This window comes from Oceanisphaera submarina, assembly GCF_046521305.1.
GTDB classification, from domain to species: domain Bacteria; phylum Pseudomonadota; class Gammaproteobacteria; order Enterobacterales; family Aeromonadaceae; genus Oceanimonas; species Oceanimonas submarina.
Genome location: NZ_JBKGFN010000014.1, coordinates 57,292 through 113,676 on the forward strand (window position 1 = coordinate 57,292; position 56,385 = coordinate 113,676).

At 57.6% G+C, this 56,385-nt stretch carries 56 protein-coding genes, 1 other RNA gene and 1 pseudogene (2 of these 58 cut by a window edge); 29 read left to right on the plus strand and 29 right to left on the minus strand.

What is annotated here, in order from left to right; translation table 11 throughout:
* The 10 genes from ACLEIV_RS13695 to ACLEIV_RS13740 all read right to left on the minus strand — a co-directional run.
* Positions 1–328: the 5' portion of a phage holin family protein gene (locus tag ACLEIV_RS13695; RefSeq protein WP_410457197.1), read on the minus strand. 68 nt of this gene lie to the left of the window's left edge; the window shows 328 of its 396 coding nt (coding positions 1–328); it begins with the start codon at positions 326–328; its stop codon lies beyond the left edge, outside the window.
* Between the two features lie 135 nt (positions 329–463).
* Positions 464–775 carry an ElaB/YgaM/YqjD family protein gene (locus ACLEIV_RS13700; protein WP_410457198.1) on the minus strand — a complete coding sequence of 104 codons (312 nt, stop codon included), beginning with the start codon at positions 773–775 and terminating at the stop codon, positions 464–466.
* A gap of 193 nt (positions 776–968) precedes the next feature.
* Positions 969–1,442, minus strand: a complete 474-nt coding sequence (locus ACLEIV_RS13705) for a hypothetical protein (RefSeq protein WP_410457199.1) — start codon at positions 1,440–1,442, stop codon at positions 969–971.
* Positions 1,443–1,706: 264 nt separating this feature from the next.
* Positions 1,707–2,096 carry a host attachment protein gene (locus ACLEIV_RS13710; RefSeq protein ID WP_410457200.1) on the minus strand — a complete coding sequence of 130 codons (390 nt, stop codon included), beginning with the start codon at positions 2,094–2,096 and terminating at the stop codon, positions 1,707–1,709.
* A gap of 192 nt (positions 2,097–2,288) precedes the next feature.
* The gene (gene gcvP / locus ACLEIV_RS13715; protein WP_410457201.1) at positions 2,289–5,171 is read right to left on the minus strand and encodes an aminomethyl-transferring glycine dehydrogenase; all 2,883 of its coding nucleotides are present in this window, start codon (positions 5,169–5,171) and stop codon (positions 2,289–2,291) included.
* A gap of 269 nt (positions 5,172–5,440) precedes the next feature.
* Positions 5,441–5,830: a glycine cleavage system protein GcvH gene (gene gcvH / locus ACLEIV_RS13720; protein WP_410457202.1), complete on the minus strand. Its 390-nt coding sequence runs from the start codon at positions 5,828–5,830 to the stop codon at positions 5,441–5,443.
* Positions 5,831–5,862: 32 nt separating this feature from the next.
* On the minus strand, positions 5,863–6,966 hold the full coding sequence (gcvT, locus tag ACLEIV_RS13725; RefSeq protein WP_410457203.1) for a glycine cleavage system aminomethyltransferase GcvT: 1,104 nt from the start codon (positions 6,964–6,966) through the stop codon (positions 5,863–5,865).
* Between the two features lie 319 nt (positions 6,967–7,285).
* Complete coding sequence (locus ACLEIV_RS13730; RefSeq protein WP_410457204.1) at positions 7,286–8,497, minus strand: FAD-dependent oxidoreductase; 1,212 nt, start codon at positions 8,495–8,497, stop codon at positions 7,286–7,288.
* 3 nt (positions 8,498–8,500) lie between these two features.
* Positions 8,501–9,691 (minus strand): 2-octaprenyl-6-methoxyphenyl hydroxylase, encoded by a 1,191-nt coding sequence (gene ubiH / locus ACLEIV_RS13735; RefSeq protein ID WP_410457205.1) that lies wholly within the window; start codon positions 9,689–9,691, stop codon positions 8,501–8,503.
* 18 nt (positions 9,692–9,709) lie between these two features.
* Complete coding sequence (locus ACLEIV_RS13740; RefSeq protein WP_410457253.1) at positions 9,710–10,276, minus strand: UPF0149 family protein; 567 nt, start codon at positions 10,274–10,276, stop codon at positions 9,710–9,712.
* Positions 10,277–10,427: 151 nt separating this feature from the next.
* On the opposite strand from ACLEIV_RS13740, the gene zapA reads away from it, so the two are divergent.
* The 5 genes from zapA (at position 10,428) to rpiA (ending at position 12,972) form a co-directional block, all read left to right on the plus strand.
* Complete coding sequence (gene zapA, locus ACLEIV_RS13745; RefSeq protein ID WP_410457206.1) at positions 10,428–10,727, plus strand: cell division protein ZapA; 300 nt, start codon at positions 10,428–10,430, stop codon at positions 10,725–10,727.
* A 29-nt stretch (positions 10,728–10,756) separates the two neighbouring features.
* Positions 10,757–10,939: non-coding RNA, 6S RNA (gene ssrS, locus ACLEIV_RS13750), on the plus strand.
* Between the two features lie 108 nt (positions 10,940–11,047).
* A complete protein-coding gene (locus tag ACLEIV_RS13755; protein ID WP_410457207.1) occupies positions 11,048–11,278 on the plus strand; it encodes a VF530 family protein in 231 nt (76 codons plus the stop codon).
* A 261-nt stretch (positions 11,279–11,539) separates the two neighbouring features.
* Entirely contained in the window at positions 11,540–12,118 is a 579-nt protein-coding gene (locus ACLEIV_RS13760) for a 5-formyltetrahydrofolate cyclo-ligase (RefSeq protein ID WP_410457208.1), read from the plus strand.
* Between the two features lie 197 nt (positions 12,119–12,315).
* Positions 12,316–12,972, plus strand: coding sequence for a ribose-5-phosphate isomerase RpiA (gene rpiA, locus ACLEIV_RS13765; RefSeq protein ID WP_410457209.1), 657 nt, complete (start codon positions 12,316–12,318; stop codon positions 12,970–12,972).
* A 241-nt stretch (positions 12,973–13,213) separates the two neighbouring features.
* Here the strand turns inward: rpiA and ACLEIV_RS13770 are convergent.
* Positions 13,214–13,366, minus strand: a pseudogene (locus ACLEIV_RS13770) (DDE-type integrase/transposase/recombinase); the annotation flags it as partial.
* Between the two features lie 382 nt (positions 13,367–13,748).
* Between ACLEIV_RS13770 and aat the strand changes: the two are divergent.
* The 3 genes from aat (at position 13,749) to infA (ending at position 15,443) form a co-directional block, all read left to right on the plus strand.
* Positions 13,749–14,447, plus strand: a complete 699-nt coding sequence (gene aat, locus ACLEIV_RS13775) for a leucyl/phenylalanyl-tRNA--protein transferase (protein ID WP_410457210.1) — start codon at positions 13,749–13,751, stop codon at positions 14,445–14,447.
* Positions 14,444–15,148: an arginyltransferase gene (locus tag ACLEIV_RS13780; RefSeq protein WP_410457211.1), complete on the plus strand. Its 705-nt coding sequence runs from the start codon at positions 14,444–14,446 to the stop codon at positions 15,146–15,148. Before aat ends, ACLEIV_RS13780 begins: the two co-directional genes overlap by 4 nt.
* A gap of 76 nt (positions 15,149–15,224) precedes the next feature.
* Complete coding sequence (gene infA, locus ACLEIV_RS13785; protein WP_007419779.1) at positions 15,225–15,443, plus strand: translation initiation factor IF-1; 219 nt, start codon at positions 15,225–15,227, stop codon at positions 15,441–15,443.
* A 179-nt stretch (positions 15,444–15,622) separates the two neighbouring features.
* Here the strand turns inward: infA and clpA are convergent, their stop codons facing one another.
* Positions 15,623–17,878: an ATP-dependent Clp protease ATP-binding subunit ClpA gene (clpA, locus tag ACLEIV_RS13790; RefSeq protein WP_410457212.1), complete on the minus strand. Its 2,256-nt coding sequence runs from the start codon at positions 17,876–17,878 to the stop codon at positions 15,623–15,625.
* Between the two features lie 49 nt (positions 17,879–17,927).
* A complete protein-coding gene (gene clpS, locus ACLEIV_RS13795; protein ID WP_410457213.1) occupies positions 17,928–18,245 on the minus strand; it encodes an ATP-dependent Clp protease adapter ClpS in 318 nt (105 codons plus the stop codon).
* Between the two features lie 379 nt (positions 18,246–18,624).
* On the opposite strand from clpS, the gene cspD reads away from it, so the two are divergent.
* From cspD to dbpA, 4 genes are all read left to right on the plus strand, one after another.
* Positions 18,625–18,840 (plus strand): cold shock domain-containing protein CspD, encoded by a 216-nt coding sequence (gene cspD, locus ACLEIV_RS13800; protein ID WP_104484827.1) that lies wholly within the window; start codon positions 18,625–18,627, stop codon positions 18,838–18,840.
* Positions 18,841–19,002: 162 nt separating this feature from the next.
* The gene (gene glnD, locus ACLEIV_RS13805; RefSeq protein WP_410457214.1) at positions 19,003–21,633 is read left to right on the plus strand and encodes a bifunctional uridylyltransferase/uridylyl-removing protein GlnD; all 2,631 of its coding nucleotides are present in this window, start codon (positions 19,003–19,005) and stop codon (positions 21,631–21,633) included.
* Positions 21,634–21,850: 217 nt separating this feature from the next.
* Entirely contained in the window at positions 21,851–22,882 is a 1,032-nt protein-coding gene (gene dapD / locus ACLEIV_RS13810; RefSeq protein ID WP_410457215.1) for a 2,3,4,5-tetrahydropyridine-2,6-dicarboxylate N-succinyltransferase, read from the plus strand.
* 144 nt (positions 22,883–23,026) lie between these two features.
* A complete protein-coding gene (gene dbpA, locus ACLEIV_RS13815) occupies positions 23,027–24,406 on the plus strand; it encodes an ATP-dependent RNA helicase DbpA (RefSeq protein ID WP_410457216.1) in 1,380 nt (459 codons plus the stop codon).
* 267 nt (positions 24,407–24,673) lie between these two features.
* Here the strand turns inward: dbpA and ACLEIV_RS13820 are convergent, their stop codons facing one another.
* Positions 24,674–24,952 (minus strand): DUF3081 domain-containing protein, encoded by a 279-nt coding sequence (locus ACLEIV_RS13820; RefSeq protein WP_410457217.1) that lies wholly within the window; start codon positions 24,950–24,952, stop codon positions 24,674–24,676.
* A gap of 32 nt (positions 24,953–24,984) precedes the next feature.
* Positions 24,985–26,859 (minus strand): SLC13 family permease, encoded by a 1,875-nt coding sequence (locus ACLEIV_RS13825; protein ID WP_410457218.1) that lies wholly within the window; start codon positions 26,857–26,859, stop codon positions 24,985–24,987.
* A gap of 266 nt (positions 26,860–27,125) precedes the next feature.
* Here ACLEIV_RS13825 and ACLEIV_RS13830 point away from each other — a divergent pair, with 266 nt between their 5' ends.
* Positions 27,126–27,953, plus strand: a complete 828-nt coding sequence (locus ACLEIV_RS13830) for a CvfB family protein (RefSeq protein WP_410457219.1) — start codon at positions 27,126–27,128, stop codon at positions 27,951–27,953.
* A gap of 89 nt (positions 27,954–28,042) precedes the next feature.
* Here ACLEIV_RS13830 and ACLEIV_RS13835 read toward each other — a convergent pair whose 3' ends face one another.
* From ACLEIV_RS13835 to ACLEIV_RS13845, 3 genes are all read right to left on the minus strand, one after another.
* Positions 28,043–28,483, minus strand: coding sequence for a flavodoxin (locus ACLEIV_RS13835; RefSeq protein WP_410457220.1), 441 nt, complete (start codon positions 28,481–28,483; stop codon positions 28,043–28,045).
* 82 nt (positions 28,484–28,565) lie between these two features.
* The gene (gene truC, locus ACLEIV_RS13840; protein ID WP_410457221.1) at positions 28,566–29,297 is read right to left on the minus strand and encodes a tRNA pseudouridine(65) synthase TruC; all 732 of its coding nucleotides are present in this window, start codon (positions 29,295–29,297) and stop codon (positions 28,566–28,568) included.
* Positions 29,294–29,629 (minus strand): YqcC family protein, encoded by a 336-nt coding sequence (locus tag ACLEIV_RS13845; protein WP_410457222.1) that lies wholly within the window; start codon positions 29,627–29,629, stop codon positions 29,294–29,296. Before ACLEIV_RS13845 ends, truC begins: the two co-directional genes overlap by 4 nt.
* A gap of 86 nt (positions 29,630–29,715) precedes the next feature.
* On the opposite strand from ACLEIV_RS13845, the gene ACLEIV_RS13850 reads away from it, so the two are divergent.
* From ACLEIV_RS13850 to ACLEIV_RS13870, 5 genes are read left to right on the plus strand one after another with little or no spacing between them, the layout of a single operon-like run.
* Positions 29,716–30,768, plus strand: a complete 1,053-nt coding sequence (locus ACLEIV_RS13850; protein WP_410457223.1) for a DUF3549 family protein — start codon at positions 29,716–29,718, stop codon at positions 30,766–30,768.
* On the plus strand, positions 30,761–31,063 hold the full coding sequence (locus tag ACLEIV_RS13855; protein ID WP_410457224.1) for a DUF3301 domain-containing protein: 303 nt from the start codon (positions 30,761–30,763) through the stop codon (positions 31,061–31,063). The genes ACLEIV_RS13850 and ACLEIV_RS13855 overlap by 8 nt, the downstream gene beginning before the upstream one ends.
* Positions 31,064–31,119: 56 nt before the next feature.
* On the plus strand, positions 31,120–31,347 hold the full coding sequence (locus tag ACLEIV_RS13860) for a DUF2789 domain-containing protein (protein ID WP_410457225.1): 228 nt from the start codon (positions 31,120–31,122) through the stop codon (positions 31,345–31,347).
* A 16-nt stretch (positions 31,348–31,363) separates the two neighbouring features.
* The gene (locus ACLEIV_RS13865) at positions 31,364–31,666 is read left to right on the plus strand and encodes a hypothetical protein (protein WP_410457226.1); all 303 of its coding nucleotides are present in this window, start codon (positions 31,364–31,366) and stop codon (positions 31,664–31,666) included.
* Complete coding sequence (locus ACLEIV_RS13870; protein ID WP_410457227.1) at positions 31,666–32,439, plus strand: Zn-ribbon-containing protein; 774 nt, start codon at positions 31,666–31,668, stop codon at positions 32,437–32,439. The genes ACLEIV_RS13865 and ACLEIV_RS13870 overlap by 1 nt, the downstream gene beginning before the upstream one ends.
* Positions 32,440–32,827: 388 nt before the next feature.
* On the opposite strand, the gene ACLEIV_RS13875 is transcribed toward ACLEIV_RS13870, so the two are convergent.
* Positions 32,828–33,361 (minus strand): SecY-interacting protein Syd, encoded by a 534-nt coding sequence (locus ACLEIV_RS13875; RefSeq protein WP_410457228.1) that lies wholly within the window; start codon positions 33,359–33,361, stop codon positions 32,828–32,830.
* A gap of 54 nt (positions 33,362–33,415) precedes the next feature.
* On the opposite strand from ACLEIV_RS13875, the gene queF reads away from it, so the two are divergent.
* The 7 genes from queF to ACLEIV_RS13910 all read left to right on the plus strand — a co-directional run bounded on the left by queF (position 33,416) and on the right by ACLEIV_RS13910 (position 42,072).
* On the plus strand, positions 33,416–34,267 hold the full coding sequence (queF, locus tag ACLEIV_RS13880) for an NADPH-dependent 7-cyano-7-deazaguanine reductase QueF (protein WP_410457229.1): 852 nt from the start codon (positions 33,416–33,418) through the stop codon (positions 34,265–34,267).
* Positions 34,268–34,386: 119 nt separating this feature from the next.
* Positions 34,387–36,639, plus strand: a complete 2,253-nt coding sequence (locus ACLEIV_RS13885; protein WP_410457230.1) for a tetratricopeptide repeat protein — start codon at positions 34,387–34,389, stop codon at positions 36,637–36,639.
* Between the two features lie 38 nt (positions 36,640–36,677).
* On the plus strand, positions 36,678–38,201 hold the full coding sequence (locus ACLEIV_RS13890; RefSeq protein WP_410457231.1) for a GGDEF domain-containing protein: 1,524 nt from the start codon (positions 36,678–36,680) through the stop codon (positions 38,199–38,201).
* A 29-nt stretch (positions 38,202–38,230) separates the two neighbouring features.
* Positions 38,231–39,586, plus strand: coding sequence for a nucleotide 5'-monophosphate nucleosidase PpnN (gene ppnN / locus ACLEIV_RS13895; RefSeq protein ID WP_410457232.1), 1,356 nt, complete (start codon positions 38,231–38,233; stop codon positions 39,584–39,586).
* Between the two features lie 21 nt (positions 39,587–39,607).
* On the plus strand, positions 39,608–40,390 hold the full coding sequence (gene xni, locus ACLEIV_RS13900; RefSeq protein WP_410457233.1) for a flap endonuclease Xni: 783 nt from the start codon (positions 39,608–39,610) through the stop codon (positions 40,388–40,390).
* A 79-nt stretch (positions 40,391–40,469) separates the two neighbouring features.
* Positions 40,470–41,477 carry an isocitrate dehydrogenase gene (locus tag ACLEIV_RS13905; protein ID WP_410457234.1) on the plus strand — a complete coding sequence of 336 codons (1,008 nt, stop codon included), beginning with the start codon at positions 40,470–40,472 and terminating at the stop codon, positions 41,475–41,477.
* Between the two features lie 145 nt (positions 41,478–41,622).
* A complete protein-coding gene (locus ACLEIV_RS13910) occupies positions 41,623–42,072 on the plus strand; it encodes a hypothetical protein (protein ID WP_410457235.1) in 450 nt (149 codons plus the stop codon).
* A gap of 254 nt (positions 42,073–42,326) precedes the next feature.
* On the opposite strand, the gene rlmM is transcribed toward ACLEIV_RS13910, so the two are convergent.
* From rlmM to ACLEIV_RS13930, 4 genes are read right to left on the minus strand one after another with little or no spacing between them, the layout of a single operon-like run.
* Positions 42,327–43,418, minus strand: coding sequence for a 23S rRNA (cytidine(2498)-2'-O)-methyltransferase RlmM (rlmM, locus tag ACLEIV_RS13915; RefSeq protein WP_410457236.1), 1,092 nt, complete (start codon positions 43,416–43,418; stop codon positions 42,327–42,329).
* Positions 43,418–43,801 (minus strand): DUF423 domain-containing protein, encoded by a 384-nt coding sequence (locus ACLEIV_RS13920; protein ID WP_410457237.1) that lies wholly within the window; start codon positions 43,799–43,801, stop codon positions 43,418–43,420. The genes rlmM and ACLEIV_RS13920 overlap by 1 nt, the downstream gene beginning before the upstream one ends.
* Positions 43,791–44,405: an alpha/beta fold hydrolase gene (locus ACLEIV_RS13925; protein WP_410457238.1), complete on the minus strand. Its 615-nt coding sequence runs from the start codon at positions 44,403–44,405 to the stop codon at positions 43,791–43,793. The genes ACLEIV_RS13920 and ACLEIV_RS13925 overlap by 11 nt, the downstream gene beginning before the upstream one ends.
* A complete protein-coding gene (locus ACLEIV_RS13930) occupies positions 44,402–45,313 on the minus strand; it encodes a transcriptional regulator GcvA (RefSeq protein ID WP_410457239.1) in 912 nt (303 codons plus the stop codon). The genes ACLEIV_RS13925 and ACLEIV_RS13930 overlap by 4 nt, the downstream gene beginning before the upstream one ends.
* Positions 45,314–45,520: 207 nt before the next feature.
* Here ACLEIV_RS13930 and ACLEIV_RS13935 point away from each other — a divergent pair, with 207 nt between their 5' ends.
* Positions 45,521–46,141 carry a DUF2726 domain-containing protein gene (locus ACLEIV_RS13935; protein WP_410457240.1) on the plus strand — a complete coding sequence of 207 codons (621 nt, stop codon included), beginning with the start codon at positions 45,521–45,523 and terminating at the stop codon, positions 46,139–46,141.
* A 278-nt stretch (positions 46,142–46,419) separates the two neighbouring features.
* Here the strand turns inward: ACLEIV_RS13935 and ACLEIV_RS13940 are convergent, their stop codons facing one another.
* The 4 genes from ACLEIV_RS13940 to ACLEIV_RS13955 all read right to left on the minus strand — a co-directional run bounded on the left by ACLEIV_RS13940 (position 46,420) and on the right by ACLEIV_RS13955 (position 52,013).
* Complete coding sequence (locus ACLEIV_RS13940; protein ID WP_410457241.1) at positions 46,420–47,154, minus strand: 3'-5' exonuclease; 735 nt, start codon at positions 47,152–47,154, stop codon at positions 46,420–46,422.
* A gap of 123 nt (positions 47,155–47,277) precedes the next feature.
* On the minus strand, positions 47,278–49,149 hold the full coding sequence (locus ACLEIV_RS13945; protein WP_410457242.1) for a DUF294 nucleotidyltransferase-like domain-containing protein: 1,872 nt from the start codon (positions 49,147–49,149) through the stop codon (positions 47,278–47,280).
* Positions 49,150–49,240: 91 nt separating this feature from the next.
* On the minus strand, positions 49,241–50,878 hold the full coding sequence (locus ACLEIV_RS13950; RefSeq protein WP_410457243.1) for a BCCT family transporter: 1,638 nt from the start codon (positions 50,876–50,878) through the stop codon (positions 49,241–49,243).
* Between the two features lie 244 nt (positions 50,879–51,122).
* Entirely contained in the window at positions 51,123–52,013 is an 891-nt protein-coding gene (locus tag ACLEIV_RS13955) for a LysR family transcriptional regulator (RefSeq protein WP_410457244.1), read from the minus strand.
* 170 nt (positions 52,014–52,183) lie between these two features.
* Here ACLEIV_RS13955 and ACLEIV_RS13960 point away from each other — a divergent pair, with 170 nt between their 5' ends.
* The 3 genes from ACLEIV_RS13960 to ACLEIV_RS13970 all read left to right on the plus strand — a co-directional run bounded on the left by ACLEIV_RS13960 (position 52,184) and on the right by ACLEIV_RS13970 (position 55,059).
* The gene (locus ACLEIV_RS13960; RefSeq protein WP_410457245.1) at positions 52,184–52,882 is read left to right on the plus strand and encodes a CoA transferase subunit A; all 699 of its coding nucleotides are present in this window, start codon (positions 52,184–52,186) and stop codon (positions 52,880–52,882) included.
* Between the two features lie 43 nt (positions 52,883–52,925).
* Entirely contained in the window at positions 52,926–53,588 is a 663-nt protein-coding gene (locus ACLEIV_RS13965) for a CoA transferase subunit B (RefSeq protein ID WP_410457246.1), read from the plus strand.
* A gap of 124 nt (positions 53,589–53,712) precedes the next feature.
* Positions 53,713–55,059, plus strand: coding sequence for a short-chain fatty acid transporter (locus ACLEIV_RS13970; protein ID WP_410457247.1), 1,347 nt, complete (start codon positions 53,713–53,715; stop codon positions 55,057–55,059).
* 192 nt (positions 55,060–55,251) lie between these two features.
* Here ACLEIV_RS13970 and yghU read toward each other — a convergent pair whose 3' ends face one another.
* A complete protein-coding gene (yghU, locus tag ACLEIV_RS13975; RefSeq protein WP_410457248.1) occupies positions 55,252–56,109 on the minus strand; it encodes a glutathione-dependent disulfide-bond oxidoreductase in 858 nt (285 codons plus the stop codon).
* A 184-nt stretch (positions 56,110–56,293) separates the two neighbouring features.
* On the minus strand, positions 56,294–56,385 hold the end of the coding sequence (locus tag ACLEIV_RS13980) for an alpha/beta fold hydrolase (RefSeq protein WP_410457249.1). It continues 697 nt past the right edge of the window; 92 of the gene's 789 nt are visible here — the last part of the coding sequence; its start codon lies off the right edge, out of view — the gene reads right to left on this strand; its stop codon occupies positions 56,294–56,296.

The following is a 56,385-nucleotide window of genomic DNA, read 5'->3' on the forward strand; positions in this document are numbered from 1 at the left end:
CGTGCAACGTCTCGGCCAAGAATTTACGCTGGCTGGCAAGGTTACGGCCGATGGCCCAGAATGCCCCGCACATCAGCAGCAGCAACACCGCCGACAGTCCGAAAAACACCCACAGCCTGGCCGAATGGGACAGCACCAGATTCAGGCCGAACAGCAGGCTGATGTAAGACATGAAAAACAGAAAAACGGCCACCAGCGCCAGTATGCCGAGCCGCACCATTCGCTCCTTCTGGGCGACAAACTCGATGCGGGCCATCTTGAAACGGACAAACAGCAGCTCGGTAATGGTATGCAACAACTCCTTCAACGAATTGATCTGGCCACTCATTGAACCTTCCTTATGGCGTAAATCCCCGATTGGGCGGCGCCGAATATCGCCGCCCGAAACCATGTATCCTGCCAGCTTTACAACATGAGGTCGCCCTCTGTAGGACCGACCGTCATACAAGCAGACAGGGGTGACCTACCGACGGCTCAGCAAAGCCCCCAGTACCAGCCCGACAAGGGCCGCAATGCCCATGGCATGATAGGGTTTGCTGTGCACCAGATCATCGGTCTGCGCCGCTGCCTGACGGGTACGCTCCACCACTGAATCCTCCAGCTCAGAAAACTGCTTCTGCGCCCTGCCCAACTGGGCTTTCAGCTTTTCTTTCAGTGCCTGGCCTTCCTTGGTGCCATCATCGACCGCCGCCTGATAGAGTGCTTCGGCGTCTTTGAGTACCTGCTTGACGTCATCCATCAGTACCGCTCTTTCTGCTTCGTAGTTCCGGCTCATATCGTCTCCTTATCCAATCAGAAATAAACATCTTGCTTTAAACAACCCAACGCCTGTTCACCATATCCACTAACCAGCAAAGTAGCCAGTCCATGGCAATACTTTGGTCATTACCGAGGCGTTGAACGACTGGATCTGACAGATGACTTCCGTTCGGAAGAGAGCAAAATACCGGTCTCGATGCGGCCCTCGATTAGTCCACTACCGTCAAGCGGTAGTCGGGGGTAGTGTTCAGCGGGCAGGAGTAAAGATATTCGCCGGATTCAAGCTCTATTTCATAATCCCGGCTCGTTCCCATGCTCAGGCCGCCGCCGGACACACTGGGCAACAGAGCCCGCTCAAGCAGATTGGCACCCCGCAGCCAGAATCCCAGTTCGTAGGGCACATCCCGATTGCTCACCCTGAAGATATAGCGACCGGGCTCCAGCTCCAGCATACGGGCCCCGGCCAGCCGCTCAAAGGCGGTCTCGGCATTGATACGATCACAATCGGCCTTGGCGCGGGTGACATAACCGTGATCCACTCCGTTCTCGCTTTCAATAAACTGACAACCGGTCTGGGTCAGCTCGATGACCACCGGCTCTACGGCCTGCAGGGTAAAAGACAAGGCCAGTGCCGTGGTGCAGACACTGGAGCGAAAAAACGGGGCAAGAAAAAAACTGTTCATGGTCTTTACCTCCATGATATCCGGTTCATACAGGACAAATGTCCCTGGGGCTTGGTCCCGGTAATCGAGAGCCTTGTTGAAGATGACCGGCGCAAGCGGCTAAAAATACCGCCTTGAGGCCGATAAGCAGGAACACGGTGAGTCGATTTCACCACCGGGGGCTTAGCGCCAGAAGGTTTGGCGTGATCTGAAATGATGAACCTGGCCAAAACCCACCAGGGGTGGATTTTGGCGGTTGGAGCAGAATTGGGATTTGATGACAGATCAGGCGAAGGCGGCGAGCACTTCGCTGTGAGAGGCACCACTCAGATTTTTATCGAGATCCTTGTACAGCGCCTTGCGTAAATGGTCATCCATGGCATCGCGCAGTAAACCGAGAAACTGGGGAGGTGCCGACAGATAGAAGCCCCGAATTTCGTTGGTGTCCAGGGCATGACGAACTCTGGCGATAATGTCGCGCGCGAAGCGTTGGTTTTCGGTATGACGGGGGTCGCTTTTCTCCGGTATTGTCTGCGCGTCGCTGACAAGATCACTCGCTTTGAGGCGCGCTTCCGGGTGTTCGAGACCCATCACCTCTTCAAACACGCCTTCAAGCCGGTCTTGCAGGTAAACAACGGCTTTGGAAGCATCAGCCACTACGATCCAGTCTGCCATATAGCACCTCATGTTGGTTATCGAAGTATCTCGGGTGGTGACGACTCCTAAGTATCGTCCATTTTTCACAAATCGCATCGCAGCCTTGAGCGCGATGTTAATCTGGCCGAATTGATATCAATAAATAAAAAAGCCCTGCTGAACAGCAGGGCTTTCGGTTTCCAACTTGAATGGTTGCGATCGGCTTATCGCTTACTCGCCGTAGGCTTCGGTCGGCAGGCAGCTGCAGAACAGGTTGCGGTCGCCGTACACATCGTCGATGCGGTTGACGGTCGGCCAGAACTTGGAGCGACGCACCTCGTCGGACGGGAATACCGCCAGCTCGCGGCTGTAGGCGCGGTTCCACTCGTTGTCCATGACATCATCCTGGGTATGCGGCGCATTGACCAGGGGGTTGTCTTCCAGGGTCCAGGTGCCGTTTTCTACCTGACGGATTTCTTCGCGGATCTGTTTCATGGCGAAGATAAAGCGGTCGATCTCTTCCTTGGACTCGGATTCGGTCGGCTCGATCATCAGGGTGCCGGCCACCGGGAAGCTCATGGTCGGCGCATGGAAACCATAGTCGTTGAGGCGCTTGGCCACGTCCATTTCGCTGATGCCGCTGGACTCCTTCAGGGGACGCAGATCCACGATGCACTCGTGGGCGACGCGGTCGTTACGACCGGTATAGAGGATCGGGTAATCCTCGGCCAGGCTCTTCATCAGGTAGTTGGCGTTGAGAATGGCCAGCTGAGTGGAGCGTTTCAGACCTTCGTCACCCAGCAGTGCGGTATACATCCAGCTGATGGGCAAGATGCTGGCAGAGCCGAACGGAGCGGCAGACACGGCGCCGTTGTCACGGCTTTCCTTGTCGGTTTTTACCACCGCATGGCCGGCCACGAAAGGTGCCAGGTGCGCTTTCACACCGATGGGGCCCATACCCGGGCCGCCGCCGCCATGAGGAATGGCGAAGGTCTTGTGCAGGTTGAGGTGCGATACATCGCCGCCGATGAAGCCGGGCGAGGTAATACCCACCTGGGCATTCATGTTGGCGCCGTCCATGTACACCTGGCCGCCATGGCTGTGAATGACTTCACACATCTCGCGGATACTCTCTTCGTACACGCCGTGGGTAGACGGATAGGTCGCCATGATGCAGGACAGGTTCTCGCCGGCTTCCGCCGCCTTGGACTTGAGGTCCGCCATGTCGACGTTGCCTTTCTTATCGCAGGCCACCACGATCACCTTCATGTTGGCCATCTGGGCCGAGGCCGGGTTGGTGCCGTGGGCAGAGCTCGGGATCAGGCAGATATCACGGTGGCCCTCGTTGCGGGACTCGTGGTATTTCTTGATGGCCAGCAGACCGGCATACTCACCCTGAGCGCCCGAGTTGGGCTGAATGCAGATGGCGTCGTAACCGGTAACCTTCACCAGCCAGTCTTCCAACTCGGCAATCATCTGCTGATAACCCCGGGTCTGATCCAGCGGCGCGAAGGGGTGGATCTGGGCCAGCTCGGGCCAGCTGATCGGCACCATTTCGGCGGTGGCGTTGAGCTTCATGGTACAGGAGCCCAATGAAATCATGCCGTAGTTCAGTGCCAGATCCTTCATTTCCAGCTTGTGGATGTAGCGCAGCATCTCGGTTTCGGAGTGATACTTGTTGAACACTTCGTGAGTGAGGATGGCGTTGTCGCGCTTGAGCTCGGCCGGGATCGAATCGGTACCGGCAGCGGCCTTGGTATCCAGTGCTTCTACATCCAGGCCATGGCCTTCGCCCAGGAAGATATCGAACAGCTCGGCCACGTCGTTACGGTTGGTGGTTTCCGACAGAGACACACCCAGGGCGCCGTTCAGATCGGTACGCAGGTTGACGCCTTTGGCCAGGGCACGCTTGATGATGGCATCCTTGTCGGCACTGATCACGGTCAGGGTGTCGAACCAGGTATCGTGCTTGAGGGCTACGCCCTTGGACTTGAGACCCAGGGCCAGAATGTCGGTCAGGCGATGTACCCGATTTGCGATGCGCTTGAGACCTTCCGGACCGTGGTAAACGGCGAAGAAACTGGACATGTTGGCCAACAGCACCTGAGCGGTACAGATGTTGGAGTTGGCCTTTTCGCGGCGGATATGCTGCTCGCGGGTCTGCATCGCCATACGCAGGGCCGGCTTGCCACGGGTGTCCTTGGACACGCCGATAATACGGCCCGGCAGCGAACGTTTGTGGGCATCGCGGGTGGCGAAGAAGGCGGCGTGCGGACCACCGTAGCCCATGGGCACGCCAAAGCGCTGGGCGTTGCCCAGTACCACATCGGCACCCAGGGTCCCCGGGGCCTTCAACAGCACCAGAGACAGAATGTCGGCGGCAACACAGGCGATACCTTTCTGGCTCTGTACCTTCTCGATCAGACCCTTGATGTCGCGGATCTGGCCGGTGGTGGACGGATACTGGAACAGGGCGCCAAACACCTCATGTTCGACCACTGCATCGGCCGGGGCCACCACTATTTCAAAACCGTAGTGTTTGGCGCGCTCCTGGACCACGTCGATGGTCTGGGGGTGTACGTCATCACCGATGAAGAAGATGTTGGCTTTCTTGTTCTTGCTGACGCGCTTGGCCAGGGCCATGGCCTCGGCGGCGGCGGTGGCCTCGTCCAGCAGGGAGGCGCTGGCCAGATCCAGACCGGTCAAGTCTTGAGTCAGTTGCTGGAAATTGAGCAGTGCTTGCAGACGGCCCTGGGCAATCTCGGGCTGATAAGGGGTATAGGCGGTATACCAGCCCGGGTTTTCCAGCACGTTACGCTGGATCACCAGGGGCACATGGGTGTCGTGGTAACCCATGCCGATATAACTCTTGTTGACCTTGTTCTGACTGGCCAGAGATTTCAGGTAAGACAGGGCCTCAACCTCGGTGCGGCTGGCACCGATGCCCAGCGGCTGATCATTGAGGATATTGGCGGGTACCGTCTGGTGGATCAGCTCGTCCAACGACTCGGCGCCCACCACGGCCAGCATATCGGCCACATCCTGCTCGGTCGGGCCGATATGGCGACCGATAAAGGCATTATTCTGCTCAAGTTCAAACAAAGACTGGGTCATTTCTTCACTTCCTTAATAGGCCGGCAGCCGAAAAAATACAGACGACCGGCCCCTGGGGGGGGACTTGCCGGCAAGGTCTGGAAATTTGATTGCAGGGTCTGCTTGATTCGACCAAGCACTGCGTCAGGGCAGGGCTTGACGATGAAGATGGCTCCCGAGCGAAGCCAGGGCACAGGCGTTATCAAATTCACCTGCCTCGACCGTCGGCTGGTCCATTCAAGTGGACCCTGCGGGGCATTACAAAGCCCCCCAAAAAAGGGGACTTGTTATTACTCTTCGTCGATGCTGTTTTCGTAGCCTGCCGCATCCAGCAGCTCGTCCAGATCGGACTCGTCGGCCAGCTTGATGCGGAACAGCCAACCATCACCGAAGGAGTCGGAGTTGACCAGCTCGGGGCTGTCTTCCAGTTCTTCGTTGACGGCAATGATTTCACCACTGACCGGCGCATAGATATCGGAGGCGGCTTTTACCGACTCGGCCACGGCGCAGTCTTCACCGGCATCGACGGTACGACCCACTTCGGGCAGCTCTACAAACACCATATCACCCAACAGCTCCTGCGCATGCTCGGTAATACCGACCACCGCTTCACCGTTAGCTTCCAGACGAACCCATTCGTGGGAGCGGGCATACTTCAATTCACTGGGGATATTGCTCATCAGTTGTTCCTCTTGTTTCTTGGACTTGATTCTTAAAATTCGGCGACCGCTTTGCCGAAGCGTACGAAGGTCGGTTTGACGACCGACACCGGCATCCATTTTTTACGCATTTCAACTTCTGCATTGGCTCCCACAGAGCGCGGCATCCGCGCCAGGGCAATGCTGTGTCCCAGTGTAGGCGAGAAGGTACCGGAAGTGATAATACCCTGCTGTTCCTGCCCCTGGTCGTCGGTAAAACGCACCGGGGTACCGGCGCGCAGCACGCCTTTTTCTTTCATCACCAGCCCCACCAGCTTGTGCTGATCACCGGCGGCTTTCTGGGCTTCGAGCTCGGCACGTCCGATAAAGTCACGCTCGGCCGGCTCCCAGGCGATGGTCCAGGCCATGTTGGCGGCCAGCGGAGACACGGTTTCGTCCATGTCCTGACCATAGAGGTTCATGCCCGCTTCCAGACGCAGGGTATCGCGAGAGCCGAGGCCGCAGGGCTTGACGCCGGCCTCCAGCAGGGCATTCCAGAGGGCAGCAGCCTGATCAACCGGCACCACGATTTCGTAGCCGTCTTCGCCGGTATAACCGGTGGTGGCGATAAAGAGGTCGCCGGCCTGCACGCCGAAGAAGGGCTTCAAGCCTTCCACGGCGGCATTTTGCCCGGCATTGAATACCTGGGCGGCCCTGGCCTTGGCGTTGGGGCCCTGTACCGCAATCATCGCCAGCTCGGGCCGTTCGGTCAGGGTGACATCAAAGCCCTGGGCCTGCTGATTCATCCAGGCCAGATCCTTGTCGCGAGTGGCGGAGTTGACGATCATGCGATAGTCGTCGTCGGCGAAGAAATAGGTGATCAGATCATCAATCACACCGCCCTGTTCGTTGAGCATACCGCTGTAGATGGCCTTGCCGGGCTGAGTGAGACGAGCCACATCATTGGCCAGCAGCTTTTGCAGGAAGGGTTTGGCCTGGCTGCCCTTGACGTCGACGATGGTCATGTGGGAAACATCGAACATGCCGGCGTCTTTACGCACAACATGGTGCTCTTCAAGCTGGGAACCATAGTTGATGGGCATATCCCAACCGTGAAAATCCACCATCTTGGCACCGGCTTCCAGGTGCTGAGGGTGCAGAACTGTTTGCTGAGTCATGGTGCTTCCTTTTAGTCCAGGCCTGGCCTGTGGCGATAATCCGATATTGCACCCCGATTATACCCAAGCCGGCCCGGGATAAAACCGCACCCAACCCAAAAAAAACTTATCGTTTCAATATCGACATCAACGAGTGACCCAACAAGTAATAGTCGTTTCAACGAAAGAAAGTGCCAATAACAGCATCACCACCGAACATTTAACATTTGTTTAATATTAAAAACACAAAAATGATACTTTACCAGCATAAACACGAGTAACGGGGATACATACTGAGAAAAAACACACTCAAAAAAACTAATCCCAACCAACGACCGGATTAGTTTTTCTCAGGTGTCGACAGCCTGGGTTGCCGCCCGCCGGTACCCAGTGCATGGGTGGCCAGCTTACGTTTAAGCGGCGTCAACCGGTCGGTCAGGCTCAATCCCAGGCCGCGCAGGCCGCGCACCAGCGGATGCGGATGGGTAAATAGGCGTTTCAGCCCCTCCATGGCCGCCAGCAGGGTCGCGGCTTCGGCCTTGCGCCAGCGCTCGAAAGATTTGAGCCCGGCCAGAGCGCCGATATCCCGTCCCTCCTGGTGCAGCTTTATCAGCGTCTCGGCCAGCGCAGCCGCATCCTGCAGTCCCAGGTTGACTCCCTGCCCCGCCAGCGGGTGTATGGTATGAGCCGCATCACCGATCAGCGCCCAGCACGGGCCGCAGAATTGCTGACTGAAACGTGCCTTGAGCGGAATCGCCATGCGGGGCCCCACCACCTGGCACAGGCCCAGATGCAGATCGAAGGCATGAGACAGCGCCTTGTTGAACTCGGCGTCTGATAATGCCAGTCGCTCTGCCGCCTGCTCCGGCGCGCAGGACCAGACGATGGAGCACTGATGCGGATCGGCCAGCGGCAGAAATGCCAGAATATCGTTACCGCGGAAAATCTGCCGGGCAGTCCGGCCATGGGGCTCGGTGGTCGCCACCGTTGCCACCAGGGCGCTATGGTCGTAGTCCCACTCGATCATGCCCGGTTGCAGCTGTTCGCGCAGCCAGGAACGGGCACCATCGGCACCGACCAATAAACGACCGGTAATGGGGGTGCCGTTGTCGAGCAGCACAAAGGCGCCCTGCTCGCTCACCGATACCGAGGCCGCTCGCGCCGGCATGTGCAGGCTGAGATGAGCACAATGACGAGCACGGGCCAGCAGGCTTTGCTGAAGCAGGCGGTTTTCGACAATATGCCCCAGATGTGGCTGGTGCGTCAGGCCGGCAGAAAACTCGATACGGGCCCCGCTGTCGGCCTCCCACACTTCCATGTCGGCATAGGGGCCGAGTCTTTCTTTCTGTGCCGGCCAGGCCTGCAGCCGTTCGAGCAGGGTCTGGGACGCCAGGTTGATGGCGCTGACCCTGTTGTCGGGAATGGCCGGCAACTCGGGATCCGGTATCTGGCCTTCAATGACCGCCACCTTGAGCCCGCTGTGCTCCAGCGCCAGCGCCAGGGTCAGCCCCACCATACCACCGCCAATCACGATCACATCTGTCGCTTGCATGCCTTACCTCTTGCCCATGGCTCGCCAGGCCAGTTTGTCTTTGAAGGTGCCACTGGCCGCCATGGCCATCAGTCCCAGGTTACGTCCGGCGGCCAGCGCCGGGTGGTCGTTCGAAAACATCAGCGCCAGCGCCGTGGTCAAGCCGACTATGGTCGACTGATCCGGCTGGCGTGCCTGGCCGTAGGCAGACAGCACCGGGTAACTGCCGATGTCCTGATCTACGGTCAATGCCTGGCCCAGCGCCTCGACCAAGGCCGCCACGTCGCGCAGGCCCAGATTGAACCCCTGACCGGCGATGGGATGCAACAGGTGAGCCGCATTGCCGACCAGCGCCACTCTGTGATGCCAGGGTCGTTCCACCTCATCCAGCGCCAGCGGATAACAGTGCCGTTGGCCGGTGCGCTGCAGTCGGCCCAGACGGTAGCCGAACTCCTGTTGCAACTGGCGCAGAAAGGCTTCGTCATCCAGCGTCATCAGTTGCTCGGCACGCTCGGTCGAGGCGCACCACACCAGCGAACAGCGCCCCTCCCCCATCGGCAACAGCGCGATGGGCCCTTCCCGGGTGAAACGTTCGAAGGCTCGCCCCTGATGCGGGACCGCAGTCTGCACATTGGCGATGATGGCACTCTGCCGATAATCCAGCCGGCGACTGGGCAGGCCCAATTGCCGGCGCACCACGGAGCGGTTGCCATCGGCGGCCAGCAGCAGCGAGGCCGTCAGTTGCCGACCGCCGGCAAGCGTCAACAAGACACGTTCGGACTCTTGCTCCAGGATCTCGATACGGGCAGGGCACAGCAGCTCTATGGTGCTGCACCGGGTCATGTGGCGGTACAATATCTGCCCCACCGGGTGAAGCTCGACCACATAACCCAGTGCCGGTACCGGATAGTCGTCGGCACGAATATTAACCTGCCCCAAATGCCCCTGATCGGACACCTGAATATGGCTAATGGGGGTGGTCAGGCTGGACAGATGCGGCCACAACCCCAGCTGCTCCAGCAATTCCCGGCTGTAACCGGCCAGGGCAATGCTTCGTGCATCGAAACCCGGATGACTATCCTGCTCGGGCACGGTCGCCTCAATAACGGCGATACGCAGCGCCGAGCCGTCGGGCCGGCGCAAGCCGCTCAGGCCCAACGCCAGCACGGCACCGACCATGCCGCCACCGTTGATTACCACATCATAATGGGTCATAACGCTGAACTGTCGTGATTAATGTAAGGTGGGACGCTTGGGGGAAGGCTGACCCTTGCCGAATTCTTCAAATGCCAGGGTGGCACCCAGCTTAAGATGTTCATACAACACCACGAAGGCGGTTTCGCTTTCTTCGTCTTCCTGATCGAAGTCGCTGGCAACCTGGGTGATGCTGCTGATGTCCTGGATCATTTCCTGCAGTTCGGGCGATGCCTTGTTCAGCTCCACCTGCACCACACCGAACCCGGCCAGAAAGGCGCCGGCCCATTCCATCATTGCATCCAGCCGTTCATCCAGCGGTTCATCGTCTTCCGGCATCAGCAGCTCGAATCGGCTCTGGCTGACCAGCTCGTCATAGACCCGGCTAAACAGCAGGTTGACCGCTTTTTTCAGCTCGGCAGGCAAACCGAAGTCGTCGTTGAGCAAGGCATTGAAATGCTCCTGCCAACGAACATCGTCCTTGGCCATGCCGCCGCAGATAAGACCGCAGATAACGCCATGTACTTCGGCGGCGGTCACCACCATATTGTGGTGTTCCAGCAAGGCGGTGAAGGCGTCGTAGTTGAGACGGGCGTTGTCGTTCATCATTTACTCGATTGGCAAAAAGGTGGCAGATATGGGGCAGATCCTAGCATTGTGACCACGCTCAGACCAGCAACCCCTTGAAACTTCTGGTGCACCGCTATATAGTCGCCAGAATTTCATAGCCTATTGCAATCAGCTATCTGAGGATCACATGACCACAGCGGCAATCGACATCGTTATTCTCGGGCGCCCTTACAAGGTGGCCTGTCCTGCTGGGCAGGATGCGGCATTGCAACGGGCAGCCGATATGCTCAACGAGCGTATTCACAAGTTCAAGCAGGGTGGCAAGGCCGGCTCCAATGAGCAAATCGCCATTATGCTGGCCCTGAACGTATGCCATGAGCTTGAGCTTGAAAAAGACAAGAACTACCAATATGCTGACGCCATGGACAAGCGCATCAAGATGCTTCAGCATACCATTGAAGATGCCCTGGCCAGTAAAGTAGGCTAGGCATTGTCTGCTTTCAGATAAGAGTTTAGCTTTCCCTGGGGTGTTCGTCTGTCGGGTGGCGTCCCTGAGCCGATAATCACAGCACAGGAAAGCCGTGTTATTTACTATTGTGCATGCTCGGCCCGACCGAGAAGCCTGCGGTAGATACCGGATTTCCGCCTTGAACCAACGGGTTCAAGGACTAACACCTGCAACGGCATCCCGGGGATCCCCTCTTTATATATGAGCTTCATGTCGCCGCGGTACGGCGTCCTCCCTATCCGATATGCAAAATCCTGTTACAATCTTCGCGAATTATTTTCGTGACAGGTAGCCATTGAATGACTGAACAACCCAATAACCCGCTGCACGGCATCACCCTCAAGGATCTGCTGACCGAACTGGTCGAGCGTTATGGCTGGGAAGAACTCGCCCGTCGGGTCAATATCAACTGTTTCAAGAAAGATCCCAGCATCAAGTCCAGCCTGACCTTTCTGCGTCGTACCCCCTGGGCACGCGCCGAAGTGGAAGACTTGTATGTTCGGCTGAAAAACAGTCCCTGGAGTCACTAAACAACCGTGAGGAAGGTCCCCGCACATTTCTCGCCTTACCATGGATTTTAAGGTCTGTTGACCTTTCGCGGTGAAAGTGTGTTCGAGTTAAACGCGTTTAGCCTCCCCCAGGGCAGCGCTTGTGGGGGCTTGCTACTGCGTTATCGCTTATTTATGTAGCGTGACTACAGGGCATAAGCGCTGCCTTGTATCAAGCCCCCACAAACTGCAGCAAAAATTATCTCGAAAGATCAGCAGACCCTAATAAGCAGGAAGCAATATATGAGCGAAAGACATCATATAAGACAGCAGATACGCCAGGCTCGCCGCCAGCTGACGGCGGCAGAGCAGCAGGCGGCGTCCGAGGTGATCATCCAACATGTGGCCAATGCCGAGCACTTGGCCCGGGCCGATAAGGTGGCGCTCTATCTCGCCAACGATGGCGAGCTGGATCCCCAACCGTTGATCGACTGGTATTGGTCCCGGGGCACCCGGGTGTACCTGCCGGTACTACATCATTTCAGCCCCGGCCATCTGCTGTTTCTGCGCTACGATCCCGATACCCGGCTTGTCGCCAACCGCTTCGGTATTCCCGAACCCAGGCTCGATATTCGTCTGTTGCTACCAAAGCAGGAACTGGACATCATCTACACCCCCCTTGTCGCCTTCGACGCCACCGGCAATCGCATCGGCATGGGCGGTGGCTTTTACGATCGCACCCTGGCCGCCTGGCGTCATCGCCTGGGACCGCGCCCGGTGGGCCTGGCCCACAATTGCCAGCAGTTGCCCGCCATTCCCACCGACAGCTGGGACATACCGCTGCCGGAGCTGATCACCCCCGATCAACATTGGCGCTGGTAGCCGTTACCCTCGATACTCCCACCGACAGCTGGGACATACCGCTGCCGGAGCTGATCACCCCTGATCAACATTGGCGCTGGTAAAAGCCGCATGCAAGGCAAGTATGCTTTGCTATAATGCGCGCCACCTTTGTAGCAGGCGGCCGCGGGCAGCAGACCGTCGCAAGCAAGACAGCCCTGAGCGAGAGAAAGAAAGTAATGACACAAGATGAGATGAAAAAAGCCGCCGGTTGGGCAGCACTGGATTACGTGACCCCAGATACCATCGTCGGCGTGGGTACCGGTTCGACCGTAAACCACTTTATCGACGCCTTGGGCTCAGTCAAGGACCAGATAAAGGGTGCCGTCTCCAGCTCCGAAGCCTCCACCGCCCGGCTGGAACAGCTCGGCATTCGCATTTTCGATCTCAACGAGGTCAGCGAGCTGGCAGTCTATGTGGATGGCGCCGATGAAATCGACGGCAGCATGGCCATGATCAAGGGCGGTGGTGCGGCCCTGACCCGGGAAAAAATCGTTGCCGCCGTGGCCGACCGTTTCATCTGTATCGTCGATGGTACCAAGACCGTTGAAGTCATGGGCCACTTTCCGCTGCCGGTGGAAGTTATCCCCATGGCGCGGGAATACGTGGCCCGTGAGTTGGCCAAGCTGGGTGGCCAACCGGTATATCGGGAAGGCGTTGTCACCGACAACGGCAACCATATTCTGGATGTGAACGGCCTGAAAATCACCGAACCCAAGGTACTGGAAGCTCACATCAACGCCATCGTCGGCGTGGTCACCAATGGCCTGTTTGCCGAGCGCGGCGCCGATGTGTTACTGATTGGCACCCCGAACGGGGTGGTAAGAAAACCGTAAGCTGTAAATCTGTCTCCAGATCACCACTCGAGTCCCTTGAGTAACTCATAGGACTCGACGTAATACATAAACGTTAGCCGGCATCCTACAGTGCCCGAGTACCTACTCGGCCATTGCGAGCGGTGTTGTGCCAACGCCCCTGCCGGGCCAAGGAATAATAGGCCCAGTATAGTGACGGTGCCTGCTCCGGGAATGTTTTCTTTTTCTCCGTTTTGCTCCACAGCAACTTCCATGATAACGACCCTGTTCCTGGCCGACCTTTCCAGATCGCCATATTAAGGGCGTCATTTACCAGTAGGGCCGACATTCGGCTATCCATCGACCAGTCCTCCGCTGCACGAGAGTAGAGAGCGATAAAGACAGCCAGGTAGAGCCATCCCTTTCGTGTCGGGATATCAGCACATCCTAGGGCAACGTACCGCTCATGCGCACAGCTTTCGTTCAGGGCATGGCCGATACGCAACGAAAACAGGTGGGCCCGATGTGGCATGCTTATCTCTCGATAACAAAGAATGTTGGTATTATTCAATCGATTACATGCTCATCAATGAATCATTCAATGGTAATATAATTAACATGTTTTAGTGACTATCGAAGCCGTTTTGGAACAAAGAACCGCTCGACTGCCCCTGTTGCTCGCTCCCGGAAAAAGTGCTGTTCGAGCAACGTTGCGCCGGGGAAGACATGATCCCGTACCAGAAGGTGCGTCTATTTATTCGCGATTATATCGAGCAAGAAACCGGCTCTATGTACACCAGAACTGAAGAAAGGCCCTCATGCTGACCCTACTCGACAACCGGCTCTGGTTTCCGGAACCCTCACAGGCATTAATCGAACCCAATGGTCTGCTGGCCGTGGGCGGTGACTTGAGCCCGGAACGGCTGTTGCTGGCCTATCGCACGGGGATCTTCCCCTGGTACGATCAAAGCCAGCCCCTGCTGTGGTGGTCACCGGACCCCAGGGCGGTGCTTGAACCGGATGCATTGCACGTCAGTCGCAGCCTGGCCAGACTTGCCCGTCGCGGGCAATACCGGCTGACCGTCAACACCGCCTTCGAACAGGTTATTCGCGCCTGCCGTCAGCTGCGTGAAACCCAGAAAGAAGGCACCTGGATCACCCCCGGCATAGAGCAGGCCTATTACCGACTGCACCAGATGGGTCACGCCCACTCGGTCGAGCTCTGGCAGGGGGAACAGCTGGTGGCCGGGCTTTACGGCATCGGCCTTGGCAAGCTGTTCTGTGGAGAGTCGATGTTTCATCGGGTCGACAACGGCTCCAAACTCGCCATGCTTGGCCTGTGCCGACACCTGCACCGCCATGGCGGCGAGCTGATAGACTGCCAGTTACCCAACCCGCATCTGATGAGCCTGGGGGTCACCAGTTGGCCACGTTCGCGTTTTTTACATAAACTTAAAGAGCTGCAACAGCAGTCGCTTACACAAGCGTGCTGGCAACCAGGTGAGCTGATGTTATGAGGGAAGTGAATCTCAAGGTGGGTCTGACGCCCAAGCACCAATGCAGTTATCTGTCCGAGCGGCAGGAACAACTGCTGGTCCTGCTCGACAGGGAATTGTTGTGCCTGGAAGGCTACGAACAATTACTCAGTGCGGGCTTTCGCCGTAGCGGTTCGGATATTTATCGCCCGCATTGCCAGTTATGCCGTGCCTGCGAGTCACTGCGTATCGACGTCGCCCACTTCACGCCCAGCCGCAGCCAGAAACGCATCAAGCGGCAAAATCGGGATCTGAGTATCAGCCTGAGTGAGCAGGAAAAGCCGGAGTATTTTCGGCTATATCAGCGTTACATCAACGAGCGGCACCAGGATGGTGCCATGTATCCCGCCAGTCGCCAGCAGTATGACGGCTTTCTGCTCTGTGACTGGCTGCCGCCGGTATTTATGGAATTCCGGCAGGAACAACAGCTGGTGGCAGTGGCTGTCACCGACCTGCTCGGTCATGCACTCAGCGCCATGTACACCTTTTACGATCCCGAGCTGGAACACAGATCTCTGGGATCTTTCGCCATTCTGAGCCAACTGGAACTGGCGGCCAGACTGAACAAGCGCTGGGTTTATCTCGGTTACCAGGTGGATGGCTGTAAAAAAATGAATTATAAACAACGCTTCCGCCCTCATCAGCGACTCGTGGCCGGGCATTGGCAGGCGATGAAAGACTGAGCGGAAACTTTACACTCGAGGCGAAATCCGGCATGATCGATGCCGTTTTTATTGCCTGCGTTAACAAGAGGACTCAATGGCTAAAGAAGACAGTATTGAAATGCAAGGGACCATTCTGGACACCCTGCCGAACACCATGTTTCGCGTTGAGCTGGAAAATGGCCATGTAGTCACCGCTCATATCTCCGGCAAGATGCGCAAGAACTACATCCGTATCCTTACCGGTGACAAGGTCACCGTCCAACTGACTCCTTACGATCTGTCAAAAGGACGCATCGTCTTCCGCGCTCGCTAATCCGGTCGCCAGTCACTCCGAATGTTACAGGGTAGCGTCTGTTTCCCATAGCTGTGCCTTTGGGTGATTTGATCGTTCCAGTTCCGTCAGGCATTCATCTCTTGGATAAAAAATGCCCGGCACCATCATGGTGCCGGGCATTGTGGTACTGATTATGGTGCTATATCCAAGACCTGAACTCAATGAGCCAGAGAGGCTTCCGACTGATAGTCAAAATGCAGTTTGTCGTCCTCTAGAGTGACTTTTACCGAGCCGCCACCAACCAGTTCACCGAACAGTAACTCGTTGGCCAGCGGCTTTTTCAGTTTTTCCTGAATCACCCGCCCCATAGGACGTGCGCCCATCGACTTATCGTAGCCTTTCTCTGCCAGCCAGTGACGAGCCTGCTCGCTCACTTCCATCGACACTCCCTTGGCATCCAGCTGCGCCTGCAGTTCGACAATAAACTTGTCCACCACCCGGTGAATCACTTCCATGTTCAGATGGTTGAACCAGATGATATGGTCGAGCCGGTTACGGAACTCGGGTGCAAAGGTCCGGTTGATTTCGGTCATGGCGTCATGGCTGTGATCCTGCTGCTGGAAACCGATGGACTTGCGTATTGTCTCCTGTACCCCGGCGTTGGTGGTCATCACCAGTATCACGTTGCGGAAGTCCGCCTTGCGGCCGTTGTTATCGGTCAGAGTACCATTGTCCATCACCTGCAGCAGCAGGTTGAACACGTCCTGGTGCGCCTTCTCGATTTCATCAAGCAGCACCACCGCATGAGGATGCTTGATCACCGCGTCGGTGAGCAAACCGCCCTGATCGAAGCCCACATAGCCCGGCGGGGCCCCGATGAGGCGCGACACCGTATGGGACTCCATGTATTCGGACATGTCGAAGCGAACCAGCTCGATACCGAGCACCCGCGCCAGCTGCTGGGTCACTTCGGTCTTGCCCACCCCGGTCGGACCGGCAAACAGGAAGGAACCGATGGGCCGCTTCTCGTTGCCCAGGCCGGAGCGACTGAGCCGGATGGAATCGGTCAGCACCTCTATCGCCTTGTCCTGACCAAAAACCACCATTTTGAGCTTGGGCTCCAGATTCTTCAGGGCCTCCTTGTCGGAGCTGGACACCGATTTCTCGGGAATACGGGCAATCTTGGCCACTATGGCCTCGATGTCGCCCACCCCTATGGTCTTCTTGCGCTTGGAGGGGGGCATCATGCGGATTTGTGCGCCTGCCTCATCGATGACGTCGATTGCCTTGTCGGGCAGATGCCGGTCGTTGATGTATTTGGCTGACAGCTCGGCCGCCGCCCGAATGGCCTTGCTGGTATAACGCACATCGTGATGTGATTCGTAGCGGCTCTTCAGCCCCAGCAGTATCTTGGTGGTGTCTTCCACCGAAGGCTCCAGAATATCGATTTTCTGGAAGCGCCGCGCCAGGGCCCGGTCTTTTTCGAAAATCTGGCTGTATTCCTGATAGGTGGTAGAGCCGACGCAACGGATCTGACCACTAGACAACATGGGTTTCAGCAGGTTGGCCGCATCCAGCTGGCCCCCCGAGGCAGCGCCGGCACCGATGATGGTGTGAATTTCATCGATAAACAGGATGGCACCTTTCTGCTTCTCAAACTGTTTGAGCAACGCCTTGAAGCGCTTCTCGAAATCACCACGATACTTGGTACCCGCCAGCAGCGAGCCCATATCCAGCGAATAGATGGTGCTGTCGGCGATAATTTCCGGCACATCTCCATGCACGATGCGATAAGCCAGCCCTTCGGCGATGGCGGTTTTTCCCACCCCGGCCTCCCCCACCAGCAGCGGGTTGTTCTTGCGCCGACGGCACAGCACCTGGATGGCACGATTGACCTCATGATCCCGACCGATCAGCGGATCGATACGGCCTTCCTTCACCCATTGGTTGAGGTTGATGATAAAGCCTTCGGTCTGGCTGCTGGCCGCCTCGTCGGTGTTTTCTTCCAGTTGGGCGGGTGGCGCCTCTTCCTGCTGGCCGTCTTTACGCACGCCATGAGACAGGAAGTTGACCACGTCAAGTCGGCTGATCTGGATTTTTTTCAGCAGGTAGGCCGCCTGAGACTCCTGCTCGCTGAAGATGGCGACCAATACATTGGCGCCGGTTACCTCGGCGTTGCCGGAAGATTGCACATGAAATACCGCCCGCTGCAACACGCGCTGAAAGCCGAGGGTCGGTTGCGTTTCTATTTCATCATCTCCCGCCGGTATCAGCGGTGTGGTCTGCTCGATAAAAAGGTGGGTTTCACGGCGTAGCTGTTCGAGATCTGCACCACAGGCCGTCAGGGCCTCTTTGGCAGACGGGTTGTCCAACAGCGCGAGTAACAGGTGCTCCACCGTCATAAACTCGTGGCGAGCACGGCGCGCTTCGTTGAAAGCGTCGTTCAACGTGCTCTCAAGGTCTTTGTTCAACATAGGCACCTCCCCTAAAAAACTGCGGTGTCCCGTTGCGGCGGGTACTTACTCATTCCTGCTCCATGGTGCACAACAGCGGATGTTCATGCACACGGGCAAACTTGTTCACTTGCGCTACCTTGGTTTCTGCAATCTCTGCGGTAAACAGGCCACAGACTCCTTTCCCCTGATAATGAACCGCCATCATTACCTGCGTGGCCTTATCCACATCCATTACAAAGAATTTTTGCAGTACCTCCACCACAAAATCCATGGGGGTGTAATCGTCATTGTTCAAGATGACCTTGTACATAGGAGGGGGCTGCAGCGCAGTTTCTTCCACCTCTTTTAACTGATCACCATCTGCCTGCTGTGTTCTCCTGCCCATATCTTTACTCTAAATCACTGTTCCGGATCTCGCTACAGCAGTCGGTGCCGGATTGGGTGCCGCTGCCTCGCATCGCTTTCAAGCCAGGGACTGACTCTTTTTGTCAGGATATCAGGAACGCTTTAGCTAGTCTTTCCTTCACACTACCTCCTACGCTCGCGCTGTCAACCGTCTTTCTGTAGCGGAATGCGATAACAAACAAACGCTTGACTCACCCCCATGTTTGGCTAGAGTGGTTGATTGGTGACCATTGAATCAAGTTTCGTATGACGCTTGCGTTTAGGGTCGCCGCATCCGGCGGGGTTCTCCTGTCGTAAAAACTGGCAGCGGTCAGTTACTCAATGTTGTTTTGGATGTTTGAGCAAAAGGATGCAGATGTATGACGACCGGTACGGTGAAGTGGTTTAATAATGCTAAGGGATTTGGCTTTATCTGCCCACAGGAAGGCGGTGACGATGTGTTCGCACATTTTTCCACCATCCAGATGGACGGATACAGAACCCTGAAAGCGGGCCAGTTAGTACAGTATAAAATACAAGAAGGACCCAAAGGTAACCATGCGATAAGTATAGTACCTGCGGCAGATAATAATTAAGCACGGATACACGATATCCATATATCAAGGCGCTTCGGCGCCTTTGTTGTGTCTGAAATACCGACGGCTGTGCTCCGATGCAAGCAAAGGGATCTTCTTTCCCACCCGAGACGACTTTGCTAACGTAGTCGTTACTTCCGACGACAAGGATATCCCTCTCTCATGGACGCCAGCCTGCTCGCTCCGGCCCTGCTCGCCCCCACAGAACTGACCCTGCCCAAGTGCAAGGAAATACTGGCTCGCCTGCAAGACTGGCTGGAACAACGCTTCAAGGCCGGCGACGATATCATGGAGCTGGTCGTCACCCGCTCCCAGCATATGGACCAGTTGCTGACCGGGCTATGGCAACGTCACGACTTGGATAAGGATCCACAGCTGGCGCTGGTGGCTGTGGGCGGATACGGCCGGGGCGAATTGCACCCCTATTCGGATATCGACTTGCTGATCCTGTGCAATGGCACGCCGGAGCCGACCCTGAACGACCGCATCGGCAGCTTCATCACCCTGTTGTGGGATCTTCGCCTGGAAGTCGGTCACAGCGTACGCTCGGTGGCGGAATGCATCCGGCAAGGCAAAAAAGACATCACCATCGCCACCAACCTGATCGAAGCCCGACTGATCACCGGCTGCTACGACACCTTTGCCACCCTTACCCAGGCCACCCAGCCCGAACAATTCTGGCCCAGCCAGGCCTTTTTTGAGGCCAAACGGGAAGAGCAGGAAAATCGCCACCGCCAGTTTCAGGACACCAGTTACAAGCTGGAGCCGGACATCAAAAGCAGCCCCGGCGGCCTGCGCGATATCCAGACCATCAGCTGGGTCGCCCGCCGTCACTTCGGTGCTTCGACCTTGAGCGAAATGGTCAGCCACGGCTTTCTGAGCCGGGCCGAATACCGGGAGCTACTCGACTGTCAGAATTTTTTATGGAAGCTGCGTTTTGCCCTGCACATGGCCATTCACCGCCCCGATAACCGCTTGCTGTTTGACCGGCAACGGGCGGTGGCCACGGCACTGGGCTTTGCCGGCGAGGGTAACGAGCCGATAGAACAGATGATGAAGCGCTATTATCAGACGGTGCGGCGGGTAGCCGAACTCAACGAAATGCTGCTGCAGCTGTTCGACGAAGCCATTCTCGGGCACATCGCCATGGACGTGAAGATGCTCACCCCCGAGTTTCGCCTGCGCGGTCGCCTGATTGACGTCATCAGTCCCGAACTGTTCCGGGAAGAGCCAGCCGCCATATTGCGGCTCTTCTATCAGATTGCCGTGCACCCCCAGATCACCGGCATCTATTCCACCACACTACGCCAGTTGCGGGATGCCCGTCGGCGCCTGACCGGTTTTCTGTGCGAACGGGCCGACTGCCGGCGGCTGTTCATGATGCTGATGCGCCATCCTCGAGCCTGTGGCCTGGCGCTGACCCTGATGCACCGCTACGGTATTCTCGCCGCCTATTTCCCCCAGTGGAGCAAGATAGTCGGCCAGATGCAGTTCGACATGTTTCACGCCTACCCGGTCGACGAACACACGCACCGGCTGCTCAAAAACATCTATCGATTTCGCAAACCCGCAGCCAAACACAGTCATCCACTGTGTTTTGAAATCTGCGGCCGACTACGCAAGCCCGAGCTACTCAACCTCGCCGCGCTGTTTCACGATATCGCCAAGGGCCGGGGCGGCGATCACTCCACGCTTGGAGCTGAAGACGCCCTGACGTTCTGCCTGCAACACGATCTCGACAAATCCGACGCCCGCCTGGTGTCCTGGCTGGTGCGCCATCACCTCTTGATGTCGGTCACCGCCCAACGCCGTGACATCTACGATCCGGATGTGATCAGCGAATTCGCCGGCCTGGTCAGAGACGAACTGCGTCTGGACTTTCTCTATAGTCTGACGGTGGCCGATATTTGTGCTACCAACGATCATCTGTGGAACGACTGGAAAGGCAGCCTGCTGCGCGAGCTCTACTTCGCTACCCAGAAGGCGCTGCGTCGGGGCCTGGAAAATCCGCCGGATCTGCGCCTGCGCATCCGCGAAAACCAGCGTCAGGCCCGCCAGATCCTGGAACAGCTGGATACCCCGAATGAGCAGATAAAGCCCCTGTGGGCCCGCTTTACCGCCGATTACTTTCTGCGCCATACCCCGGAGCAAATCGCCTGGCACAGCCGTCATATTCTGGCCCACGGTGACAGCCCGCGGCCGCTGGTACAAATCAGCCAGCAGCCGGGCCGCGGCGGCAGCGAGTTGTTTATCTACCACCCCGACTCCCCCAACCTGTTCGGTCGGGTAGCGGCGGCGCTGGATCAGAAAAACCTCAACATCCACGATGCCCAGATCATGACCTCGAAAGACGGCTATGCCCTGGATACCTTTATTGTGCTCGAACCCGACGGCCAGCCGGTAAGTGGTGATCGGCTCGGCGATCTGTGCCACAGCCTGAGCGAGGTGTTGCTGATCCCGACGCCGCCCATGGTGCGCATTCGCCCGCCTTCGCGGCGACACCGGGAATTTACCGTCACGACCCAGGTGAATTTTCTGCAGCCCCAGCGGCTGACCAGACGTACTCTGATGGAACTGGTCGCGCTCGACACCCCCGGCCTGCTGGCCCGCATCGGTTCCGTATTCAGTCGTCTGGGGCTCAACCTGCACGCCGCCAAGATCACCACCATAGGCGAGCGGGTAGAGGATTTTTTCAGCCTGACCAACAGCGAAGATCGACCATTAAACGAACAAGAACAGATGTTGTTGCGAGAAAAAGTAGTCGAGGAGCTCAACCAGGGCGGCAAAATATGATAAAAGATGCATTATAAGTGAATCCAGAAACAGGGAAGTCGTTTTAGATGTCTGCACTGCAAGCCATTCTCGAAGCCGCTTTCGAGCGTCGCGACACCATTCGCCGCTGAACTGTTCGACACACAGTAAGGCTCAGCCTGCAACTTATGAACACCCGGCTGGCCGCCCTGTGCGCCAGCCGATTACGAATTCAAACCAAATTAACGGAGTTACCAAGATGGCAAACTTTGCTTTCGGTCTGGGCGTGGGCACCAAGTCCGCCAAAGGTGAATGGCTGGAGGTTTACTACAACCAGCCGCTGCACAACGCTGATAATACACTGGTTAACGCAGTGGCGGCGAAAATCGGTTACCAGGGCGGCAACGCTGCAATCGAAATCAGCGCAGCACAGCTGAGCTCCCTGGAAACGGCGTTCCTGTCTGCGGGCGCAGAAGATCAGGCCGAAATCGTTAGGGCCCTGGAAGGCAGCAGCCAGCCACTGGTGGTGACCATTCTGGACACCGACACGGCCCCCGCCAGCACCGCCGAGGTTTACCTCAAACTGGCACTGCTGTCCCACCGTCTGGTCAAGCCGCACGGCCTGGACTTGTCCGGTATGTTCGGCCTGCTGCCCAACGTCGCTTGGACCTCCGAAGGCGCAATCGCGGTCGACGAGCTGGCCAAGCGCCAGCTGGCGGCCCGGGCACAAGGTCGCACCATCAGCGTCAACTCGGTCGACAAATTCCCGAAAATGACCGACTACGTGGTGCCGGCAGGCGTTCGTATCGGTGATGCGTCCCGTATCCGCCTGGGCGCGCACGTGGGCGAAGGCACCACCGTCATGCACGAAGGTTTCATCAACTTCAACGCCGGTACCCTGGGCGTCAGCATGGTGGAAGGTCGCATCTCTGCCGGCGTTGTGGTGGGCAACGGTTCCGACCTGGGTGGCGGTTGTTCCACCATGGGCACCCTGTCCGGTGGCGGCAACATCGTTATCTCCGTTGGTGAGGGCAGCCTGCTGGGCGCCAACGCCGGCCTGGGCATTCCGCTCGGCGATCGCTGCACCATCGAGTCCGGCCTGTACATCACCGCCGGTGCCAAGGTGACCGTACTAGACGATCAAAACCAGGAAGTGCAGACGGTTAAAGCCGCCGAGCTGGCAGGCAAAGCCGATCTTCTGTTCCGTCGCAACTCCCAGAACGGCCGCATCGAGGTGAAAACCAACAAGTCTGCCATCGAGCTGAACGCCGAGCTGCACAAGCACAACTAAGCAACATCAGAACACGGCAAAGCCCTCGCATGCGAGGGCTTTTTGTTTAACTAATGGCCAAAAAACACCATCCCCGTCGCTTTTCTGCTATGATGCGGCCCCGCCTTAGTGCGCCCCTATTTATCTGATATCAAGAGCTTCCCCGTGACCAACACCGAATTTTCCACCCTGTCCCTGGCCCCATCCCTGATCGCTAACCTGACCAGCCTGGAATACACCCGGATGACCCCGATTCAGGCTCAGAGCCTGCCGCCGATGCTGGAAGGCAAGGATGTGATCGCCCAGGCCAGCACCGGCAGCGGTAAAACCGTCGCCTTTGGCCTGGCGCTGCTGGCCCGGCTCGACGTCAACCGGCTGGGCGTACAGACCATGGTGCTCTGCCCCACCCGCGAGCTGGCCGATCAGGTCGCCCGCGAGCTGCGTCGCCTGGCCCGTGCCATGGCCAACGTCAAGCTGGTGGCGCTCTGCGGTGGCTCCCCCACCGCGGCACAAACCGCTTCGCTCGAATTCGGTGCCCACATAGTGGTCGGTACCCCGGGGCGCATACTCAAGCACCTGGAACAGGGCAGCCTGGTGCTGGACGACCTCAATACCCTGGTGCTGGATGAAGCGGATCGCATGCTCGACATGGGCTTTGTCGACGACATCGAGCGAGTGGTGGCCTTCGCCCCCAAAGCACGCCAGACCCTGCTGTTCTCGGCCACCTATCCCGAGGGCATCGCCGAACTGAGCCGGGGCCTGCAACAAAAGCCGGAGCGGGTATCGGTAGCCGATGAACAACGAGCAGACACCATAGTCCAGCTGTTGTTCGAGGTGGTGCCCAATTTACGCAAACAGGCGTTGGCCACCCTGCTGGCCCACTATGCGCCGCGCTCGGCGGTGGTATTCTGCAACACCAAGCGCGCCTGTCAGGAAGTGGCCGAGCACCTGGCCACCCTGGGCTTCTCCGCCCTGGCGCTGAACGGGGATCTGGAGCAGCGCGAGCGGGATCAGGTGCTGATCCGCTTCGCCAACGGCAGCGCCAACATTCTGGTCGCCACCGATGTGGCGGCCCGCGGCCTGGATATCAAGGAGCTGGCGGCGGTGATCAACTACGACATCACCCAGGATCCGGAAGTGCATGTGCATCGTGTCGGCCGTACCGGTCGTGCCGGCCAGCAGGGTCTGGCGCTGAGCCTCTACAGCCCGCAGGAAGCCTACCGGGTCAACATGATCGAACAATATCAGCGAGCTCCCATAGTGCAGGGATCACTGGCCGACCTGAACGGCAACACGGCGCCGCTGCAGCCGGAAATGGTCACCCTCAATATTGCCGGTGGTCGCAAAAGCAAGATCCGCGCCGGCGATATTCTCGGTGCCCTTACCGGTGAGGCCGGCATTGCCGGTGCTCAGGTGGGCAAGATTGATATCTCGGAGATGCAGTCCTATGTGGCCGTACACAGAGATGTGGCCAGGCAGGCACTGAAGCACCTGCAGCAGGGGAAAATCAAGGGCCGTACCGTCAGGGCACGGCTGATAGGCTAAGACGATTCCATTCAACCCGCTTACCCTTTTTGGGTGATCGGGTTGAATTTTTGCCGCCCGTGGACCGGCGTCCGAGTCATACCAATTTGAATGAACATCTGATCATTTTTAAGCCCGGGATCAGAGACAACACCGTCGCCTTCCACGACACGCCATAAACTGGCTCGAAGAAGCCGACATGGAGTATTCACGGCGTGTCGGAGGAGCTGCCCTTTGTCCGACTTTTGCGGAGTAACCAAATAGATTGGTTATTTAATCTGCCGGGTATCAGTTGCCTTGCTGGCGCTCGTTGTAATGGCGATGAATATAATCAAGCTTCGCCATGAACTGCTCCTTGAGCGAGTCACTGGCATAGTCGAAGTGATAACTCTGGTGAAAGTTCAGCTGCAAGGTAACGCCGCTGCCGGACAAGACCACGCTGTAACCATCAAAATCGCTGCTCGCCATTACACCATCCAGCATATGGCCATCTTCATGGGGTTCACCAAAACGCTGAATCTTGTCGAAAACCTCCAGCACCACCTTGTTGTTCAGTTCATTCTGCATCGTTACCTCCTTCCGTATCCATTCTGTCCCGTTTATAACGGCCACACCCACAGTAGCATGGGAACAGTGACCAGTATCACCAACAAATCCAGTGGCAGCCCCAGACGCCAGTAGTCGCCGAAACGAAAGCCTCCCGGCCCCAGGATCAGGGTGTTGTTCTGATGCCCGATTGGCGTCAGAAAGGCGCAGGAACCCCCGATGGCCACCGCCATCAGAAAGGGGTCCATGCTCACACCCAGCTGGTTGGCGGTGCCGATGGCGATGGGGCACATGACCGCCGCCGTCGCCGCATTATTCATCAGATCCGACAGGTTCATGGTCACCACCAGGATCAACACCAGGGCAACCACCGCATGCCCCTGGGCCACCTCGTTCAACAGCAGATTGGCTATCAGTTGGGCGGTGCCGGTAGACTCCATCGCCTCGGCGACCGGGATCAGGGCACCCAGCAACACCACGACAGGCCAGTCGACGGCGGTATAAACCGAACGAGGCGGCACGGTGCGCAGCACCATGGAGGCCAGCACCCCGGCGGCAAACGCCACCGCCGCCGGCAGCAGCCCGAAGGCGGCGGCGGCGACCGATGCCGCCATGATACCGGTCGCCATCAGTGCCATGCGTTTATCGGGAATCCGCAGTTCACGCTCGGCCAGAGGCACGCAACCGGTGCTGGAGGCAAACTCGGCGATCGCCTCGGGTCCGCCCTGCATCATCAGCAAGTCACCGGCTCTGAAGGCCAGGGCCCGTAACCGCTTGACCGAGCGCTGCCCCTGGCGCGAGACCGCCAGCAAGTTGACACCGTAGCGAGTGCGTAGCTGAATGCCTCTTGCCGTGCGTCCCAGCAGACCGGAGCTCGGCAATATCACCAGCTCCATCAGTACCACTTCATCTGATGCATCCGAACCGCTGCCCTCTGCGTTGTCTTCTTCATCGGTCTTGGCGGTGGAGGTGACCGCCGCCTCTGCCCCGCCGCTCTCTTTGGTTTTCTCTTTTTCTTTCTCTTTTTCTTCTCTGGTCGCCTTGGCTTCTTCCAGTTTCAGACCAAGGCTGGAGAGGGCATGAGACAAGGCTTCCGCTTCCGCCTCCAGCATCAGAATATCACCGGCCCGGGTCCGACGGCGTGGGCTGGGTGGCGCCACCCGCACCTCGTTACGTACCAGCCCGAGCACCTGAGCATCGGCTTCCACCAGCGCCTGCTCTATCTCTCTCAGGGTCATGCCTTCGGCCTTGCAGCCGGCCGGCACCCGCGCCTCCGTGATATAGGCACCGGAATCGAAGCCCTCGACGCCGGACTGCTTGCGTCCCGGCACGATACGCCAGCCAATCAGGGCCACGAAGCCCACTCCCACGGTCGCCACCGTCAAACCAACCGGGGTGAAATCGAACATGCCGAACATGTCCTCGCCGCTGCTCTCGCGAAAGCCGGAGACAATCAAGTTGGGCGGTGTACCGATAAGCGTGGTCATGCCGCCCAATATGGTGCCGAACGACAGCGGCATCAGCACCTTGCCGGGTGGTAATTGCTGGCGACGGGCCATCTGAATCGCCACCGGCATCAACAACGCCAGGGCGCCAACGTTATTCATGAAGGCCGACAGTATGGCGCCAAGCCCGGTGAGGGCGGCAATGGACAGGGTAGGTCCGGCCTGGGATGGCAGTAGCAACCGAGTCAGCACGTCGACGGCACCCGAGATCTGCAGGCCCTTACTCAGCACCAGCACGCAGGCTACGGTGATCACCGCCGGGTGACTGAGTCCATCGAAAGCGATCTCGGCCGGCACCAGACCGGTGATTACACAGGCCAGCAAGGCGCCCGCCGCCACCATGTCGTGACGCCAGCGGCCCCACAGAAACATCAGCACTGTGGCAATCAGAATAACAAGAATGGTGATCTGTGATGGGGTCATGCTATTTTCGGCTCCTGAACATAGCGGGAGTAGCTATTTGGAAGTGTGTACTGTAGCCCGGTCAGAATCACGCATTATCTTTATCCACCAACGCAGCCGCCCAGTTTCCGGAGTGTAGCAGTATTTTTATCTTCCCCTGCAGCAACTAATTCATTGAATTTAAAAGCTTAACCATATATCAAAGCGCCGAGTCCCGTGGTTAACAATTGTGGTCTTTATCGCCCGGTCAGGCTAAGATCGGTTTTTTTGCGAATACGGTAATTCTCATGATCAAGCTTGGCGATAATAACACCCTGCCCCTGTTGCGACTGGACGATAAAGGCGGCTGGCTGGATGCCGGAGAATACGGCGAGGCCTTCATGCCCCGGCGTCAGTTACCTGCCGGTTGTCAGCCCGGTGATGAGATAACGGTATTTATCTATCTGGACTCGGATCAGGAGCCGGTGATCACCACCGACAAGCCCAAGGCTCGAGTCGGCCAGTTTGCGTCATTAAGGGTGGTTACCATCAATCGCCTGGGCGCCTTTCTCGACTGGGGCATGAAAAAAGACATCTTCGTTCCCCAGCGTAGTCAGTCTCAACCCATGCAGGAAGGCAGAAACTATGTCGTCTACCTGTATCTGGACCATGAGGGCCGCATGGTGGCCAGCAGCAAGCTGGACAGTTTTCTCAGCCGGGAATTCCCCCCCTATAGCCCCGAACAGGAAGTCGACCTGCTCATTGCCGAGCATACCCCGCTTGGCTTCAAGGCCGTGGTCGATAACCGTTTCTGGGGGCTGATATTCAAGTCCGATATTGCGGGCCGGGTGCCGACGGGGCTAACCACCAAGGGTTATATCAAACAGGTACGTGACGACGGCAAAATCGACTTGACCCTGTTCAAGCCCGGCGCGGGAAAAGTGGATGATGCCGCCCAGGCGGTACTCGACAAGCTGGACATGGCCGGCGGCTTCATGAAAGTCAACGACAAGACCGATCCCGATACCATCTTTCGCCTGTTCGGCATCAGCAAGGGCACCTTCAAGAAGGCCATCGGTGGTTTGTACAAGCAGGGACGCATTCTGATCGAGGCAGACGGTATCCGTAAGCAGTAACCGGTAGACTGCTACACATAAAAAAACACGGCGCCGTCTCTGACAGCGCCGTGTTTTTTTATCGCTTGCCGCTTATTGCCGACGGCTTTCTAGATTTGTGCCATCCAGCCTTTCAACCAGACCAGTGCCGGCTCTTCCGGCTCCAGAGTCTCGGTGGCGTCCACCTGCAACCGCTCGGTTACCGCCTGTGCCTGCAGCTCCTGCAGCAGCTCGTCGACCTGCCGACCGGCACCACAGAAATTGTCGTAACTGCTGTCACCTAGCGCCACCAGCGCATAACGCAACTGTGGCATAGGCGGGCAGCATTCGCGCATCTCTTCAAACAGTGGCAACAGATTGGGCGGAAGATCGCCCTGCCCCGTGGTCGAGGTGACGAACAGCCAGAAATGTCCGGTATCCAGATCCGCCAGCACGGCGTCTTCATGCAACTGCACCCGATGCCCCGCCTCGGTCAACGCCTGCTCCAGGGTCTCGGCCACCAAGACTGCCGAACCGTATACACTGCCGATAATGATATCTACTGCCGCCATTTTCACTCCTGTTCATGCTCCTAATATGAAGAGCTCATACATCCAAGCTACTGAAAAATGATGATAACCTGAGCCGCAGGCTTTAATCGAGTGCCGTTTGCCAGTCGAATTCATCCGTCAACCGCTGCCAATGTGCATCCAGCCCGGCCTCCAGCACCAGGAGGGTGCCGCTGACCGGATGGGTCAGCGTCAGCCGGTTGGCATGCAGCATCATGCGCTCGCAGCCATATTGTCGGCGAAAGAAGCGGTTGTGGCGACCGTCACCGTGACTGGTATCGCCGACGATGGGATGAAACAGATGCGCCATGTGCCGCCGCAGCTGGTGCTTGCGCCCGGTTTCCGGGGCGAGCCGTACCAGGCTGTAACGGCTGGTGTCGTGTTTCTTCGACACCGCAAAGGGCAGCTCAATCTGCGCCAGCGCCTGCCAGTGCGTTACCGCCGGCTGCGGGGGCTTGTCGGTATCGGCAAACTTGTCGGCAATATCGTCCAGCTGATGGCTAAGGGCATAATCGAGGGTGCCCTGCTCCGGCATATAGCCGCGCACCACCGCCAGATACTGCTTGTCGACCCGGCGTTCACCGAAGGCTTCGGTCAGGGTGCGGGCCACCTCGGCACTCTTGGCGAACAGCAAGACCCCCGAGGTGGGTCGGTCGAGCCGGTGCACCGGAAATACGTGGCACCCCACGGCGTCCCGGGTCAGTTGCATGGCAAAGCGGGTTTCGCCCTTGTCCAGCCAGCTGCGGTGCACCAGCAAACCGGCATCCTTATTGATGGCAACCAGCGACTCGTCTTCATGGATGATGTCGACACTCATGCTTCGCGCCGCACCGGCTGGCCGGACAGGGCTTCATCCAGCCGGGCAATAGCCTCCTCCAGCGCGCCCGTATCTTCGGGCAGCGACTTGAAGGTTTCGGTCGCCATCGGATAGAGGGAAATCCGGATCGGCAGCGGCGCGCCGGCATCGATCATCGCCTGCATCCGCGGCAGCAACACAAATTGCAGCCACTGGGCAAAATTCAGGGTATCCAGACAAAACGGTTCGGTACTGGCCAGCGCCCGGGCAGACGGCGGCGTGCTTTCCCACCAGGACAGGGCCTTCAGTTCCCGTTCAATGGCATACAACAACGTTTGGGGTTCGGCAGGCATGGGTAACATCCTCTAAAACGGCGCGCTACTATACCATCTTGGCCTGCGACTCCCTATAATTCGCCCCGGTTCGACAGGAGAAGCCGATGCAAATAGATACCTTGAGTGAATTTTTAACCCAGGCAGGCACCGAGTTTCGCCTTTACGATCTGGGCCGCCGCCTGCAGCCCCTGAGCCGGAACGACTTTGCCGCCATAGAAGAGGGCCTGCGCCCCTATCCTTGGCCGCAGCAGCGCCATGCCTGGCTGGCGGTCTGCTACTGGCAACGTCACGACCAGCCCCAGCCCTACGTCTGGTTTCTCAAGCTGCCGCTGGACGAACGTGGCCTGTTCAACAATGCCGCGGTCAAACACTTCCTGGCCGCTCTGGTCGAGCAACTGGGCCAGGATCCGAGTGCCCCGCTCAGCGATGAGCAACAAGAGCGACTGGCCCAGACGCCCTTTACCTTTCAGCCTGCCCAGGACAAGCTGGCCGCCTTTCATGCCCGGTTACGACTGGAGCTGGGGCTGTCGCCTTCCGCCTTTTATCGGGGAGTGCTCGATTACCTGGCCGCGCCCGAGCACCACGACTGGCAACAGCTTGGCTTGCAGGGCCTGGCCGATGTGGCGGTGCGCCTGCATCAGGACACCCCGTTAAGCCAGCAACTGGCATCCCGGCTGTTCAGCCTGCCGCAACCGGTACAATTGGCACTACTTAACCAGTGCGAGCATCATCCCCTGCCTGCCGTCCTGACCGATCGCCTGCTGGATGGCATCAGCACCGAGCTGGAACGCCAGACGCCGGATCAGGAGCGCATCGCCCTGCTGCTGCGGGCTACCGCCGGCTGCCCGCCGTGCGCTCCGCGCCGCCAGAAAATCGCCACCCTGCTCACCCTGACGCCGAGCCAACCGCTGATCCTGAGTCTGGCGGCGCGGCTGTGGCAGGAGCTGACCGACGAACCCCTGCTGCTGACCTATCTGGAACAACTGGCCGAACACCATGGCGAGCTGTTCAACGGCCTGTTCGCCGAGCTGGTCTCGATCCCGGCCTTGCGTCCGCTGATCCTTACCAACCTGCATAATCCGGCGCTGTCTGTGCCGTTGAAAAACGCCATCGGCACCCTGTTTTCAGGCTCAACGCTTGCGAGTGCTCGTGACTGAGCTGCTGGGACTGCTGGCCATCTGCCTGCTGGGCGCCGGATACTGGCATGTTCGTCGTCAGAGCGAGTTCGCCCGTCACTGGCTGGAGCGGTACTGCCGTCGGCAGCAGTTTCAGTTGCTGAGTGTCTATCGCTACCGCTATGTCTGGAAAAAAGGCCGACTGTTGGCACGGTTTCGGTTCGAGTTCAGCCACGATGGGCTGCAGCACGATGAAGGTGATCTCTGGCTGCACGGACTGAAGGTGCTGGATGTATCGGTACCCGTGTTGCGCGAGCCCCCGTCACCTATGCTGTAATGCATGGGCGACCCTAATTGGTCGCGCACTATTTTGACGGTAACAAGGAGACGGTAATGGAACACATCACTCACCCTTTCAGTGAATTGTTCGAGCAACTGGGACTGGACGCCAGCCATGAGGGCATAGAGCATTTTCTCGCTTCTCACCGCCTGCCGCCCGAGGTGGAGCTGGTGGATGCCCCCTTCTGGAGCAAATCCCAGTCCGGCTTTTTGAAAGAAGGGCTGCAAAACGACTCGGACTGGGCCGAAATCATCGATCAACTGAACCTCAGCCTGAGATAATGCAACCGGAGCCATCATGCCCCAACAGGATATAATCAACGCCATTCAAAGCCTGGTGCGAGAAGGAAAGGCCATTACCACCGCCGCCGTCAAGGCCCGGGTCAGCGGCTCGGTCAACATGGCCCAGCTGCTGCAACTGGTCAGCCGCTACAAGTCCTCGCCCGAACAATTGCCCGCGGCGACGGTCACGATGGCCGCAACCGAACAGGGCGAGGCACCGGATCTCGTGCAGCGTATCGCCGAGTTAGAGGCCCGGGTCGCCCGGCTGGAGCAACTCTTGGCGCAGTCAGCTGCCCAACAAGCGGAGCAACAGGGCTGATGTGGGTTTGTGAGCTGAACTTCGATTGTTATCAGGACATAAAGCTGTCGGATGCCGAGCCGGCCATTCGCCAGTTTATCGATGCCCTGCGCTATAACGGCCAGATCCTGGGCCGGGAATTTCCTACCTCAATGCATCAGGGCTGGCTCAGCGCCCGGGTAGTCTGTCCGGAAAAAGACAGCCTGCACCCGCGTTATCACAGCCGTCAGGTGACACTGGCCATCGAGCAGTTGCATCGGGCCGGGCTGACCAGCCCCAAGGTGCAGCTCAGGGGCCAGGATCTCAACTCGGATACTACGGATCATTGCGACCAGCGCCGCTGGCAATTGCTGTACACCACCTATCTGCATAGCTGCTCGCCGCTGCGCTGTGGCGACCACTTCACCCCGGTGCCGCTGTATCGCATACCGCCGGTGGCCAATGGCGACAGCAAGCAGATACTCAAGTGGCAGGAAGACTGGGAGGCCTGTGATCAGTTGCAGATGAACGGCTCCATTCTGGAGCACGGTGCCGTGGCCGAGCTGAGCGAGCCGGACAGCCGTTTGAGCCGGCGCGGCCGGGATCTGGCCAAGCGTATCGAATATCTGACCGAGGTGCCGACCTTCTATTATCTGTATCGGGTAGGTGGCGACAGCCTGGAGGCAGAGCTCAACCGGCCCTGTCCGAATTGTGGCGAAGACTGGCGACTGGCCGAGCCGGTGCACGAGATTTTCGACTTCGTCTGCGAACCCTGCCGGCTGGTGTCCAACCTGTCCTGGGACTTCAAAAAGTAATATCGGTTACATTATGCACCTGATAAGACGTTGAAGCTGCACCCCAGAGGTAACACAGCCGCCTCCCAACACAGCCGCCTCCCACGACATGCTACGAGTAAGCTCGGAAATGCCGTCCATGGTATTTCACGGTCGAGGGAGGCGCTCTCTGTTGCCTCTCTTGAACGCCGAGTTGTCTGCAGTCGGTGCCAGCAAGCAACTCCGACGCTTCAAGGAGGACAAAGGGATCTGCTCAGCCGACCATCCGCGCCACGGATGGCGTAGCTGAGCTTACAGGGAAGTATTTACGGCGAGTCGGCGGAGCCGGCCCTTTGTCCGGAATTGGTGTAAAAATAAAATAGAGCAATTGGTTACTGGGATCGGTATTACCCCCCCACCCTCACTTATGTTAGCCGCTCGGCTCCAGCCGACGCAGAAAATGAGCCAGGTTCGGCGCCAGCACGCCGATGCGGCCCTTGCCCAACCGTTCCAGCAACACCTCACCACTGGCGTTGTCCAGGGTCACCAGCCGTTGCTCGTCCCGGCAACTGGCCAGAAACCAGCTGGCGGGCAGCTTCAGCTTCCGCAGCATCAGCTGATGGCCTATCTGGTTTTGTTGCAGTCGTTCGAAGTCCTGCTCGTTCCAGGGTTGCAGCAGAGTCAGAAAGAGTCCCTTGAAACAGCCTGGCACATTTCCCGCATAATAGTGGCCGAAAAAGGCACCGATATCCGGGTGCACCGGCATCTCGAGCGCGGTGGCGATATTGTCGAAACCGCCGGGAGCGGGCCGCCGCCAGGGCTGCCAGCCAACCCGGCCAGCCTGGGCCGGTAATTGCTCGGCCGGAGAAGCAAAATCGGCGTCGTGACCCACCAGCGGTATGCCCCCCAGTCGCCGCTGACGTTCAAACAGCTCGGCCAGTGCCATCACCACTTGATCTTGCATAGTAAAGTCTCACAATAGGCTCAGTGAACCGTATTCTACCAATTGGATCCCGAAATGACACCAGAGCAGAAATACCAGGCCAGCAAGGCGCTGGACGACCTCCCCCTGGGCAAGCAAAGCAGTTACGTCTGCGAATACGATGCCGGCCAGCTTCAGCCCGTGCCCCGCAGCCTGAATCGTGACGAACTTGGGCTCGGCGCCGATGCCCTGCCCTTCGCCGGGGAAGACTTGTGGAATCTCTATGAGCTGTCCTGGCTGAATCGCAAAGGCAAGCCCATGGTCGCCATGGGTGAGGTGCGTATCGCCGCTACCAGCCGCAACCTCATCGAGTCCAAGTCGTTCAAGCTGTATCTGAACAGCTTCAATCAAAGCCACTTCGACAGCCTGGAAGAGGTGGCGGATATCCTAACCCGGGACCTGACTCTTTGTGCTCAGGGGCCGGTCAAGGTCAAGCTGTATGAACTGCAGGCGGCTCCCACCCAGTTTGGCATCCTGCCCGGCGACTGCATCGATGGCCTCGATATCGAGATCCGGCATTACCAGCCCCAGGCCGACCTGCTCATTAACGCCACCGACGCCGAAGAGGTCAATGAAATCCTGCACTCCAATCTGCTCAAGTCCAACTGCCTGGTCACCGGGCAACCGGACTGGGGTAGCCTGATGATCCGCTATCAGGGTCCGCGCATCCGCCGCGAGGCGCTGCTGCGTTATCTGGTGTCCTTTCGCCAGCACAACGAGTTTCATGAACAGTGCGTAGAGCGGATCTTCATGGATTTGATGCAGCACTGCCGCCCGAAAGAACTGACCGTCTATGCCCGTTACACTCGTCGTGGCGGACTGGATATCAACCCCTACCGCAGTAATGTGGCCGGCAAGGCCGCCAACGTCCGCCTGCAACGCCAGTAACCCCAGCAACAAGCGAGTCCAAGCTATCAATAGGACCGGATCGCGCCAGAAACTGGACTCCCTTCGGTCTGCTACGTAAACTGGCGCTTCATCCGCGTGTTATATCGGTATTCATTATTGTGATTTTGTCTGCTGCCGTTCTGGTTTCACATCTGGCGGGCGCTCCTGCGCTGTCGCCGTACCAACCCGAACCCGTTGAATTGCAACGGGCGCAGCAGTTGATGCTGAGCCGACCCGGCGAGTGTGTCGCCCTGACCAACTTCTTTCTGCAACGCAAGGAGGTCGATCCGGCGCAGATGGTCAACTCGCGTCAGGACTTCGATCACCAGGAGCTGGCCAGGCGTTATCGCACCCGGGAACAGAGCCAGACCGCCTGGCAAATTCAGGCTCTGTGCCAGGCCAATGAAGGGCTCACGCTACCGGCCGATACCAGCATCAATCAGGCCATCAAACTCGCCAAACGTTATCGTCATCCCGACGCCGAGGCGGCCAGCCTGCTCATCAAGGCCAAACTGGCGCTGGTACAGCAAGATACCGAGCAGGCCAACATCCTGCTCGATGAAGCCGGTATTCTGCTGACAACCCAGGCCCCGCCTTCCCTGATGGCGGCCCTGCCCCTGTTACAGGCCAGCGTGCTCCTGTATCAGCATCGTTTCGATGAAGCCCGTCTGGCATTCGAGCAAATCCGGGTCCAGTCCCAGCAACAAGGCGAATACATTCAGCAGGCCTGGGCCAACTATTTGCTGGGGGAATATTACCTCTTGCTACAACAGGATGAGCTGGCCCTGTCTCATTATGTGGAAACCCTGAATCTGCTGGGCAAACGTCGCCAGTACTATCTCAAGGCCATGGCCGCCGATAAGGCGGCCACCTTGTACGCCTCACTGGACAAAGGCGAGCAGGCGATGCATTACGCCAACCAGGCCGCTACCGAGTTCGAATTGCTGGGTAATCCGACCCTGCTGATAGGCTCGTTGCTCAACCTGGGCCGGGTCACCCGGGCCAGTAACGACGCCAGCCTGGCACTGGTCTACTTTTTCAACGCACTCGACTTGGTCAAGATTCAGGCCGACGCCAACCTGATGGCCCGGCTTTATCTGGAGATAGGCCATTCCTACCGGCTGCTGAAGACCTATGCCGAGGCGCACCACTATCTGACTCTGGCCCGGGCCAACTTCGAACGCAGCCAGGATATCCCCCGTCAGGTAGACACGCTATTACAACTGGGCCAGCTGCACCTGGAACTGCAGGAGCATGGCCTGGCCCTGCTCCAACTCGACCAGGCCCGGCAACTGGCCGAACAGCAGGATGACGTACCCCGTCTGATTGAAAGCCACCGACTGCTGGCGCTGCTGTTTGAAACCAGCGGTAATCCAGCCCTGGCGCTGGTGCATCACAAGGCGTTTCATGCCTATTACGAACGAGCCAGCCAGCTTAACCGGCTGCTGACCCAGAGTCTGGTACAAGAAAGCGATCAGCAGTTGCAACAAGAGCGGGAGCTGAGCGGACTACGCCGACAGAATGAGCAACTGCAGCAGGACAAACAGCGTTTTACCCTGCTCGCCGTCAGCCTGGGGCTGATTGCACCACTGCTGCTTTATGGCTGGTTGCGTAATCATATTCGTAGTCGCCGCCTGCTGCAGAGCAATACCGGGTTGCAGCAGTCGTTGTTGCTCGAACCCAGAACCGGCTTGCCAAACTGGCGCCAACTGATGCTGCGTTTACCGCAGGAAATGGCCAAGCGCCAGCAACGTTCCGAGCAGTGGTATCTCAACGAAGCCGAGGCACAGCCGTTTAACGATAAAATCTATTATTTGCTGCTGCATGTCCCCTTCATGGTCGATCTGAGCGAACGGATAGGGCTGGCCCATGCGTCCTCCCTGCAGAAAGAGCTGGGAGCATACCTGCAAGGCCGCATCCACCCCAAGGCCCGGCTCTATGACTTGCGCGAAGGGCAGTTCATCTACGTCATCTCGCAACGCCAGGTCAACTCACTGCAACAGACAATCGTCAGCCTCGAACGCATGTTTATGGAATTCCCCTGCCGATTTCAGCTTGATCAGCGCCTGGCCATCGGCATCATAGGGCATCCGTTCTTGCCGAAAGCCCCTCACGCCCTGGATGATATTCGTCTGGGAGATATTCTTTACCTGGCCATGGCCGCCGCCCACCAGTTGGCAGAGCAAACCGATGAACGCGCCTGGGTAGAGTTGCTGGCTGTCGACTGTCAGCAAGCCGCTTTTTTTAATGGTGATATCCGCCACTGTTGTATTCAGGCTATTCTGAAAGGACTGGTCAAGGTCAATAGTTCACATAACAAACAACAGATTGACTGGAGTGCCCTGGCACCTGAGCCGGCAATCTCAATATAATTTTACAGCCCCCCTGCGCTAGGGTGTAATGGTGAACCATGGACAATATCGACGATAATCTGATGTTAAAGGAACTGGCATCCGTTATTGACAGGCTGGAAAACATTCTGGGCCGCCTGCAGCAACAAGAACAACAGTCGCCAATCAGCATATCCAGCGGCGCATACTCAGAGCCGGCCGGCCGTCTTATCAGCCACTGGCAGAAACTGTTTGTCGGACAACTCGACTCAGCCTCGCCCGAGCCAGCGGCGGCGCCCATCACAACCCGACTCTCGATCGAGCTGGAGCAACAACTTGCCCGACTGCGGCAGGGCCGTACCCGGTTGCATCGTGCGCAGCAACTGACCGGAAAAAAATTGCACCAGGCGGCGGCACAGCTGCAGCACTCCAGATTCAAACCTTCTCAGACCGATGCCCTGCTGAAAACGCTGGAACATAACGATGAAGGCCACGAAAAAAAGTTGTGGCTGTTGCTGGACTGCTATCAGAGCGCCCTGAGCCTCTGCACCGAGCAGCACAGCCAGCATCAGGCCCACTATCACGAATTATGTTCCCGGCTACAGCAATTGATCGAAGAGTTCAACTTCTCCGGTGAAGTGGCCACCGAACTGAGCAAGATACAGCACCAGCTGTCACAACAGGCTGATGCCACCCTGCTGCCGGGGATCTGTCTGCGCCTGATTGAACTCACCATAGAGGGCTGCAGGATTGAGCGCAAAAACTCCACTCTGTTTCTGACCAGGCTCCATGGCAGCCTGGGAGAGATGCAACATCACTTCGCTATCTCCCTGAGTGAAGGTCAGGCGTTATTCGATGCCCGTACCCATCACGGACATCACATCGCCGGCGAGCTCAGGGCCATAGGCGAGCACCTGGTCAACCAGGGTAGCGAATGTCTGAAAGAAAAAATCGAACTGCGTATGCGCAGTATCAGCCACGTTCTGCTACAGCATGAACGACTACAGGAACGAGAACAGTCGCTGCTCAAACGCATGAATGACATGGACCAGCAAATAGAATCACTCAAAAACGAGACCGAGAATTTCAAACAGCAACTCAGCGCGCAGAACGATAAGCTATTTATCGACAGTCTGACTCAAATTCACAACAGAGCCGGCATGGATGAACGGCTGGAAATCGAGTATCGCCGTTGGCTTCGTTATCAGAGTCCCTTGTGCATCGCCTTGATCGATATTGATTACTTCAAGGATATCAACGATAAATACGGTCACCTGGCGGGAGACAAGGCGTTGCGCCTGATTGCCAGAACCATTCAGCAGTCATTACGGGAAAGCGACTTCGTCGCTCGTTTCGGAGGCGAAGAGTTTATTATCCTGCTGAACAACATAGACCCGGAACACTTCAGCACACCGCTGGAAAAACTACGCAAACAAGTCAAAAACATTCCGTTTCGATTCAAAGAAGAGCGCGTGACCATCACCGCATCCATCGGTGCCACCCTGTTTCGACAGGGCGACAGCATTACTTCAGCACTGGAGCGCGCCGATCAGGCCCTGTATAGCGCCAAACGCGCCGGGCGTGATCAGATAGTCATGGATTGACCTTAATAACAATACTCACGGGAGTGACTATGATCACCCATATCAATCCGGTCGGCAGCATGAATCTGCTGTCGCAAGTCGAAGTCGATAACCTCAAACAGTCCGCCTCCGGCGCCCTGTATCAACTGTTTCGCAACTGTGCCCTGGCGGTACTGAACTCCGGCAGCAAAACCGACAGTTCCAAGGAAATTCTCGATCGTTACAAATCCTTCGAGATCAATGTGATCCGTCGTGAACGTGGCGTCAAACTGGAGCTGTTCAATCCGCCGGATCATGCCTTTGTAGATGGTGAAATTATCCGCGGTATTCAGGATCACCTGTTTTCGGTGCTGCGGGACATCATCTACGTCAACAGCAAGCTGCAAAGCGAGAATCAACTGAATCTGACCTCATCACTGCACCTGACCGATCTGGTATTTTCCATTCTGCGCAATGCTCGGGCCGTCAACCCCGGCGCCGAGCCCAACCTGGCCGTGTGCTGGGGTGGCCACTCCATCAATGCGCAGGAATATCAATATACCCGCGAAGTCGGCAACGAACTGGGGCTGCGCGAAATGAACATCTGCACCGGCTGTGGCCCCGGCGCCATGGAAGGCCCGATGAAAGGTGCCGCCGTCGGCCATGCCAAGCAACGAGTAACCGGCAGCCGATATATCGGCCTGACCGAACCCTCCATCATCGCCGCCGAGCCACCCAACCCCATCGTCAACGAGCTGGTGATACTGCCGGATATCGAGAAACGGCTGGAAGCCTTTGTGAGGCTGGCCCATGGCATCATCATCTTTCCCGGTGGCGCCGGTACCGCCGAAGAGATCCTCTATATTCTCGGTATCATGATGCACCCGGAAAACAGCCATCAGCCGATGCCTATCATCCTCACCGGTCCCAAGGAAAGCGCCGACTACTTCCGCAGTGTGGACGAGTTTATCGGCAACACCCTGGGCCCCGATGCTCAGTCGCTGTATCAGATCATCATCGACGATCCGGCCGAGGTGGCACGACGAGTCAAAAACGCCATGCCGCTGGTACGGGATTATCGCAAATCGGTGGGTGATGCCTATTCCTTCAACTGGTCGCTGAAGATAGAGCCGGAATTCCAGATGCCCTTTATCCCGGATCACGAAGGCATGGCCAACCTGAACCTGAGCTGGGATCAACCGCCGCAACAGCTGGCGGCCAACCTGCGGCGGGCCTTTTCCGGCATAGTCGCCGGTAACGTCAAGGAAGGCGGCATCAGAGCCATCGAGAAGAAGGGCCCCTTCCTGCTCAATGGCGAGCCCAGAATGATGAAAATGATGGACAAACTGCTACGGCAGTTTGTAGAGCAGCAGCGCATGAAACTGCCTGGCTCGACCTATGTTCCCTGCTATCGAATCAACCGATAATCATCAATAACAAGAGTTTGAATGCAATTATTGATCATCGATGCCCTGAACCTGATCCGCCGGTTACATGCGGTACAGGCTCAACGGCATCAACATGAAGCAAGGGCGCTGGCCGCCACCGGCGCCGCCCTGACCAATGCCGCCAACCGGTTACTCGCCCAGTTCAAACCCAGCCATGTAATCGCGGTGTTCGACGGCGCACCGGTCGGCTTTCGCCATCACCTGTATCCGGAATACAAGGCCGGGCGCAAAGCCATGCCCGAGTCTCTGCAAAATAGCCTCGGTGAGCTGCAACAGCTGCTGTGGCAACAAGGCATCGATGCCCTGCTGTCCGACACCGACGAGGCGGACGATCTCATCGCCACCCTAGCCACCACCCTGAGCCGTCACGGCAAGAGCAGCATTATCGTCTCCACCGATCAGGGCTTTTGTCAGCTACTGAGCCCTCACATCCGGTTATGGGATCACTTCAATCAACGCTGGCTGGATGACGCCTTCGTGCAGCAACGCTATGGGCTTGGGGTCGAACAACTGGTGGATTATTGGGCACTGACCGGCGTGTCCGGCAGCCAGATCAAGGGCGTACCCGGCATAGGTCCCAAACGAGCCAAAACGCTGTTGCAACAGCATAATACTCTGGACAAATTGCTTGCCACCGCCCCACGAGGAAAAGACGAAAATACCGTTCATGCTCATCAGCATCATGCCTTGCTGTCGAGACAGCTGGTCAAGCTGGTGGATGATATAGAACTGGGCTTTAACCTGCAGGATCTGCGGTACCCACCCCCGACTAAAGGGTCATAGGAAAAGTACGGCGAAAATGCTATAAATACGGGGCAATAATACTTCCCCTCGACTTATAACTAAAAACGGAACGCTGCCCATGAACAAACGCAGTATTACCGTGATCCCGGGTGATGGTATCGGCCCAAGCATTATCGATGCCGCCCTGCAAATACTGGATCACGCTGGTTGTAACTTTCATTACGACTATGCCGACGCCGGCCTTATGGCCCTGGAAAAACACGGCGAACTTCTCCCCAAGTCAACCCTTGACCTGATAGCTCAAAACAAAATCACCCTCAAAGGCCCCCTGACGACCCCCGTCGGCGGCGGTTTTACTTCCATCAACGTCTCTCTGCGCAAACATTTCAGGCTGTACGCCAACGTGCGTCCGGTCGTATCGTTTGAAGGCACCAAGAGCCGCTTCGAAAACATCGATATCATCACCATTCGGGAAAACACCGAAGGCATGTATTCCGGTGCCGGTCAGAAGCGCTCCGAAGACAACAACAGCGCCGAGGCGATGAGCATCGTCACCCGCGAAGGTGCCGAGCGTATCACCGTGTTTGCCTATGAGCTGGCCCGCAACGAAGGCCGCAAGAAGGTCACCATAGTTCACAAGGCCAACATCCTGAAATCCACCTCGGGTCTGTTTCTCGACGTGGCCCGGGAAGTGGCACTGCGCTATCCGGACATCGAAACCACTGAAATGATTGTGGACGCCGCCTGTATGAATTTGGTGATGTATCCCGAACGTTTCGATGTGATCGTCACCACCAACCTGTTTGGTGACATACTGTCGGATCTCTGTGCCGGCCTTATCGGCGGACTGGGCATGGCCCCGGGCGCCAATATCGGTAAAGAAGCGGCCATCTTCGAGGCGGTGCACGGTTCGGCGCCGGACATTGCCGGTCAGAACATCGCCAACCCCTGTTCGGTGATCCTGGCCTCCATTCAGATGTTGGAGCACCTGGGCATGCAGGACAAGGCCCGGCAGATCCGTGAAGCGGTACGCAAGACCATCGCCGAAGGCAAGACGGTCACCCGGGATCTGGGTGGTAACGCCAGCACCACCGAGTTTACCCAGGCGATCATCGCCAACCTGTAAGCGACTGACAAACCAGTTAAAGGGCCGAAAGGCCCTTTTTAATGAGTATCCGCCGACAATACATCAAACCTTAGCCGAACAAAAAATGTGCGCCTGGTCACAAACCGCCGACTATAGTTACTGTTACAGACGGAGGTAACATGTCATGGATGTTCGACTCACACAGCTGCCGGTGTTTCTCCCCCTGCTACTGTTGGTTTATGTCACACCCAGTCCCGCCTATGAAGCCCCCACTCTCGCTCCTGACCTCACCGCCATACCGCCTCTGCATTTTACCCTGACTCCTTCCGAGCTACTCGGTGCAACACCCAGCGATTACGGACTCGATATCGAGTTGCAGCCCACGGCAGATGGCAACCAGCGTCTGGCTGCCTATCCCAGTCTGAAGCTGACCCCGCAAAGCTCGGTCAGCCTGTCACTGAAAAACTTCCGGCCCCGCCTGAATTTCGAACGGGGCGGTTTTAAAACCTCGCTGCGCCTGCGGGGGGACGGTATCAAGCTGAGCATTCGTCCTTCGGACCCCGAAACCCGGCTGGAATTCGATCTCAAGATCACCGACGACGAGTCCAGACTGGATTGCAAATACCGGTTTTAAACGAAAGGTGGCAGCATAAAATCGGACCAAAGGGCACAACTCTACCGACGTGCCGTATGACATTGCCAACAGACAGCGCCGAAGTCGGGGAGGCAATCCGGCTGCCTCTTTATTCAGAACGCCGAGCCATTTTTGGCGCTCTCGCATTCTGCTTACCTGCTGCTACTTTTACACCTGCCATAACGAAGAAAGGGCCCGAAGGCCCTTTCTTTCATGGTTCACTGTCACGCCCCCGGTTGACCAGACAGGTCGGTTTATTCCTTGGGTTGCAGCTTGGCCACCTTGCGCGGCTGATACACGTGCACGGTAATTTCCTCCCGGTCGTGATACAGCTGCTTGGCCTGCACCTGAAAACCGCCCAGCTCGGCCAGCTTGTCCTTCAGCTGCTGCAGGTTATGTACCGCCTCGCCGTAGCGCTTCTTCATCGGCAGTTTCAGGTTGAACATCGCTTCCTGGCAGTCTTCATTCACCAGCCAGTCGGCCATGGTCGCCACCACCCGAGCCGGCTTTTCAACCATGTCGCACACCAGCCAGTAGGTGTTCTTGCGGGCCGGACGCCAGGTAAAACCATCTTCCCGGTAATGCTTCACCTGTCCGGTATCCATCAAGGCCTGGTTCATGGGCCCGTTGTCGATGGCGGTGACCATCATGCCGCGGGCCACCAGCTGATAGGTCCAGCCGCCGGGTGCGGCGCCCAGATCCACCGCCCTCAGGCCCGACGTCAGCCGCAGATCCCACTCATATCGGGGAACAAACACATGAAAAGCCTCTTCCAGCTTCAGACTGGAGCGGCTGGGCGCATCGGCCGGAAAACGCAGTCGGGGAATCCCCATATGGAAGGGAGAGTTATTGAAAGTATAGGAATAACCCAATATGGCATGATTACTGGCCATAAAGAACAAGTGCAACACGGGTTTGCTGTCCGACTCGTTACGGGTCAGCAAGCCCTTGCCACGTAAAGCCTGACGCATCGGCACGGTAAACTTGCGACAAAAACGGGAGAGTTCCTTGCCGTCGTTGGTATCCGGCGTTTCTACCCGAATATCACCACACAACTCCATGCCATCGGCCGCTTCCAGCAGCGGCGTGATGCGATCCTCCAGCGGCAAGTCTTTTATTTCGGCATAGACCACCAGCATCTGTCGGGCAAAAATCAGCTCTCTAAACCACAATTTTCGCGCCATTAAATCGGCGTCGTCCGGCTGAAAGCATTCGTAAATAACAAAGCCGCTGTCGTCCTTGGTCCGAGCAAATCCAGGACAGCCAAACTGCCCTGCCCTGTCCTGAATTTCCGCTGCCGCCTCTTTCTCGAACCCGGGGCGACAATATATCAATAAGTGTTTCATCAAGACCTCAACCAGGTACGCCCGGCCAGCAATACGCTTAACCAGCCCGCCATAAAACAAACTCCCCCCAGGGGAGTTAACCAACCAATACCTTTGGTACCAAACAGCACCAAAGCATAAATACTGCCACTGAACAACAGGGTGCCCAATGCAAAAAACGCCGCCGCCACCTGCAGTGACCCGACCGGCTTGAACCGCCAGGCCAACACCACCAGCAATAGCGCCAGAGCATGATAAAACTGATACTGCACCCCGGTGTTAAAGGCACTCATCAGAGGAGCAGACAGACCGCCGGCAGTCAGGCCGTGAGCACCATAGGCCCCCAGTGCAGTGGCACTCAGCCCGAACAGAGCCGCCAGATAAAACCAAAGATTAACGAGCAAGCACAAACCTCCTCATACCGGCCACTATGGCCGTCAAATTGCGTTCCAGTGTGGTACCCGACGACTTGCGCGGGCTGAAGCCGTGATCGCCGTCTTTCACCCACAGGCTTTTCACGCCCGGGGCCAGATCATAACCGGTCACCGCCTCCCGGTTACCGAAGTTGTCCCGCTCGCCCTGCACCAGCAAGGTTGGCGTCGCGAGCGTGGCCAGGTGCTGGCCACGGAACCGATCCGGCTTGCCCGGCGGCGTAAAGGGAAACCCCAGCAGAATAAGACCGGCCGGTGCCAGTTCATCAGCCACCAAGGATGCCATGCGCCCGCCCATCGACTTGCCCGCCAGAAACAGCCGTGGATGGGCAAATTCGGTCGCCATCTCGCGCCAGCAGTCCAGCAACGCCGGCTCCCGGTCCGGTGGTCGCTTGCGTCCGTCGGCCCGGGTTTTCTGCATGAAGGGAAACTCGAAACGAATCACCTGAATATGTTCGTCGGCCAGGCCCAACGCCAGGCTGTTCATCACCGCATGCTCCATACCGGCCCCGGCACCGTGGGTCAGCAGCACGCGGTTAGGAGCATTGTCGGCGCCGTTTATCAACACATGATTCATCCGTTCAGCGCCTTCTGCTGCTCTTCTTTTATCACCAACGCCAGCATCCACTCCCGGAAGGCGGCAATCTTGCCCAGAGCCGCCTGGGATTCATGGCACACAAGGTAATAGGCATTCTTGGACATCAGCACCTGCTCGAAGGGACACACCAGTCGGCCCGCATCAATTTCGGGCTGGGTCAGCACACTGTGCCCCAGGGCTACACCCTGACCATGAATCGCCGCCTGAATCACCATGGACGAATGGCTAAAGATGGGTCCCTGATTAACATTGGCCGCCTGAATGTCGAGCTGCTTGAACCAGGCTTTCCAGTCCCGCCGGGAAGTATCGTGCAGTAGGGTATGCCGGGTCAGATCTTCGGGTGTCTTCAACGGCTTGGTACCCATCAGCAGCATCGGTGAACACACAGGGATCAGATATTCCGCATGCAACTTGTCGGCCCGCAGGCCCGGCCAGTTGTCCCGGCCATAATAAATCGCCACGTCCACATCGTCGGTGAGTGAACCTTCATCCAGATCCACCGCCTTGATGCGCACGTCTATGTCCGGATGTACCTCGCTGAAGCGTACCAACCGGGGCACCAGCCACTGAATGGCAAAGCTCGGCTGCAGGCTCACCGTCAGCGCGCCCTTGGCACTACGCGCCAGCAGCCGCTCGGTTGCATCGGAAATACCGGAGAAAATATCCTTGATGTCCAGGAAGTAGCTCTGACCCTCTTCGCTCAACAGCAGGGACCGGTTGCGTCGGCGAAACAGCTTGATGCCCAAATAGTCCTCCAACCCCTTGATTTGATGGCTTATCGCCGCCTGGGTTACGAACAGTTCTTCCGCCGCCCGGGTAAAACTCAAGTTGCGGGCGGCGGCTTCAAATGCCTTGAGGGCATTGAGCGGGGGGAGTCGCCGGGACATCCATACCTCGATAAGATTTTCTAATGGCGGAATTATAAGGGGCCGGCGAACGACAAGCCAGCGCCGCCACCACAAAGCAGAACAATTGTCGCCCACCTGTGGAATGACCAACGCCTGCCACCGAACATGACGGTGCCGATATTCATTTTATGCCGCCTCCTCTGCTACACTGAATGCCGCTTTCTCTTATCTTTTTTCAGGCCATCCATGACCGACATGCTTCCCGTTTCCCTGCTCGACTGGCTGATGCTCAGTCTGGTCCTGTTGCTGATTTTACTGGCTCTGTTTGTTCTGCTGCGCCGACTGTGGCGAGGGGCTCCCAAGCAACCCTATCAGCAAAAACTGTTATTCAGCCCCGAGTCCGCCGCCGCCTTGCGGTTACTGGACAAGGCCATCGGCCAGCAACTGCGGGTCTTTGCCGCCGTCAGCCTGAGCGAGCTGGTCGAGCTCACCCCCCAATTGAAAAAAGCCCAGCGTGAGCAGGCCCTGCATGACATGTATGGTGAGAAGCTGGATTTTGTGCTCTGCTCACCGCTGGATCTCAAGGCCCGGGCGGCGGTGGCCTTGGTCGATGACAGCCTGAGCAAGACCGACGGTCGTCAGCGCCAACAGCTGTTGCAGCATATTCAGGACACGGGCCTGCCGGTGATTCACCTGTCACCGAAAGAATGGCCGACGCCCGACTCCCTGCGCGACGAGATACTCACCACCCTCAAGCAACCCCGCGCCATCATCACTCCCACCGGGCAAGGCCGGGTCGAGCCGGTACTCAGGCTGCCGGACGAGGAGCAGGCCGACGCTCACGACGAGCCACGCTTTCGGTTATGAATTTGTTCTCGATTATAAATCGGCTTGCGGCGTAAAAGAGGCAACAGAAATTGCTTCTTCTTAATCCCGGAGCCATCTGCTGGTAACGTCAACCGATGGCTCCGGAGTTCTAAGGAGGGTAAAGGGATCTGCTCCACCGACCTTCTGTTTCAGGGATGAAACAGAGAGCGTACAGGGATGTATTCATAGCGTGTCGGAGGAGCAGAGCCCTTTGCCCGATTTACGCGCGCTTAAGCTTCACACCACTCAAGACATCTTCGCAATAAAAGTCAATTTCATCACACCCACAGGTCCCCAATCGGTGTATCCGGGCTGAAATGGTGGGCTATCTGCGCCTGCAACAGTTCGGCGGTGGCCAGGGCGTCGGTCTGGGCATGATGCGGCTGGTAGAATGGCAGATGATAACGGCTGCGGCTGTCGGACAGCCGAATAGAGGCAGGCTTCCTGCCCCGTAACCGGGCCCATAATCCCAGAGGGCCGCGCCGATGCAGACGAGCCTCCAGCTCCATGGTGTCCACCGCCGGAAATACGATGCCTTCGTTCAGCCGTGCCTTCAGTGCCCGGTCCAGAAAACCGCGCTCTATGGTTCTGTGATGCACCACCACCACCCGTCCGGCCAGGGCGGTGAGCAAGTCGTCCAGCACCAGCAGCAGATCCGGCGCCGCCTTCACCTCGGAATGGGTAATGCCATGGATCACCACCGACTCTTCCGCCATCGGCTTATGGGGGTTCAGTATCCAGTGTCTGGCTTCCCGGCAGCGAATACGCTGCAAGTCGAAGGGCACCAGCCCGATGCTGACGATGGCATCTTTTTTCGGGTTCAAGCCGGTGGTCTCGAAGTCCATGGCCACAAAGGGCACCTTGGCCAGGGGAGTATCCGCATTAACCGCGCCGGCGCGATAAAACCGCTCCAGTCGATAATCCCGCGCATGACGAGCCAGTTCGCCGAACTGGCTTTGCCACTCGGGAACCTCGGCACTCGGCCGGATATCATCGGGTCTTAAATAAAACATGGCGTTTCCATAGGTCTGTTGACCTTCAGAGGTTAAATTTCGTTCGAGTCAAACGCGTTTGGCCGCCCCCGCAGGGCAGCGCTTGTGGGGGCTGCAAGCATCATCGCGAAAGATCAACAGGCCCTAGCTCCGATTCGGCTGATAGCGAAACTTCAGAAACTTCTGCGCATGGCTAAGGATCTGAAAGGCATCCTTCAGGTTGCGGCGCTCGAAGTCCGACAGATTTTCCGGCTCGATATTGTTGTCCGGGTCGGCCCCCGCCTCCACATCCAGCGCCTGATGACGAATCCGCACCGTAGCGATAAATTCCATGGCATCACGCAAGTCCGGCCCCCGGCCCTTCGGCAGTATGTTCGACTCGATCACATCGTTCAGCCGGTCGAAGGAGTTGTGCGCCTTGGAGCCCACCGCCAGCGCATGCACCCGGATCAGATCTGCCAGCGGCGCCGTGCCCCGCCGCTTGAGGTTAATGGAGTTATTGTGCTTGCCATCCTGCTCCATCACGAATTCCTTGAAAAAACCGAGCGGCGGCGTGCGCCCCAGGGCGTTACGCGCCATGCTGGCCAGGAAACGCGGGCTGCGCTTGGCCCGACGAGAAATCAGGGCATTCAATTGGTCGGCCCATTCGGTTTTGCCGTAGACCCCGTCCAGATCGAAGAAAATCGAACTGTTCAGCAGGGTTTGCGGGCTGGGATTATCAATCCAGTCGTCGAAGCACTGTTCCCACTGGCGACGGGTTTTCTGCCACTCTACATTGGTGGCCATGATGCCCCCGGTGCAATAGCTGTAGCCACAGGCAGCCAGACCATCACAGACCCGTTTGGATAGGGCAGCAAAATAAGGACCGTGCTGGGCGGGATCAAAGCGGTTATCGAGAATGATGGCATTGTCCTGATCGGTCACAATCAGCTGCTCGTCTCGCGCCATCGACCCCAGCGCCAGAAAACAGTAAGGCACCGGCGGTGGCCCCAGCTCGGCCTCGGCCAGTTCCAGCAGCCGCTGCTTGAAGCTACGGCCGATACCGGCCATGGCGGTGCCTATCATCTGCGAGTTGGCGTCTTCGTTCACCATGCGCACGAAACAGGCCTTTACATCATCGGCGATGGCCGCCAGCTCGTCGGCATCTTGTGCCCGAAAAATGTGCCGCACCACGAAGAGGCTGCTGCGCGACTCGTGACGCATCACGTCCGACAACGCAATCACGCCTATCGGCTTGCCCTTGTGCAGTATGGGCAGGTGGTGCAGGTTATAGCGCAGCATGATCAGCATGGCTTCAAACACGAACTGACCGCTTTCGAGCGCCACCAGTTCCGCCGACATCACCTCTTCCACCCGGGTCTCGGCCGGCAGGCCGGCCGCCAGCACCCGGGTACGCAGATCCCGGTCGGTCAGAATGCCGGCTACCCGTTCATCGTCGGTCTGGGGGTCGGGGTGCAACACCAGAATGGACGACACCCCTGCTTCGGTCATCTTCTGCGCCGCCTCGAGTATCGTGGCCGCCAGCGGTATGGTGACCGGATCGCGGGAGATCAGCTCCCGCACCGTCGAAGTCAGCAAGTCATCACCGCCCTCCTGACGGGAAACCGCCTGCCGTAGCCGGGTTCTGTCTTCCACTTCCACAAAGTCGGCAAAAGACTCAAAGCCTTCATAGAGTTCGTTGAACAGTGCCTCGGGCAGGCAATAGACCAGGGTGTCTTCCAGCGCCGTGGCCGACATTCGTACCCGATTATTCATCAGCAGTCCCATCTGGCCGAACAGGCTGCCCTCGCTCAGGCGATTATGCAGCTCGCCGCTACGACGATACATTTCCACCGCCCCGCTGCGGATAAGATACAAATCATGCACTTGATCCCCGTAATTCAGGATTGCGGTTCCGGCCCGGTAATAGGCAATCTCTATCTGCCCGGCGATATGCTCCAGGGTGTCCTCCTCCAGTATGTCGAAAGGGGGAAAGCGGCGAATAAACCCCAGTATTTCAAGTTGCTCAGCTTCCATAACCAGACTCACTCAAGACAAAAAACGAAAAAGGCAGACGGGATGCCCCCGCCTGCCTTTATACCATCTATACCATCGATCGGCCCGGAACTCAGCCAGCTCTTGGTTCCGACGCCAGCCCCTTGATCAGGGATACACAAGACACCAGCAACACTATGGTGAAGGGGAAGCCTGTCGATACCGCCATCGCCTGCAGCGCGGCAAGACCACCGCCCAGCATAAGGGCAATGGCCACCAGACCTTCAAAGGTACACCAAAACACCCGCTGCGGCTTGGGCGAGTTGACCTTGCCGCCGGAGGCGATGGTGTCGATAACCAGAGAGCCGGAGTCGGACGAGGTCACGAAGAACACCACCACCAGTATGATACCGATAAAGGAAGTGATCTGCGCCAGCGGCATCGCATCCAGCATGATGAACAGCTGCAGCGGCACGGCGGCTTCGGCCACCGCCTGATAACCATCGTTCACCAGTTGGCTGATGGCGGTACCGCCGAAGGCGGTCATCCACAGCACACAGGCGGTCGAAGGCACCAGCAGCACCGACACCAGGAATTCGCGCACGGTACGGCCACGAGACACCCGGGCGATAAACATGCCGACAAACGGAGACCAGGAAATCCACCAGGCCCAGTAGAAGGCGGTCCAGCCCTGGGAGTAGTTGGCATCTTCACGTTCGAACGGCATCGACAACGCCGGCAGGTGCTCGACATAAGACACCAGGTTGGAGAAGAAACCGCTCAGAATCATCAGCGTCGGACCGACGATGATCACGAACAACAGCAGCAGAGCCGCCAGCGCCATGTTGATCTCGGACAGCCGCTTCACACCCGCATCCAGGCCGGCCAGTACCGACACCAGTGCGATGGCGGTAATGACGATCACCAGCACGATTTCGGTGGTGGTACCCATTGGCAGACCAAACAGAAAGTTCAGGCCGGCGCTGGCCTGGGAAGCTCCAAAACCCAGCGAGGTCGCCAAACCAAACATGGTGGCAATAACCGCCAGCATATCAATTAAATGCCCCGGCCAGCCCCAGACCCGCTCGCCCAGCAACGGATAGAACACGGAGCGTACCGTCAGCGGCAAGCCCTTGTTGAAGGAAAAAATCGCCAGCCCCAGTGCCAGTACCGCATAAATCGCCCAGGGATGAAGCGCCCAGTGATAAATGGTAGCGGCCATGCCCAGACTTCTGGCTGCCTCGGCATCGCCCATTGCTGCACCCAGCGGTGCCCAGTCGGTGCGCACGCCGTTTTCGACGCTGATACCACCGAACGAGGAACCGAAATGAGACAATGGCTCGGATACGCCATAGAACATAAGGCCGATACCCATGCCGGCGGCAAACAGCATGGAGAACCAGCCGATATAGGTAAAGTCGGGGGTAGCTTCGGTGCCGCCGATGCGCACCTTGCCGAGGGGAGACACAATCAAGCCCAGGCAAACCAGCACGAAAATATTACCGGAGCCAATAAAAAACCAGTCCAGGTTGGAGGTCAGCCAGCTGCGCAAATCAGCGAACATCGGCGCCACCTGATTCTGAAACGCCAGGGTCAGAAACACGAAGGCGACGATGGCCAGGCCCGAGATCATGAAGACCCGGTTGTGGATATCCAGTCCGAATGGTCCTATCTGCAGGGCTATGTTGTCCTGCCCCACCTGATAGTCGGTGTCGATGGGATTCACCTTGCCTTCCGGGGCGATCACATCATGATTGTCTTTATCTGTCATTGCTCAGATCCCTTGCACCCTAAGTCATTAGAGTTGTAATGAAACACCCGGTAAAGTTAACACATAAAACCCGGCAACTGCTTGAATGCAGGACTGAACGGTTACTTTACAATCGTTATGAAGCGAAAAATAACACCGACAATACGCTGCGCCTGGCTGGTGTTGTCAAACGCGTCTGTTATAGCACCTTTTATCACCGCTGTTACAACATTTAGCTACCTCAGAATAGCGGAGAAAGAGCATCCTATGGCTCCGGCATGGGAGAATTCAGCAAGATGTCGTACAGCGCCTGAGCAGCCACCGACAATTCATGATCCATCCGGGTCACCATGCCGACCGATCGTTCCATCACCGGCTCCTGCAACCGGGCACAATAGGCCCCCAGTTCATGCATCTGTTTGATGCACAGCGCCGGTACCACACTCACCCCAAGACCAGATCCCACCATGCGACCTATGGTGGCAAGCTGATGACTTTCAAAGGTCACCGGCAGCGTCAGCCCTTGCTGCCGCAGCTGCTGTTCCAGCATAAGACGCAATGCCGAGGGGCGCTGCAAGGCGATAAAAGGCTGCTCCAGCAATTGCCGCCAGCCCAGGGCCTCGTGCTGCGCCAGCGGCGACCCGCCAGGTACCACGGCGACGAAGCGATCCCGGTACAGCGGCGTAAAGGCCAGACCACAGTCCGCGGCCGGCTCGAAGGTAATACCCAGCTCCACATGCCCCTCTCGCACCAGATCCAGTACCTGCTCGTTGATCACGTCGTTGATGGTGACGTTGACGCCCGGATGGCGGGTACGAAATTCCCGCAACAAGGGCGGCAACAGATTACCGGCAAAGGACGGCATTGCCGCCAGCACCACCCGACCCCGTTGCAGGGTAAACCGCTGGCGCAGCTCGTCTTCGGTATTGTCCCATTCCACCAGCAACCTCCTGGCCAGAGGCAACAGGGCCTCACCTTCGGGCGTCAGCCGTACCTGGCGTGTGGTACGGCTGAACAGGCGCCCTCCCACATCATCCTCCAGCCCCTTGATGGTCAGGCTCAGTGCCGACTGGGACAGAAACAGCCGCTCGCCGGCCTGGGCAAAATTCAGGGTCTGTGCCACCGCCAGAAAAGCCCGTAATTGTTTAACCGTCATCCCTGCTCTCACCTTTGATCATCCGGCCCCTCATCAGCTACAACCGGGGCTGCGATTCATTTAAAAAACCAATCAATCAATCACAAAATCAAACTTAACAAATAAATAACCCGTGCGATACTCGACAGCAACAACTCATGTTCGACGACGTACAACAAGAGGGAACTGTGATGGCAGGTTTCGATAAACGAGTGAACAGCTACCAAGAAGCCCTGGCAGGGCTGGAAGATGGCATGACGGTGCTGGCCGGTGGTTTCGGTCTCTGCGGTATTCCCGAAAACCTGATTGCCGAGATCAAGCGCAAGGGCACCCGGGATCTCACCATAGTATCCAACAACTGCGGCGTGGACGGCTTCGGACTGGGTCTGCTGCTCGAAGACCGGCAAATTCGCAAGATGGTCGCCTCTTACGTGGGAGAAAACGCTCTGTTCGAGCAACTGCTGCTCAGCGGCGAGCTGGAAGTGGAACTGACACCCCAGGGCACCCTGGCGGAAAAAATGCGCGCCGGTGGCGCCGGCATTCCCGCCTTCTTCACCGCGACCGGCTACGGCACCGCGATTGCCGAAGGCAAGGAAGTACGCGAGTTCAACGGCCGCCCTCATATTCTGGAGCCGGCCATCACCGGTGACTTTGCCATCGTCAAAGGATGGAAAGCCGACCACTACGGCAACGTAATTTATCGTCACACCGCCCGCAATTTCAATCCGCTGGCCGCCACCGCCGGAAAAATCACGGTAGTGGAAGTGGAAGAAATCGTCGAGCCCGGCGCCCTGGAGCCCGATCTGATCCATACGCCCGGTATCTATGTGGATCGCATTATCTGCGGCCAGTTCGAAAAACGTATCGAAAAGCGGACCCTGCGCGCTTGAACCCGCAGCCTTTTTTCACCGTTTACAGCAAGGAGAACATCTGATGGCGCTAACCCGCGAACAAATGGCCCGGCGCGTGGCCCGCGAATTACAGGACGGTTTCTACGTCAACCTGGGTATTGGTATTCCCACCCTGGTCGCCAACTATGTGCCCGAGGGCATGGAAGTCATGCTGCAGTCAGAAAACGGCCTGCTCGGCATGGGTTCCTTCCCTGCCGAGACGGAGCTGGACGCCGACATGATCAACGCCGGCAAGCAAACGGTCACCGCCCGGGTTGGCGCCTCCATTTTCGACTCGGCAGAATCCTTCGCCATGATCCGCGGCGGCCATGTGGACCTGACCGTGCTCGGCGCCTTCGAGGTAGACGTACAGGGTAACATCGCCTCCTGGATGATCCCGGGCAAGCTGGTCAAGGGCATGGGCGGCGCCATGGATCTGGTGGCCGGTGCCGACAACATCATCGTCACCATGACCCACGCCTCTAAAAACGGCGACTCCAAGCTGCTGCCCCAGTGTTCGCTGCCGCTGACCGGCGCCGGTTGCATCAAGAGGGTGCTGACCGATCTGGCCTATCTGGAAATCGAAGACGGCGCCTTCATCCTCAAAGAAAGAGCGCCCGGCGTCAGCGTCGAAGAGATAGTCGCCCTCACCGCCGGCAAGCTGATCGTGCCCGAACAGGTGCCCGAGATGCGCTTTGAATCCTGATCTACTCGTACAGACACCAGGTTAAACGACGTTAAATCATTGCCGTCAAGGCCTGCACCTTGCACTCTACGCCCGGTTATATTGCTATAACCGGGCGTCACTGTTCATCACATTAAGGATGCTTATGATGTTCAATAAAATCACGGGGTTCAGTGTGAACCTGGTACAGCGCTACCTACCCTCGGCGTTTGTCTTCTCTGCTCTGCTCACCTTGTTTGTCCTGGGAGCCGGCATTATTGCAACCGGACAAAGTCTGCCGGCCATGGTGCAACACTGGAGCACCGGGTTTTGGACTCTGCTGGGCTTTGCCATGCAAATGGGGTTGATTTTTGTCACCGGCCACGCCCTGGCTTCGGCTCCCATCATTAACCGTCTGCTCGACCGTTTGGCGGGGTTGGCCCGCACTCCCGGGCAAGCCGTTATTATGGTGACCCTGGTAGCACTGGCGGGTTGTTGGCTTAACTGGGGCTTTGGCCTGGTCATAGGCGCCGTGTTTGCACGTGCACTGGCGCGCAAGGTAGCTGGTGTGGATTACCCCTTGCTGGTGGCTTCTGCCTATTCCGGCTTTTTGATCTGGCATGGTGGCCTGTCTGGCTCCGTGCCTTTGTCGATGGCCAGCGGCGGCGAGAGCCTGGCACGCATCACCAATGGCGTCTTGTCCGATCCCATTGCCGTTGGCCAAACCCTGTTTACCACCTATAACCTGACCATTATCGTCCTTCTGGTCATCGGCCTGCCGTTGCTTAACCGTGCCATGCACCCAAGGCAAAACCCCAAGGTGGCCGATCCGGCCAAGTTGATAGAATCCCGTACCGATCGCCCCAAACGCGACACCCCCGCCCAGCGGCTGGACGATAGCCGTTTGCTGGGGTGGGCTCTGGTGGCCATGGCCGCCGTGTATCTGTTCAATCACTTCAGCAGCAAGGGCTTTGTGCTGGGGCTGGACATCGTTATCGCCATCTTCCTGTTCGCCGGGCTGCTATTGCACGGCACGCCCGAGCGCTATATGCGTACCGTAGATGAAAGCGTACGCGGCATCAGCGGCATAGTACTGCTGTTTCCCTTCTATGCCGGTATTATGGGAATGATGATGGGTGCCAACAGTGAGGGGATTTCTCTGGGCCGCCAGATCACCGAGACCTTTATTTCCTGGTCTACCGCCGACACCTTTCCGCTGCTGGCCTTTTTAAGTGCCGGTCTGGTCAACGTGTTTGTGCCCTCGGGTGGCGGCCAGTGGGCGGTGCAGGCGCCCATTATGTTACCGGCCGCCCAGGCACTAGGGGTGTCGCCTACCGTAACCGCCATGGCCATTGCCTGGGGTGATGCCTGGACCAACATGATACAACCCTTCTGGGCATTACCATTGCTGGGCATTGTCGGCCTGGGGGCGCGCGATATTATGGGTTATTGCCTGATCATGCTGGTGTATTCCGGTATCGTGATTACTGGCGTGCTGTATTTTATGACCTGAAATCAGCTGCATTCTCTGGCCAGAAACATGGGCTACAGGTAGATCAATACCCTCTGTCTGCAGCCCGCATCTTCAGCCGGTAAGCGCCGTCATGCGGTACTTGCGTGAACCTAGCAACAGGCCGTTATATCTGTGCTTGATAAAAAAAAAGCGCCTTGACGGCGCTCCTGGATAAATCTCGTTTCTTGCAGGTTAGGCTTTGTTAGCCAATACGGCATCGATATCCGCCGCCGAATGGCGCTCGGCCAGTGCCTCTCCCGGCTCGTCACTGATGCGATTAACAATACGCCCTCTTTGTACCGCCGGGCGTGCGGCAATGTTTTTCGCCCAGCGTTGCACATGGGTATAACTGGCAGCATCAATAAACTCGGCGGCATCATACGCCCATCCCAGCACCAGGTTGCCGTACCAGGCCCAGATGGCTATATCGGCAATGCTGTAGTCGTTGCCGGCAACATACGGCTTATCTGCCAGTTGCTTGTCCAACACATCTAGCTGACGCTTGGCTTCCATGGTGAAGCGGTTAATCGCGTACTCTATTTTCACGGGCGCATAGGCATAAAAGTGACCAAAGCCACCGCCCAGATACGGCGCCGCTCCCTGTAACCAGAATAGCCAGTTCAGGGTTTCGGTACGCTCGGCAATACCGGCTGGCAAAAAGTGACCAAACTTTTCTGCCAGATACAGCAGTATGTTGCCGGACTCAAACACCCGGATGGGCACATCCGTCGAGCAGTCCTGCAGTGCCGGAATTTTAGAATTGGGATTTATCTCTACAAAGCCGCTGGAAAACTGCTCCCCGTCGCCAATGCGAATCAAATGCGCATCGTATTCTGCGCCGGTTACCCCCAACGCCAGCAGCTCTTCCAGCAAAATAGTCACTTTCTGGCCATTAGGCGTGCCCATGGAATACAGCTGCAGTGGATGCTCGCCCCTGGGTAGCTCTTTATCGTGGGTGGCTCCCGATATCGGCCGGTTGGTTTTTGCCCAGGTGCTACCATCGTCTTCCGGCAGTGTCCACACGGTGGGAACTTGATATTCACTGGTCATACAGGCTCCTGTTAACACTATGGTTTTTATATTTATACGAGTAACACGATCACTGTAACGAATAAACAGCCAGTCTGCAGCCTTGAACATCAAGCGAGGTGTTCGAGTTTGATTGGGCGAGTGATGTCAGCCTGAGAGAAGAGGCAATGCCGCTTGCCGGCAGGCTGACATAGTGAGGGGGCGTTCAGGCGCGGCTGATATGTTCCAGCAGCTCACGGCCAACGCTTTCCGGTGCTTCAACCGAGGGCACATGGCCCACCTGTTCCAGAATAACCG

Excerpts from the sequence above, each read along its gene's own strand:
- ACLEIV_RS13700 (WP_410457198.1), bottom strand. The coding sequence starts at position 775 with ATGAGCCGGAACTACGAAGCAGAAAGAGCGGTACTGATGGATGACGTC.
- ACLEIV_RS13705 (WP_410457199.1), bottom strand. The coding sequence starts at position 1,442 with ATGAACAGTTTTTTTCTTGCCCCGTTTTTTCGCTCCAGTGTCTGCACC.
- ACLEIV_RS13710 (WP_410457200.1), bottom strand. The coding sequence starts at position 2,096 with ATGGCAGACTGGATCGTAGTGGCTGATGCTTCCAAAGCCGTTGTTTAC.
- gcvP (WP_410457201.1), bottom strand. The coding sequence starts at position 5,171 with ATGACCCAGTCTTTGTTTGAACTTGAGCAGAATAATGCCTTTATCGGT.
- gcvH (WP_410457202.1), bottom strand. The coding sequence starts at position 5,830 with ATGAGCAATATCCCCAGTGAATTGAAGTATGCCCGCTCCCACGAATGG.
- gcvT (WP_410457203.1), bottom strand. The coding sequence starts at position 6,966 with ATGACTCAGCAAACAGTTCTGCACCCTCAGCACCTGGAAGCCGGTGCC.
- ACLEIV_RS13730 (WP_410457204.1), bottom strand. The coding sequence starts at position 8,497 with ATGCAAGCGACAGATGTGATCGTGATTGGCGGTGGTATGGTGGGGCTG.
- ubiH (WP_410457205.1), bottom strand. The coding sequence starts at position 9,691 with ATGACCCATTATGATGTGGTAATCAACGGTGGCGGCATGGTCGGTGCC.
- ACLEIV_RS13740 (WP_410457253.1), bottom strand. The coding sequence starts at position 10,276 with ATGAACGACAACGCCCGTCTCAACTACGACGCCTTCACCGCCTTGCTG.
- zapA (WP_410457206.1), top strand. The coding sequence starts at position 10,428 with ATGACCACAGCGGCAATCGACATCGTTATTCTCGGGCGCCCTTACAAG.
- ACLEIV_RS13755 (WP_410457207.1), top strand. The coding sequence starts at position 11,048 with ATGACTGAACAACCCAATAACCCGCTGCACGGCATCACCCTCAAGGAT.
- ACLEIV_RS13760 (WP_410457208.1), top strand. The coding sequence starts at position 11,540 with ATGAGCGAAAGACATCATATAAGACAGCAGATACGCCAGGCTCGCCGC.
- rpiA (WP_410457209.1), top strand. The coding sequence starts at position 12,316 with ATGACACAAGATGAGATGAAAAAAGCCGCCGGTTGGGCAGCACTGGAT.
- aat (WP_410457210.1), top strand. The coding sequence starts at position 13,749 with ATGCTGACCCTACTCGACAACCGGCTCTGGTTTCCGGAACCCTCACAG.
- ACLEIV_RS13780 (WP_410457211.1), top strand. The coding sequence starts at position 14,444 with ATGAGGGAAGTGAATCTCAAGGTGGGTCTGACGCCCAAGCACCAATGC.
- infA (WP_007419779.1), top strand. The coding sequence starts at position 15,225 with ATGGCTAAAGAAGACAGTATTGAAATGCAAGGGACCATTCTGGACACC.
- clpA (WP_410457212.1), bottom strand. The coding sequence starts at position 17,878 with ATGTTGAACAAAGACCTTGAGAGCACGTTGAACGACGCTTTCAACGAA.
- clpS (WP_410457213.1), bottom strand. The coding sequence starts at position 18,245 with ATGGGCAGGAGAACACAGCAGGCAGATGGTGATCAGTTAAAAGAGGTG.
- cspD (WP_104484827.1), top strand. The coding sequence starts at position 18,625 with ATGACGACCGGTACGGTGAAGTGGTTTAATAATGCTAAGGGATTTGGC.
- glnD (WP_410457214.1), top strand. The coding sequence starts at position 19,003 with ATGGACGCCAGCCTGCTCGCTCCGGCCCTGCTCGCCCCCACAGAACTG.
- dapD (WP_410457215.1), top strand. The coding sequence starts at position 21,851 with ATGGCAAACTTTGCTTTCGGTCTGGGCGTGGGCACCAAGTCCGCCAAA.
- ACLEIV_RS13820 (WP_410457217.1), bottom strand. The coding sequence starts at position 24,952 with ATGCAGAATGAACTGAACAACAAGGTGGTGCTGGAGGTTTTCGACAAG.
- ACLEIV_RS13825 (WP_410457218.1), bottom strand. The coding sequence starts at position 26,859 with ATGACCCCATCACAGATCACCATTCTTGTTATTCTGATTGCCACAGTG.
- ACLEIV_RS13830 (WP_410457219.1), top strand. The coding sequence starts at position 27,126 with ATGATCAAGCTTGGCGATAATAACACCCTGCCCCTGTTGCGACTGGAC.
- ACLEIV_RS13835 (WP_410457220.1), bottom strand. The coding sequence starts at position 28,483 with ATGGCGGCAGTAGATATCATTATCGGCAGTGTATACGGTTCGGCAGTC.
- truC (WP_410457221.1), bottom strand. The coding sequence starts at position 29,297 with ATGAGTGTCGACATCATCCATGAAGACGAGTCGCTGGTTGCCATCAAT.
- ACLEIV_RS13845 (WP_410457222.1), bottom strand. The coding sequence starts at position 29,629 with ATGCCTGCCGAACCCCAAACGTTGTTGTATGCCATTGAACGGGAACTG.
- ACLEIV_RS13850 (WP_410457223.1), top strand. The coding sequence starts at position 29,716 with ATGCAAATAGATACCTTGAGTGAATTTTTAACCCAGGCAGGCACCGAG.
- ACLEIV_RS13860 (WP_410457225.1), top strand. The coding sequence starts at position 31,120 with ATGGAACACATCACTCACCCTTTCAGTGAATTGTTCGAGCAACTGGGA.
- ACLEIV_RS13865 (WP_410457226.1), top strand. The coding sequence starts at position 31,364 with ATGCCCCAACAGGATATAATCAACGCCATTCAAAGCCTGGTGCGAGAA.
- ACLEIV_RS13870 (WP_410457227.1), top strand. The coding sequence starts at position 31,666 with ATGTGGGTTTGTGAGCTGAACTTCGATTGTTATCAGGACATAAAGCTG.
- ACLEIV_RS13875 (WP_410457228.1), bottom strand. The coding sequence starts at position 33,361 with ATGCAAGATCAAGTGGTGATGGCACTGGCCGAGCTGTTTGAACGTCAG.
- queF (WP_410457229.1), top strand. The coding sequence starts at position 33,416 with ATGACACCAGAGCAGAAATACCAGGCCAGCAAGGCGCTGGACGACCTC.
- ACLEIV_RS13890 (WP_410457231.1), top strand. The coding sequence starts at position 36,678 with ATGGACAATATCGACGATAATCTGATGTTAAAGGAACTGGCATCCGTT.
- ppnN (WP_410457232.1), top strand. The coding sequence starts at position 38,231 with ATGATCACCCATATCAATCCGGTCGGCAGCATGAATCTGCTGTCGCAA.
- xni (WP_410457233.1), top strand. The coding sequence starts at position 39,608 with ATGCAATTATTGATCATCGATGCCCTGAACCTGATCCGCCGGTTACAT.
- ACLEIV_RS13905 (WP_410457234.1), top strand. The coding sequence starts at position 40,470 with ATGAACAAACGCAGTATTACCGTGATCCCGGGTGATGGTATCGGCCCA.
- ACLEIV_RS13910 (WP_410457235.1), top strand. The coding sequence starts at position 41,623 with ATGGATGTTCGACTCACACAGCTGCCGGTGTTTCTCCCCCTGCTACTG.
- rlmM (WP_410457236.1), bottom strand. The coding sequence starts at position 43,418 with ATGAAACACTTATTGATATATTGTCGCCCCGGGTTCGAGAAAGAGGCG.
- ACLEIV_RS13925 (WP_410457238.1), bottom strand. The coding sequence starts at position 44,405 with ATGAATCATGTGTTGATAAACGGCGCCGACAATGCTCCTAACCGCGTG.
- ACLEIV_RS13930 (WP_410457239.1), bottom strand. The coding sequence starts at position 45,313 with ATGTCCCGGCGACTCCCCCCGCTCAATGCCCTCAAGGCATTTGAAGCC.
- ACLEIV_RS13935 (WP_410457240.1), top strand. The coding sequence starts at position 45,521 with ATGACCGACATGCTTCCCGTTTCCCTGCTCGACTGGCTGATGCTCAGT.
- ACLEIV_RS13940 (WP_410457241.1), bottom strand. The coding sequence starts at position 47,154 with ATGTTTTATTTAAGACCCGATGATATCCGGCCGAGTGCCGAGGTTCCC.
- ACLEIV_RS13945 (WP_410457242.1), bottom strand. The coding sequence starts at position 49,149 with ATGGAAGCTGAGCAACTTGAAATACTGGGGTTTATTCGCCGCTTTCCC.
- ACLEIV_RS13950 (WP_410457243.1), bottom strand. The coding sequence starts at position 50,878 with ATGACAGATAAAGACAATCATGATGTGATCGCCCCGGAAGGCAAGGTG.
- ACLEIV_RS13955 (WP_410457244.1), bottom strand. The coding sequence starts at position 52,013 with ATGACGGTTAAACAATTACGGGCTTTTCTGGCGGTGGCACAGACCCTG.
- ACLEIV_RS13960 (WP_410457245.1), top strand. The coding sequence starts at position 52,184 with ATGGCAGGTTTCGATAAACGAGTGAACAGCTACCAAGAAGCCCTGGCA.
- ACLEIV_RS13965 (WP_410457246.1), top strand. The coding sequence starts at position 52,926 with ATGGCGCTAACCCGCGAACAAATGGCCCGGCGCGTGGCCCGCGAATTA.
- ACLEIV_RS13970 (WP_410457247.1), top strand. The coding sequence starts at position 53,713 with ATGATGTTCAATAAAATCACGGGGTTCAGTGTGAACCTGGTACAGCGC.
- yghU (WP_410457248.1), bottom strand. The coding sequence starts at position 56,109 with ATGACCAGTGAATATCAAGTTCCCACCGTGTGGACACTGCCGGAAGAC.